This window comes from Vibrio litoralis DSM 17657, from assembly GCF_000426765.1.
Taxonomy (GTDB): domain Bacteria; phylum Pseudomonadota; class Gammaproteobacteria; order Enterobacterales; family Vibrionaceae; genus Vibrio; species Vibrio litoralis.
The window spans coordinates 355,152-412,822 of record NZ_KE384567.1 but is presented as its reverse complement, the minus strand read 5'-3'; the positions used below and the strand labels follow the sequence as shown (position 1 = coordinate 412,822).

The following is a 57,671-nucleotide window of genomic DNA, read 5'->3' as shown; positions in this document are numbered from 1 at the left end:
TGTGCGTGAGTTTGGTATGACAGCTATCATTAATGGTATTGCATTGCATGGTGGCTTTGTGCCTTATGGCGCGACTTTCCTAATGTTTATGGAATACGCTCGTAACGCAATGCGTATGGCTGCGTTGATGAAAATTCAAAACATCCAAGTGTATACGCATGATTCAATTGGTCTTGGTGAAGATGGTCCAACTCACCAACCGGTTGAGCAAATGGCATCACTTCGCATGACACCAAACATGAGCACATGGCGTCCATGTGACCAAGTTGAATCAGCAGTGGCTTGGAAACTTGCGATTGAGCGTAAAGATGCACCTTCGGCGCTGATTTTCTCTCGTCAAAACCTAGCACAACAAGAGCGTAATGCTGAGCAAGTAGCAAACATTGCTAAAGGTGCTTACGTTCTTAAAGATTGTGCTGGTAAACCAGAGTTAATCTTGATTGCTACTGGTTCTGAAGTTGAACTAGCGGTTGAAGCTGCAGCGCAACTTTCTGCTGAAGGCAAGCAAGTACGTGTGGTTTCTATGCCATCGACTGATGCATTCGACAAGCAAGACGCGGCTTACCGTGAATCTGTACTACCATCTGACGTAACGGCTCGTATCGCCATTGAAGCGGGTATTGCTGATTACTGGTTCAAGTACGTTGGCCTAGACGGTCGTATCATTGGTATGACAACATTTGGTGAGTCTGCACCTGCAGGTGAGCTATTTAAAATGTTCGGCTTTACGGTTGAAAACGTAGTAGAAACTGCGAAAGAGTTGATTGCTTAATTCTTTCGAATGTAAGTAATTGCAAGATGAAAGCCGGGCATAATGCTCGGCTTTTTTAATGCGTATTAAAAGACGATGAGGTAACATACTGTCACTTAAGATTGATGCCACGGAATGATTATGCTCAGGATTGCTATTAATGGATTTGGTCGAATTGGACGCAGTGTATTGCGCGCTTTATATGAAAGTGGCAAAAATCAGTCGATTCAAGTAGTAGCAATTAATGAATTGGCCGAACCGGAAGGCATGGCGCACCTACTACAATATGATTCGAGTCATGGTCGTTTCTTCAAAAAAGTTACCCACGATCAAGAGCACCTTTTCATTCATCACAGCGATAAGGTCGAACCGGGGTTTGATTCGATTCGTATATTGCACCTCTCTGATGCCAAGCTTCTGCCTTGGAAAGATTTAAATGTCGATATCGTTTTAGATTGTACAGGTAAGTTTGGCTCTCAAGCCGATGGCCAATTGCATATTCAAGCTGGAGCAAAACGAGTGTTGTTTTCTCATCCCGGTGGCAATGATGTCGATAACACCATTATCTATGGTGTCAATCATGAAACATTGACGGCTGATCATCATGTGGTCTCGAATGGCTCTTGTACCACTAACTGTATTATTCCTGTGATCAAAGCACTGGATGATAGCTTTGGTATTGAATCAGGTACCATTACCACCATTCACTCATCAATGAACGATCAGCAAGTGATTGATGCTTATCACTCGGATTTACGCCGTTCTCGAGCTGCCAGCCAATCCATTATTCCCGTTGATACAAAGCTGCATTTAGGCATCGCCAGAATTTACCCAAAATTTGCTGATAAATTTGAAGCAATTTCAGTTCGAGTGCCTACAATTAATGTCACTGCGATGGATTTAAGTGTCACAGTTCACAAAAATGTCGATGTTAATGACGTAAATCAATCTATCGTAGAAGCATCTCGTTGTACATTGGACGGCATATTGGATTACACCGAAGCGCCTTTGGTTTCGATTGATTTCAATCATGATTCGCACAGTGCGATTGTTGATGGTTCGCAAACTCGCGTCAGTAATCATCGCTTAGTAAAAATGCTAGTGTGGTGTGATAATGAGTGGGGCTTTGCCAACCGAATGCTCGATACCGCATTAACTATGGGGTCAATGCTTGACTCAAAATAAGATTGAATAAATTTACTGTTGTGACGAATAAATAATCGATTTATTATTTTTCAGCTTGAAATAATAAATAGTCGCCCCCAGTATATTGGGTATGAAATGATTAGCCCTGTTTGGTTTACAGGAAGGCGCTATAGTCGCTAAGCTAGATAAGAATTTTGATCATTGGGCACTATGCCGGATGATAATGGTTTAAATATTTTTAATTTCACTAACATTGAGAGGACAAATAATGTCTGTAATCAAGATGACTGACCTGGATCTTGCAGGTAAACGTGTATTCATTCGTGCTGACCTAAACGTGCCAGTAAAAGAAGGTAAAGTAACTTCAGATGCTCGTATCTTAGCGTCTTTACCAACGATCAAAACTTGCCTAGAAGCAGGCGCTAAAGTAATGGTGACTTCTCACCTAGGTCGCCCAACTGAAGGTGAATACAACGAAGAGTTCTCTCTACAACCTGTTGTTAACTACTTAAACGACGCACTAGATTGCGACGTTAAACTAGCAAAAGATTACCTAGATGGTCTTGAGCTTAACGCTGGTGAGTTGGTTGTTCTTGAAAACGTTCGCTTTAACAAAGGCGAGAAGAAAAACGAAGAAGAACTATCTAAAAAATACGCAGCACTTTGTGACGTATTCGTAATGGATGCATTTGGTACAGCTCACCGAGCTCAAGCATCTACTCACGGTGTTGGTATGCACGCGCCAATCGCTTGTGCGGGTCCTTTACTTGCTGCTGAACTTGAAGCGTTAGGTAAAGCAATGGATAACCCAGAGCGTCCACTTGTTGCTATCGTTGGTGGTTCTAAAGTTTCAACGAAACTGACTGTTCTTGAGTCTCTATCTAAAATCGCTGACCAACTAGTTGTTGGTGGTGGTATTGCGAATACTTTCATTGCTGCTGAAGGTCACAACGTTGGTAAATCTTTATACGAAGCTGATCTAGTAGAAACAGCTAAAAAATTAATGAAAGATTGTGCAATTCCAGTTGCGACTGATGTTGCGTGTGCAAAAGCGTTTGATGAAAATGCTGAAGCTGAAATCAAACACGTTTCTGAAGTTCAAGATGACGACATGATTTTTGACCTAGGTCCAGAATCAACTGCAGCATTAGCTGAAATTCTAAAAGGTGCGAAAACTATCCTTTGGAATGGCCCTGTAGGTGTATTTGAGTTCAAAAACTTTGAAGCGGGTACTCGTGGTATTTCTGAAGCAATCGCTGCTTCTGAAGGCTTCTCTGTTGCAGGCGGCGGTGACACACTAGCAGCTATCGACAAGTTTGGCATTAAAGCTGATGTTTCTTATATCTCAACGGGTGGCGGCGCTTTCCTTGAGTTTGTAGAAGGTAAAATATTACCTGCAGTTGCAATGCTTGAAGAGCGTGCAAAAGCATAATATTTAAAAATAAGGCGGGAGAAAATTCTCGCCTTTTTTACGTTTGTAGATTTTTATCTGTTGCGTAGATCACACTATGTGAATTGAAGCGATTTGTTGCTACAATGCCCCCGTTATCAAGCAAACGTTTATTTAATTAACGATTTCGTTCTTTGAACGGGATTTTAAACGATAGAAAAATAGGACTAAACCCATGTCTAAGATCTTCGATTTTGTAAAACCTGGTGTTATCTCTGGTGATGACGTACAGAAAGTTTTTGAAGTAGCTAAAGAAAACAAATTTGCACTTCCAGCAGTTAACGTTGTTAACACTGACTCTGTAAACGCAGTACTAGAAGCAGCAGCAAAAGTAAAAGCTCCTGTAATCGTTCAGTTCTCTAATGGCGGCGCTGCTTTCTTTGCTGGTAAAGGCCTTAAGCTTGAAGGCCAAGGTGCACAAATCCTTGGCGCTGTTGCTGGTGCGAAATACGTACACGCTGTTGCTGAAACTTACGGTGTACCAGTGATCCTTCACACTGACCACGCTGCTAAGAAACTTCTTCCTTGGATCGACGGTCTACTAGACGCTGGTGAAGAATACTTCGCTGAAACTGGTAAGCCTCTATTCTCTTCTCACATGCTAGACCTTTCTGAAGAGTCGCTAGAAGAGAACGTTGAAACATGTGCTAAGTACCTAGAGCGCATGGCTAAAATGAACATGACTATCGAAATCGAACTAGGTTGTACTGGTGGCGAAGAAGATGGTGTTGATAACTCTGGTATGGACGAGTCTGAGCTTTACACTTCTCCTGAAGATGTTGCTTACGCTTATGAAAAACTAATTGCAGTAAGTCCTCGTTTCACTATCGCGGCATCTTTCGGTAACGTACATGGTGTTTACCAAGCGGGTAACGTTGTTCTTACTCCAACTATCCTACGTGATTCTCAAGCGTACGTTTCTGAGAAATTTGGCCTACCAGCTAACTCTCTAAACTTCGTATTCCACGGTGGTTCTGGTTCTTCTGAAGCAGAAATTCAAGAATCTATCGGTTACGGTGTTATCAAAATGAACATCGATACAGATACACAGTGGGCTAATTGGGATGGCGTTCGTGCATACGAAGCTGAAAACCACGATTTCCTACAAGGTCAAATCGGTAACCCAACTGGCGAATCTGCGCCAAACAAAAAATACTACGATCCTCGCGTATGGCTACGTGCTGGTCAAGCGTCTATGGTTGCACGTCTTGAAAAAGCGTTCGCTGACCTTAACGCTATCGACGTATTATAATTTATCTCTAAGTGTTTGATAAAAACCTCGCATATAAATGCGAGGTTTTTTTTATCTATGAGTTTAAGAGTTAGTGCTAGGGTTAGTAAAAGTATTATGAATTGAATTATGTAGTTTGTGAAAGTGGTATTGTTATTAACAAATTATTTTCATTCGCAGGTAAACTCTTATATATTTACTGAATTACTATTGAATACTCAACGAGCCACTAGTAAATCCCCTTTTTGTTATAACCCTTTATGTTAATAAGGAAATCATTATGTCTGCAGAAGATGTAGTAAAAGAGCAAGTAGATCAGGCGGCGAATATTGTTCCTGAAGCTGGAAAGTGGTTAGAAAGCCATTCTGAGCTTTTTATTCAATATGGTGTGAATATCCTAGCTGCGATTGTTATTCTTTTTATTGGTAACATCATTGTAAAAATGATTAGCAACAGTGTTGCTAAACTTCTTGAAAAGAAACAAATGGATCAAGCGGTTGTACATTTTATTAGCTCGCTTGTCCGCTATGTTTTATTTGTTATCGTCCTTATTGCAGCATTAGGTAAGGTTGGGGTTCAAACCGCTTCTGTCGTTGCTGTTATTGGTGCGGCTGGTTTAGCGGTTGGTTTAGCTCTACAAGGCTCTCTTGCAAACTTTGCAGCAGGTGTACTGATTGTGGCATTTCGCCCATTCAAAGCTGGTGACTATGTTGAAATTGGTGGTGTTGCAGGTAGTGTTGAGTCTATCCAAATTTTCCAAACCGTATTAACCACACCTGATAACAAAATGATTGTTGTTCCAAACGGTAGCGTGATTGGTGGTGCGATTGTTAACTACTCTCGCCATGCAACTCGTCGTATTGACTATGTAATCGGTGTTTCTTACAAAGCAGATTTGAAGAAAACCAAAGATGTGATTACTCGCGTATTAGAGTCAGAGAAACGCTTACTTCAAACTCCAGCTCCAACCGTTGGTGTGGTTGCGTTAGCGGATTCATCAGTAAACTTCGTGGTACGTCCATGGGTTAAAACTGCAGAGTACTGGGATGTATATTTCGATTTGCTACAGGCTATTAAAGAAGAGCTTGATGCCGAAGGTATCGAAATCCCATTCCCACAAATGGATGTACACTTAAACAAGCTAGAAGGTTAATTTTAGCCTAGTGTAAATTATTGAAAAAAGGCGCCTAGTGCGCCTTTTTTATTGCTAGAGTGTTGTTATACCAATCGTACTAATTATGACCACCTAATTAGTGTGATTGATATGAATTGAATATATAACTAATTTCACATTTTAGAGGTTGTTATGAAAAGAGTAAGTACACGGTTTCTTTCATTTACTACATTTTGTTTGTCATTATTGGTGGCGGCACCCGCCGCGATGGCTAATGATATTAATGTGCCGACACTGTCGACAACCGGTTATGGGGAAGTGATCGCAAAGCCTGATATGGCTGAGTTTTCGGTCGCGATTCAAGCGGATAGAAGCCAAGCGAAACAAGCCAAAGCGGCGGTAGATAAAGTCGTCGAAACTTTTATTGTATCTTTAACGAAATCAGGCATAACACGCAAGTCGATAGTAAGTAGTCACTTACAGTTATCACCTCAATATAACTATCCTAAAGATGGTAAGCCTGTGCTCAATGGTTATCGAGCGGTACGTGATATTACTGTGACAGTGGAGCAATTAGATAAGCTGAATACTTATCTCGATCTTGCATTGCAAAGTGGGGTGAATCGAGTTAACAACATTAATCTAAAAGTGAAAGATGAAACTCAGTATAAACAGCAAGCTCGCAAAGCGGCGATTGCAGACGCTAAGCAAAAAGCTCAGCAGTTAGCGAAAGGCTTTGATAGTGAGCTAGATGGTGTGTGGTCGATTGTCTATCGTAGTAACTCAGTTCGTCCGATTATGATGGCAAAAGCGGTGGCAATGGAATCTCGCTCTGCAGATCAAGGTTATCAAGATGAAGAGATGACAATCAGCGATCAAGTGGATGTAACTTTTAAATTGAAAAATTAATCATGTTATAAAAGCTATAGATGAAAAAACAGCGACTATTATGTCGCTGTTTTTGTTTGTATAAACTAGCGTTATTGAAATTAATGCAAGATACGAGCGCGAATGGTGCCCTGTACCGCTTTCATTTTCTCTAATGCTTCTTCTGAGCGTTCCGCTTCGATATCGATTACTACATACCCCATCTCAGCGTTCGTTTGTAGATACTGGGCGGCGATGTTAATTCCGGCTTCTGCAAAAATGGTGTTAATTTGAGTCAGAATACCCGGGCGGTTTTCGTGAATATGAAGTAGGCGAGATGTGCCAATATGCTCTGGTAGTGAGACTTCTGGAAAGTTAACACAAGACAACGTAGAGCCATTATCTGAGTATTTAGCGAGCTTGCCAGCCACTTCAATACCAATGTTTTCTTGAGCTTCTTGAGTTGAACCGCCAATGTGAGGGGTGAGAATCACATTATCAAATTGCATCAGTGGTGATTCAAACGGGTCATTATTGGTTTTTGGCTCGACTGGGAATACGTCAATTGCCGCGCCACCTAGGTGACCAGACTCTAAAGCACTACATAATGCAGGAATATCAACCACAGTCCCGCGAGCGGCGTTGATAAAGATTGCTCCCGGTTTCATTTGTGCAAATTGATCAGCGCCCATCATTTCTTTGGTATTCATAGTTTCAGGTACATGTAGAGAAATAATGTCTGATTTATTGAGCAACTCACTCATGGTCGAGACTTGAGTAGAATTACCTAGCGACAACTTGTTTTCAATATCGTAGTAATAAACGCGCATCCCTAAGTTTTCAGCAAGAATACTCAACTGAGTACCGATGTGCCCATAACCGATAATACCAAGACGTTTTCCGCGCGCTTCATAAGAAGCATCGGCACTTTTCTTCCAGATACCACGGTGAGCCAGTGCATTCTTCTCTGGGATACCGCGCAGTAGTAATAAAATCTGGCCAAGAACCAGTTCTGCAACGCTACGAGTATTAGAAAATGGTGCGTTAAACACAGGAATACCACGAGCCGCCGCAGCATTAAGATTGACTTGATTGGTACCAATACAAAAACAACCTACTGCGACAAGTTTTTCTGCTGCATCAAATACTTCTTGAGTCAATTGGGTACGAGAACGTAGACCAATGAAGTGAACATCTTTTACTGCTTCAAGAAGATCTTCTTCTGAAAGTGAGCCTTTGTGATATTCAATGTTGGCGTAACCAGCAGATTGTAGAACTTCTACAGATGATGGATGAAGGCCTTCAAGAAGGAGAATTTTGATTTTGTCTTTGCCGAGAGAAACTTTAGCCATTTAACATCGTCCTTAATTTAGAAAGTAATTCTTGCGCACGAACTTGCCAACTCTTGGGTAGTGTTTGAGCATTCCTTGTACGACGGTTTAAATAAAGTATCAAAAAAATGTGAGCTTGGGTAAGTTTTTTAATGAATAAAGTATAAAAAACGGCACTTTAAGCACCGTTTTGTTATTGATTCTTAAAAATTGAATTTAACCTGCTTAATAGCTGATTATTCTTCGATTTTTGCGCCTTCAGGTGTGCCAGTAATCACCACATCCGCACCGCGGTGGGCGAACAAACCAACGGTTACTACACCCGCAATGCTATTAATTTTATCTTCTAGTGCTTTTGGAGCGACAATCGATAGGTTATGAACATCTAAGATCATATTGCCATTATCGGTCACGATGCCTTGGCGATATTCAGGAGTGCCACCAAGCTTAACCAGTTCACGAGCTACATAAGAGCGAGCCATCGGAATCACTTCAACCGGTAGTGGGAATTTACCCAATACATCTACCGCTTTAGTACCATCAACAATACATACAAAAGTTTTCGACATTGCTGCGACAACTTTTTCGCGAGTTAACGCTGCGCCACCGCCTTTGATCATATCTTTCTGTGCATTGATTTCATCAGCACCATCAACATAAACATCCAGACCATCCACTTCATTCGAATCGAATACGTGAATACCTAGCTCTTTTAGTCTTTCGGTTGAAGCTACAGAACTGGATACTGCGCCTTCAATTTGATTTTTCATGGTCGCAAGCGCGTCAATGAAGTGATTAACAGTTGAACCGGTTCCCACACCCACAATGGTATCTGGTTTTACGTAGTTTAAAGCAGCCCAACCAGCGGCTTTTTTCATTTCATCTTGTGTCATGCGAACTCCTAAATGGCTAAGTAATCGATTGCTTTTAAGCGTGGTTTGGTAGATTTTGGCGTGATTATAACGACTTCTCGCTTTTTTCCCAGTGCCAGATTTTATTTGGGGTCACAAATATAGGTAATGGGATATCCCAATCTTCTACTGGAATGCGTTCTACTTGCTGACAATCATGAGCTAACCCTATCGGAAGAGGGCCGACTCCGGTATTAAACCATTGCTCTAAAGTGCGATCGTAATATCCTCCGCCCATTCCTAGGCGCTGCCCTGTATGATCAAAGGCGACTAATGGGGTAAAGATAATATCGATGTCTTTAAGGAGGCAGATTTGAGTTTGAGCGAGTTTAGGCTCAACAATGCCGTATTTATTATGAGTGATTGGGCTGTCGGCATGATAATTAAGAAAAAGTAGATGTCCCTTTGAAAAAGGATGCAATACCGGTAGGACGACTTGTTTACCTTGCTGCCACAACCATTCAATGGTTGGCCTAGTGTCAATTTCACCATCAGATGAAAGGTAGATAGCGATATTGTTGGCATCATGGATAGTTGGAAGTTGTTTGAGTTGCTTCAGAAGTGCGATGCCTGCAGCGGTTTGCTCATCAGAGGTTAAACTAGTGCGTCGTTGACGAACCAGTTGTCGTAACTGTGGACGGGAAAGTTCAGGTTGAGTTGGATATTTCATAGTAAGGAATACCCCAAAGTGCCGTTGAGAATTGATGGACCTATGAACCAGCGAGTTCAAGGCGGATCCGCAATGAAAACCGTAGGCTTCTCGATACGAGCCGAGCCTGCTCAATAGTTCTCAAATACCGATCCTGGGTTGTTGCTTATCGGCTCAGGGACTTAAATCCTCTGACAAACACTCCAGGGTAAATTTGGATACGTTATTGAATATATAGTTTACTGATTCAATAGCGTTAGTTTTTGGCTAGCGCTTTGTCTAATGCTTTTGACAATTGCTCGATGCGCTGTGCCATTTGCTGACTATCACGAAGTTCATCTTTTAATTCTTGAACTTCATAACAAGCATTTAAAGCTGCGATAATCAGTAGCTGTTCAATGTTGTGTACTTTAGTACGTTCAGTCATTTGGTTCAAGCGTCGGTTTAATTCATTAGCAGCAGCATGCAAGGCTTCTTCTTGTCCCGGTGGACAATTGACGCGAGTGAGTTTTCCTAATATTTCGACTTCCACTGGGGCGCACTCTTAATAGCTGATGAAAAAGTACAATCTTAATATTAAAACGGTTAGCTAAGATTGTTCGACTGAGGGGAAACTATAGGCTAAATTGCCTTACATGTTCAAGCATTTCAGACGTGTGGGCTTTTATTTTGCTGAATGTTGACCTATTCGCTTACAAAGTGAGTCATTTACTTCATTTTATTGCTGATGATGGCGGTTATTTTAGGATTAACATTTTCGGGCTTGGCTTTGAATTGATATACTCAAATAAAATTGATCAACCAAGTGAGACGACCCATGAGCAATATTCGCCCATCTGATTACAATCAAGCCTTAACAGAACTTACTTCTGCTTCATTATCGGTAACACCGGCAGAATTACAGGGCTTAATTGTCGGTATGTTAAGCGGTGGCATTCCAACGGATAATGATAACTGGAAGACTATCTTGTTTGATTACACTAATGATGGAATGGGCTGGCCAGTGAGTGCAGCGACATTAGCTGAAACGATTTACGCATTTTCGATAAAAGAACTAAGTGGCACGAGCATGGAATTGACCATGTTATTGCCAAGTGATGATGAACTGCTTAATTATGCCGATGCGGTTTCAGAATGGGTCAATCACTTCATTTCTGGTTTAGGTCTTGCAGGTTCAAGCTTAGCGAAATTATCTGCCGAAACCAAAGAAGCACTCGCCGATCTAGAAGAGATCTCTAAGCTAGGGATCGATGAAGATGATGATTTTTCTGAACAGGCTATTTTGTTAGAACAAGTGATTGAGCATGTCAAAGTATGTGTACTCACCATTCATGCCGATCTAGCAGCAAAACCGGCGGCTCCTGCTGAGTCTAAAACCTTACATTAAGGTCATCTTATGAAGTGTTACGATATTGCAATTATTGGCGCAGGAATGGCTGGTGCAACATTAGCGCTGGCGGTTGATCGTTTGTGTCACGGGCAGTTGAGCATTGCGGTGATTGAAGCGCATCAAATGAATCAACAGCAAGCTCATCCGGGGTTTGATTCTCGCGCGATTGCATTATCTTATGGCACGATCAGTATTTTACAGCGGCTAAAATTGTGGCATCACTTTGAAGATCTCGTCACAGCGATTACCGATATTGAAGTCTCTGATCGCGGGCATCTTGGTCTCGCGGATATTACCGCGGAACAAGAGAACGTAGATGCTTTAGGTTATGTGGCTGAACTTGAAAATGTTGGCCGCATTTATCAGCAAACATTGAGTGATTGTTCTGCGGTTGACTATTTTTGTCCTGCGAAAGTTGCGAATATTGAACGTACGCTTGATAAAGTCACCGTCTCATTAAATGATGGACAAATGTTCGAGACTCGCTTACTGGTGGCCGCTGATGGCGCGTTATCGGAAAGTTGTCAGCAACTCAATATCCCATTGCAAGAAATTGATTTTGAGCAATTTGCTGTGATAGCCAATGTTGCTACCGAAATAACACCAAAAGGTAGAGCATTTGAGCGATTTACGGAAACTGGCCCTGTGGCTTTTTTACCTATGTCTCAAGGGCGCAGTTCGGTCGTATGGTGCATGCCAGAAGCGCGAGCACAACAAATGATGCAGGCCGATGAAGCAACGTTAATTGCGACCTTACAAAAAGATTTTGGCTGGCGTTTAGGCAAGATCACTAAAGTTGGCAAGCCAGCTTGTTATCCTTTGTTATTGCGTTATCGAGACTCGGTGGTATCACATCGCTTTGCCGTTGTGGGGAATGCGGCACAAACCTTACACCCGATTGCAGGTCAAGGCTTTAACTTGGGGATTCGTGATGTGATTAGTCTTGCTGAAGAAGTTTCATCGGCTTATCAATTGCATGGTGATATCGGCTGTTACTCTATGTTGTCTCGTTACCGACAGCGCCGTGAGTGCGATCGTAACCAAACGATGTCATTGACGGCGAGTCTAGTGCATTGCTTTTCAAATGATTGGCCAGCGATGCGTATCGGTCGTAACCTAGGTTTACTTGCTATCAATCATTTACCTTATATTAAGCAACCTATAGTCAAGCGTACTATGGGATTAGTGGAGCGATAACATGCAGAGTTTTGATATCACCATCGTTGGCGGCGGTATGGTAGGTCTAGCCTTAGCTGCATCGTTTGCCGAGAGTAATTTACGTATTGCGGTAATCGAAGGGCAGACACCTGATGAGTCATTAAGTGATGCGCCCGATACACGAGTTTCCGCTTTGAGTCGCGCTAGTGAACACTTCCTGAAAAATATTAAAGCTTGGGATGGCATTACTCGTCGTCGAATGGCGGCTTATCATGCGATGGAAGTATGGGAAAAAGACAGCTTTGCTCGTTTAGAGTTTAAAGCCAATGATTTAGCTCAATCGAACTTAGGGCATATTGTTGAGAATCGAGTGATTCAATTAGCCTTGCTCGAGCGAGTAAAGCAGTTATCGAATGTTTCATTATTTATGCCAAATCGTTGCGCGACCATGGCCATAGGTGAAAGCGAAGCTTGGTTAACCCTCGATAATGGCGACTCTATTTCAAGTAAGCTAGTCGTAGGGGCTGATGGGGCGAATTCTTGGGTTAGAAACCAGCAAGATATTCCATTAACACATTGGGATTATGGTCATAGTGCGATTGTTGCGAATATTCGAACCACCGAACCTCACCAAGGTGTGGCAAGACAAATCTTTACTCCACAAGGGCCAATTGCTTTCTTGCCGTTATCTGATCCTCATTTATGTTCTCTAGTTTGGTCTACCGATCCTAACCGTGCAGATACTTTACTTTCTCGTTCAGAGACAACATTTAATCAGGTTTTGACTAGTGAGTTCGATACTAGACTAGGCTTGTGTAGTGTTGAGGGTGAGCGCCATGCTTTTCCATTGAAAATGCGTTATGCGCGTAATTTTGTGGTTGAGCGAGTTGCGTTAGTAGGCGATGCGGCGCACACCATACATCCACTAGCTGGCCAAGGAGTGAATTTAGGTTTTCTTGATGCGGCGAGCTTAGCGGAAGAAGTATTGGCTTTGTGGCAGCAAGGGGAAGATATTGGTCTACAGAGCAATTTGAGATCGTATGAACGCTGGCGTAAAGCAGAAGCGGCAAAAATGATCGCGGCGATGCAAGGCTTTAAAGATTTATTTGAAGGGGAAAACCCTGCTAAGAAGTTAGTTCGTGGGCTTGGCATGCAATTTATTGGTCAGTTACCAGGCATGAAAGAAGAAATGATGAAAAGAGCGCTAGGTATTACCGGAAAATTACCAAGCTTAGCTCAAGCGAAATCTCCTCAACTGTAAATAACTTCCGCTGGGGTTAAATACACGACTGATAAACGAAAAAAAGGTTGGCTATCAAAGCCAACCTTTTTCAATTCTATTCATTTTAATTTAAGCACAGCGCATACGATTGATCTCTTGATTGATTTCTTTAACCATCTTGTAATGCTGAATTTGCGCCTGTGATGGAATGATTAACTTTGCATTATCGAATTCAAACTTACCCACACCATTGATATAAATACGCCCTTTGAAAAAACGGCTTACATGCCTTGCGACGGCTCTTGGTACATATTTATTAAATAATCTCATACTAACATCCTTATAGTAACCAAGGATATTATAGTGCTTTTATGAATCCATATTGTTAAATTTTTATTTTTTATGTGAAAAATGATGCAGGCATCAAATTTTAATGCTGTTTTAATTTGAAATGTTAGTATTTGTATCTGGAAATGGAATGGATAGTGATGCTTTATTGTTTTGAATGATGATTTAGGCAAAAAAATGCCCACGAAAAAATAGCGTGGGCGAATAGTCACAGATGCATTATACAAAGTGGATATGGCTGGAGGTACCAGCACAACACTTTACTAGTTAATCCATTCAATCAAATGGCGTCATGAATCAACCTGCAAAGAAATCATACATTAAAAAAAGTTAGATCAATATTTATTCAAAATAAATGATTAAAAATTCTTAGTTTTGTTTTTTCTTGTGTGAGTAAGATCAATGTTTAATGAATACGAGTGCAATAAATTGTATTGATAAGCGATCAAGCTTTGTTCTGAAGATTGAGGCTCGAAAGATTAACGAGTGAACGCTTGGGCTAAGTGATAGTTAGGGGGAGAGATTAGAGGATCGAGTCGGTAGATGTGCACTCTAACTAACCTAGTCAATTAGAGTGCATAATTTCAATTATTTTTCTTCAAGTGAGTAAGGGAGTTCCGCAAAGCTTAATTGAGCCTCTGGAAATGCTTCTAAGCGAAACACCGTATCAGGCTCTAAATTATTTGGTAGTACCGCTAGTGCGATCAATTTACCATCACTGAATTGATAGTAATTATTGAGCTGACCCGCCCCTCGCCAGTTTTCACCTACTTGACGTTCTAATTTAAGGTTGTCGCCTAACTCTGAATGGAGTTCACCTTGTAGGCAGAATAATGCACGTTTATTAATGCCGCGGTATTTAGCTCGAGCGACCGTTTCCTGTCCAGTGTAACAACCTTTTTGGAACGAAATGCCACCGAGTGCTTGCAAGTTCATTGCTTGTGGAATGTGTTCGAGTTGTTCATGTTGGTCGATTCGCGGTAGGGCGTCCATCACATCGGCGTGATCCCATAAACGCTCATCGGATAAAATGAGAACGCTATTTTTTTCAATAAGTTGTTCTGCGCTTTGCTTTGATAACATCAATAACCAGCGGTTGGCGCTTATTGGCACTGCGGTACCAGATTCTAGCGCTATGACTTGTAAGTTATCTTGATCAATAGCTTGGCCAGATAGTTGTGCGATAAACGAAGTTGCTTGGCTACCCATAAGACCAAGGAAAACATCAGCGCTTTGTTCGATGACTACCTTAGAAAAAATGGCGTATTTTTTTATTTCCACTAATTCTTTTTCGATAGCAGAAGCACGCTGAAACATGGCATAGCCGTCATTGTGGTGAAATAGACGGAAAGTACTAAGCATTTTTCCTTTGGCATCACAATGAGCACCTAGTGTTGATTGGTCCGCTTCGAGCGATACTACATCACTGGTAATTTGTCCTTGTAGATAAGGTTTTTTGTCATCACCGGTTATGGTGATAGCACCCCAAGAGGTAAGGTGACACAGGACTAAATCGGGCAAGGTTTGTGTTGATGTGAGAGGATAAGCGGTAAAAGAATCATTCCAATTCATCATAATGTCCTAGTTGATAGTTCAGAAGTTTTTATACCCAAGTGACTTCAAAATGCAGAATTCAGAGCTATCATCCAACCCTTTAGGTAAGGAAGATTGGCGAAGGAATGTAAACACCTTTCAAACCAATCTGACACAGCATAAAGGGTTGGATGAAGCTCCCGGAGGGCAAGTTAAAACAAGCTTTATGCTGTGTTAGATTGAACAGATATAGAATCACTATGATCATGTCCAACCTGCCTTGCCTAAAGCTTGTTTTACTCTTGCTGAAACTCGCATCTTGAAGTTACTTGAGTATACATGGTACTGGCGTAATTGATATTTGTCAGCATTTGTTGTGATTGTTACTGAGTCTGTGATTGCTGCACTAGTTGCTAGACTGGTGAGCTGATAAACTCAACCAATATGCATTATGAGATGGAACCGTTATGTACACACCAGAACAAAAAGCACGTATAAAGTGGGCTTGCCGTCGTGGCATGCTAGAACTTGATGTGGTTATCATGCCTTTTTTTGAAGAATGTTTTGATGATTTAACTGAAGATGATCAAAAGTCATTTGTTTCTTTGCTTGAATGCGATGATCCCGATCTGTTTACTTGGATCATGGGGCATGGCCGTAGTGAGCATTTAGGTCACGCGAAACTTGTGGATCGAATCGTTGCCCACAATCTTAGTAAAGTGCGCTAAGCGCCATAATACAACAACCGTTCTTTATTATCGTCACACCTATATCGCTCAAATTGGGTTTGTTGTCCTAAACAACCTGTCTATTTGGGCGATATCTGTTTCTACTCTTCCGCTCGCCGCTTCAATACTATTGATAATGTTATCTTTTCTATGCCTTAACCAGCTTGGTTTTCGTTTTGATAACGAGTTTATTCAACTTGAGTCATATCACGCCGTAATACGGGTAGATCGGCAGTTATCGGAATTTGGTCTGCAATTGCTTTTGAAAAATGGCCAAGTATTACGTTTGATGCGCCATCAATTTGATCGTGATGAATATAAGAAATTAAATGTGCTATTGGATGAAGGGGAAAGTAATCTTTCAATTTGCCTTCTACCTCTTAAGAAACGTCAAGAATCAAGATAAAAAATAGGCCTCTACTTTTGAAAAGAGAGGCCCCAGCGGTTTGTTATTCGTTTTGTTGATTAAAACAAAGGATTACTGGTTCTGAATTTTTCAGGCTCGAGAATAGTTGGGCCGCTATTTTCTAATTGTTCTGGATAGTCCAAAGTGTAGTGCAGACCACGACTTTCTTTACGTGTCATTGCGCAGCGAACCATTAATTCAGCCACTTGTAATAGGTTGCGCAGTTCCAGCAAATTATTGGATACTCTAAAGTGGCTATAGTATTCATGAGTTTCTTGCTGCAATAGTTGTATTCTACGTAAAGCTCGCTCAAGGCGTTTATCGGTTCGAACTATGCCCATGTAATCCCACATAAATAAACGTAATTCATGCCAGTTATGCTGCAAGATTACTTCTTCATCAGAGTTGGTTACCTGGCTTTCATCCCAATATGGAAGTGCTGGTGGTAGCTTTACTTCATCAAAGTTTGCGATGATATCTTTGGCGGCAGACCAAGCATAAACCACGCACTCTAATAATGAATTAGATGCCAAGCGGTTAGCACCATGCAGTCCGGTATAAGTCACTTCACCCACCGCATATAAGTTAGCTAAATCAGTTTGCCCTTGTTGATTGACCATCACACCACCACAAGTGTAGTGAGCGGCAGGAACGATTGGAATTGGCTCTTTGGTCATATCAATGCCCAAATCGAGTAAGCGCATATTGATGGTTGGGAAATGCTTTTCAATAAAATCAGCTGGTTTATGGCTGATATCTAAATACATACAATCCGCGCCAAGTCGTTTCATTTCGTAGTCAATGGCACGAGCCACGATATCACGAGGGGCGAGTTCGCCTCGCTGATCAAAATCAGGCATAAAACGGCTACCATCAGGGCGTTTTAGGTAAGCGCCTTCGCCACGCAACGCTTCAGTTAATAAGAAGTTGCGCGCTTCAGGGTGAAATAGACAAGTAGGGTGGAACTGATTGAACTCCAAATTAGCAACCCGACAACCTGAGCGCCAAGCCATAGCTATGCCATCTCCAGAAGAGACATCTGGGTTGGAAGTATATTGATAAACTTTTGAAGCGCCGCCGGTTGCTAATACTACAAATTTCGCTCTAACCGATTCTACGTGCTCTTGGTTTCGGTTCCAAATATAAGCGCCAACGACTTTTTTAGCGTCACCACCAATGCGGTCTTCGGTAATTAAATCTAAAGCGTTGTAGCGTTCTAAGAAATGGATGTTGGGGTGGTTATTCACGTTATCTTGTAGGTTGGTTTGCATTGCCATGCCCGTTGCATCAGCAGCATGTAGGATCCTACGATGGCTATGGCCACCTTCACGCGTTAAGTGGTGGCGAGGGTGCTCACTTTTATCATTTTCATCAAGATCAAATGGCACACCACCATCAATCAACCATTGCACACATTCTTTGGCGTTTTTGGTGATAAAGCTAACGGCATCTTTTTCACATATACCCGCACCAGCAATTAACGTATCTTCTATATGAGATTCGACACTGTCTTCCTCATCAAATACGGCTGCGATACCGCCCTGAGCATAATAGGTGGATCCTTCATTTCGAGGACCCTTACTTAATACTATGACTTTGCCATGAGGGGCAACTCTCAGTGCTAAAGATAAACCTGCAGCACCACTACCAATGACTAGTACATCACATTGATGTTCACTATTTGTGTTCATAAGTTCGTTTCAGTTCCTAAGCTAGTACCGAGAAATAGAGCCCGATACTTATTGGTATTCACTCCGTTGGCGCGCAATGAGCATATTCAATTTTCCTTGCCTACAGCTTGTTTTATTCTTGCTGAAACTCGCACCTGGAAGTTACTTGGGTATAATATGCATAGATATCAAACTGAGTTTCAAGTGTTGTTTTACGTTGCCATGAAAAAAAATGACAAAGTTCAGTGACGATTACAGCACATTTTATGGTTAAAATGGAAAAAGTTGTTCATTAATGAACTTTTCTTGCCGCCACATGTCACAATAGTGGTCGGTGATACATCAATACTACAATATACCCTAGTGACCACCAAAGGCTGTTTACTTATAGGAAAAGTAGCCCCAAGGTCATTTAAGTATAATAAGAAATGCTTATGTCGTTGAGACAAAAAGTAAAACAAATAGGAGTAGGTGCTCGAAATGAGCGAGCAGTTGACTGATCAAGTTTTAATTGAGCGGGTTCAAAACGGAGATAAACAAGCATTCAACCTTTTGGTCACCAAGTATCAAAGCAAAGTCTGTAGTTTGATTTCCCGCTACATTAAGAACCCCGGCGATGTGCCTGACGTGGCTCAAGAAGCCTTTATCAAAGCCTACCGAGCGCTGCCAAATTTTCGTGGTGAAAGTGCTTTTTATACATGGCTTTATCGTATCGCAGTCAATACTGCGAAAAATCATATCGTCGCTCAATCACGCCGCCCTCCAGCCAGTGATGTCGATGCTGAAGATGCTGAATATTACGAATCTGGAAGTGCATTAAAAGAAATATCGAACCCTGAGAACTTAACGTTGTCAGAAGAATTAAAGCAGGTCGTTTTTCATGCAATTGAAGCCCTGCCAGAAGATTTAAAAACCGCAATGACTTTACGAGAACTGGATGGTTTGAGTTATGAGGAGATTGCGGAGGTGATGGACTGTCCGGTTGGTACGGTTCGTTCTCGGATTTTCCGAGCTCGCGATGCAGTGGAAAAGAAAATACGCCCATTGATTCAGCGATAACAATGACTAATAATGGTGAGTAAAATGACCAATAAACAGCAGATCTCAGCTCTAATGGATGGAGAGCTTATTGATCAATCATTGATTTCTGAGATAGAGCAAGATGATGAATCTTTGCAATCTTGGAATCACTATCATTTGATCGGAGATACGCTTCGAGGTGAAACGCCAAGTAACCCAAGTTGGGATATTGCTTCTAAAGTCGCTTTAGCGTTAGAAGATGAGCCTGCTCATAATAGCTTGTCTTCAAGCAATTCGTCTTCAAGCAAAGTTACGCCAATTTTAGAAGCTCAACCTAAGCCAGAGAAAGCTCGCGCAAGAATGCCTGCTTGGTTAAGTAATTTGACTCAAGTCGGTGTGGCAGCATGTGTCTCATTGGTTGTGGTTCTTGGAGTTCAGCAATACTCTGGTTCAGATGCTAATGTCGCTTCTGATTCTGATCAGCTTCCGGTTTTACAAACGATACCTTTTGCTGGTTCAGCAGAGCCAGTTAGCCTGACTCGCGACGCTGTGCGTTCACAATCGTCTGAAGCCAAAGCGATGGAACAGCATCGTCGTGCTAATGAATTGATGCAAGATTATGAATTACAACTGCGTTTGAATCACACGAGCGAATAATATGTCTTTCGTGGCGATTAACCCGATAGAAGCGGTATTTAAATGAAAAAAATTCTGATTAGTACTTGGTTGCTATTCAGCTTATTTAGTCAAGCAGCCTCAGCCGAAGATGTTAAGCCTTCTGCTGAGGCTTTATTGCTTAAAATGAGTGAAGCCAGTAAGACCCTCAATTATGAGTTGTCTTATATCTTGGTGCGCAAGAATAGTATTGAGCCATTAATTTATCGTCATGCGATTGAAAATGACAAAAATTTAGCTCATCTGGTGTATTTAAGTGGTCCGGTACGTGAAGTGATCCGTCGTGGTGATGAGATCAGTTATATCGAACCTGGGCTCGATCCATTTTCTATCCGCTCAGGCAACATGGTTGCTCCGCTTATCCCTCTTATTGATAGTGATATTAAAGATCTGAGCAATATTTATGACTTTGTAAAAATTGGTCGTTCTCGTGAAGCCGGTGCAGCATGTCAGGTGGTTCGCGTAGTACCTAAAGATGGCCAACGTTACTCTTATATCGTCTGGATCGATGAACGTACTCATTTGCCATTAAGGGCGGATTTAGTTGAACGTAATGGTGAAGTTCTAGAGCAATATCGAACTATTTCTTACGCGGTGAGCGATCATATTGCGACGATTTTAGATGGGCTTAATTCAGCGAAATTACCGGATGTATTAACCTTACCTAAATCACGAAATATGGATGCTAATTGGCAAGTTAATTGGGTTCCGAATGGTTTTGAAGCCAATAGCCTCAATCGCTACCGAATGCCATTGACGGATACCATTGTAGAAAGCCAGCTTTATAGCGATGGTTTGTTTAATTTCTCCGTCTATGTCTCGGATATGAAAAGCACAGATAGTAAGCCTCTAGCGTATCGTCAAGGCCGTCGAACGCTGCAAACCTTTGTCAAAGACAACCGTGAGATTTCGGTGATTGGTGATATTCCGCCATCTACCGCGAAGCGCATTGCGGACTCAGTGACATTTAACAATAAAGGCAACACTCCATGATGACCGCTTTAGCGACCGTTATTTCGGTTGAACAAGATCAAGGAATGAATACCGTACAGCTGAGCTGTGAACAGCAAACCAGTTGTAAAAGTTGTAAGTCACAAAAAAGCTGCGGCACCGGTATGGTGTCAAAAGCACTTGGCAGTAAAGCGCACTTTTGGAAACTACGGACTAGCCAAACATTACAAAATGGCCAAGTGGTTGAAATTGGCTTACCGGAAAAAAGTTTAGTGCTTTCCGCGCTGATTGTTTACTTATTACCTTTGCTAACCATGATAGCAGGGAGTGTATTTGCACAGCTAGTTTTAAGACCTTGGCTAAACCTTGGTGAAGGTATTGTCATTTTGATGTTTTTCATCTGTGGTGGCCTTGGTATCTATTTTGCCAAACCCATGACTCAATGGTTAGAAAAAAAAGTCGATAGTGAAGTCTCTTTGATCCGAGTTTTAGGTCAACCTATTATTTGAGATTTTCGACTAGGTTTTCTTCAAGGTATAGCTACCCAGCAGGAAATTGGGTAGAATCGCTGCCACTAAAATGAAATTGACCTAGCAAAAGGGATTTCATATCCAATCCACCATTTATTTGAGTATTGTCTCCAGCCTATGAAGCACATTCGTAACTTTTCGATTATCGCCCATATCGACCACGGTAAGTCGACTCTTTCTGATCGCTTAATTCAAGTATGTGGAGGGCTGACCGAGCGTGAAATGGCAGCTCAAGTACTTGATTCAATGGATCTTGAGCGCGAGCGTGGTATCACGATTAAAGCGCAAAGCGTGACATTGGATTATAAAGCTAATGATGGTGAAACTTACCAACTTAACTTCATCGATACCCCAGGACACGTTGACTTCTCTTATGAAGTTTCTCGCTCTCTAGCCGCGTGTGAAGGTGCATTGTTAGTTGTCGATGCCGGCCAAGGTGTAGAAGCTCAAACACTAGCAAACTGTTATACCGCGATCGAAATGGACCTAGAAGTGGTTCCCATTTTAAATAAAATTGATTTACCTGCTGCCGATCCTGAGCGTGTGGCGGAAGAAATCGAAGACATCGTTGGTATTGACGCGATGGAAGCGGTTCGTTGTTCGGCTAAAACAGGTATCGGTGTCGATTTAGTTTTAGAAGAAATTGTTCGTAGCATTCCTGCGCCAGAAGGCGATCCTGAAGCACCGTTACAAGCACTGATTATTGATTCATGGTTTGATAACTACTTAGGTGTGGTTTCTTTGGTTCGAATTAAAAATGGTTCACTAAAGAAAAACGACAAAATTAAAGTGATGAGCACTGGCCAAACATGGGGTGTTGATCGCATTGGTATTTTCACGCCTAAGAGAGTTGATACAGACGGACTCAATACTGGCGAAGTAGGCTGGGTAGTGTGTGGTATCAAAGATATCTTAGGTGCACCGGTTGGTGATACTTTAACTCATGCCAAAGGCGGTTGTGAGAAAGGTTTACCAGGCTTCCAAAAAGTGAAGCCTCAGGTATATGCAGGCTTGTTCCCAGTATCATCAGATGATTATGAGAACTTCCGTGATGCGCTAGGCAAATTAAGCCTGAACGATGCTTCATTATTCTATGAGCCGGAAAGTTCAGCTGCGCTTGGTTTTGGTTTCCGTTGTGGCTTCCTAGGTATGCTGCACATGGAGATTATTCAAGAGCGTTTAGAGCGTGAATATGACCTTGATCTGATCACAACAGCACCAACGGTAGTGTATGAAGTAGAAAAGACCAGTGGCGATATCATGTACGTTGATAGCCCAGCTAAGCTACCGGCGATTAATGATATAGAAGAAATTCGTGAGCCTATCGCTCGCTGTAATATCTTAGTGCCTTCAGACTACCTAGGTAACGTAATCACACTGTGTGTTGAAAAACGCGGTACTCAGGTTGATATGGTTTACCACGGCAATCAAGTTGCATTGACCTATGACTTGCCAATGGCAGAAGTGGTATTGGATTTCTTTGACCGCTTGAAGTCGACGTCACGTGGTTATGCATCACTTGATTACAACTTCCACCGTTACGAAAGCTCAAGCATGGTACGTGTCGATGTACTACTTAACGGCGACACCGTTGATGCATTAGCGATCATTACCCATAAAGACCAATCACAAACGCGTGGTCGTCAATTGGTTGAGAAAATGAAAGAATTCATTCCTCGCCAAATGTTTGATATCGCGATTCAAGCGGCAATTGGTAACCACATCATTGCTCGTTCAACGGTGAAGCAATTGCGTAAAAACGTAATCGCGAAATGTTACGGTGGTGACGTGAGCCGTAAGAAAAAGCTACTGAAGAAGCAGAAAGAAGGTAAGAAACGCATGAAGCAAATCGGTAATGTTGAATTACCGCAAGAAGCGTTCTTAGCTATTTTGCACGTAGGTAAAGATTAATCACGGTAATGACGCTGTTCGTTTCCGTGAGCACAGGCAAATGGCCATATCATAGGTAAATGACTATATAAAGTGAAAGGGCGATAATGCCTTTTCACTTTTGTTATTTATAGCAAACATATTAGTACAATCAGTATTAGATCATAGGGAAGCCGAATCGGATGGCGAATACATTTTCATTAATCTTAGTGCTAGTGACATTAGTGACTGGCGTGGTATGGGTATTAGAAAAGTTTGTTTGGGGCAAGAAGCGTCAACAAGCGGTTGCTGATGTTGAGACCAAGACAACAGAACCACTAACTAAGGAAGCGTCTGCGAAAATTCACCCGCAACCTTGGTGGGTAGAAAATAGCGTATCGATTTTCCCAGTGATTGCCTTTGTTTTGGTATTGCGCAGCTTTATCTACGAACCATTTCAAATTCCATCAGGCTCTATGATGCCAACGTTATTAGTTGGTGACTTCATCTTGGTAGAAAAATTCTCATACGGCATTAAAGATCCAGTGTTCCAATCTAAATTGATTGAAACTGGTGAACCTAAACGTGGTGATATTGCGGTGTTCAAATACCCACCACAACCAAATATTGATTACATTAAGCGTGTGGTTGGCCTACCTGGCGACACCATCCGCTATACTGAAGATAAGCAAATTTGTGTTCAAGCTGCCGGCACTGATACTTGTAATCCAGTGGCACAGTTTGATGCGAAAGAAAGTCCATTTTATCAAGATGGCATTCCGTTGATTCAAGCGAAAGAAAAGCTTGGTGAAGTGGAACATAATATTTTAGTCAGCCCAATTCGTCGTGATAACGTACAGGCATACCAACCTCGTCCGTACCACAATGAATGGGTTGTACCAGAAGGTGAGTACTTTATGATGGGTGACAACCGTGATAACAGTGCTGATAGTCGTTACTGGGGCTTTGTTCCAGAAGCAAACTTTGTGGGTAAAGCCACCGCCATTTGGATTAGCTTTGAATTTGATCGTGATGCGAACAGCGTATTACCTTCTTGGATCCCTTCTGACGTGCGATTTAATCGTATCGGCGGACTAATATAATTGAAAGAGTATGAATTCTCAGATTCCTAAATTACAAAAAAAGATTGGCTATCAATTTAACGATACCAATCTTTTAAACCTCGCACTGACTCACCGCAGTGCTAGTAGCAAACACAATGAGCGCTTAGAGTTTTTGGGCGATTCAATTTTAAGTTTTGTTATTGCCGATGAGTTATATCATCGCTTCCCTAATATTAACGAAGGGGATATGAGCCGCATGCGTGCAACTTTAGTTAGAGGTCATACTTTAGCGGAGTTAGGACGTGAGTTTGTGCTTGGTGACTACTTAAAATTAGGTCCAGGTGAATTGAAAAGTGGCGGTTTCCGTCGTGATTCTATTCTAGCTGATGCCGTCGAAGCGATCATTGGTGCATGCTACCTTGATAGTGATATTGAAGTGGTACGTAAAGTGGTACTTGCTTGGTATCAAACTCGTTTGGATGAAATCCAGCCGGGGGTATCACAAAAAGATCCTAAAACTCGCTTACAAGAATTCTTGCAAGGTCGTCGTAAACCGTTGCCTGTTTATACTGTGGCGAAAATTAAAGGTGAAGCGCACAACCAGGAATTCACCGTTTCATGCGAGATCATTGGTGTTGCTGAGCCTGTCGTAGGTAAAGGCACTAGCCGACGCAAAGCCGAGCAAGATGCAGCTGAGCTGGCTTTAGGAGTATTAGCAAATGGTAAATAAAAACGATCCACAAGATGATCAAGAGTTCGATCTTGATGCTTACTTTGCAGGTGAAGCGCAACCAAATCAAGTTGCCGTGGAAGATGTCGAACCTAGTGAACAACACTGTGGCTTTATCGCGATTGTTGGTCGCCCTAACGTTGGTAAATCAACGCTGCTAAACCATTTACTTGGTCAGAAGATTTCGATTACCTCACGTAAACCTCAGACGACCCGTCACCGCATCATGGGTGTGGATACTGAAGGCGCGTTTCAGGCTATCTACGTGGATACTCCGGGATTACACATCGAAGAAAAGCGTGCGATTAACCGTTTGATGAACCGCGCGGCCAATAGTTCATTAAGTGATGTTAACCTAGTGCTGTTCTTGGTTGATGGTACTCAGTGGACGGCAGATGATGAAATGGTACTCAATAAATTGCGTACGGCTAATTTCCCAACCGTATTGCTGATCAATAAGGTCGATAATGTAAAAGATCGCACCGAAGTGATGACGCACATGCAAACCTTGTCTGAGAAAATGGATTTTGTCGATATTATCCCAATCTCAGCTAAACAAGGCCGCAACACAGACGCGATTCGCGAACGAGTACGTGCAGCCTTGCCACAAGCGGTACACCATTTCCCTGAAGAGTATGTGACAGATCGTTCACAACGTTTTATGGCATCGGAAATCATCCGTGAAAAATTGATGCGTTTTACCGGTGAAGAACTGCCTTATTCGGTAACGGTTGAAATCGAACGTTTCGACTACAATCCAGAAACCGATGGTTTTCATATCAATGCCTTGATCTTGGTTGAGCGTACTGGCCAGAAAAAGATGGTGATCGGTAAAGGTGGCGAGAAAATCAAAACCATCGGCCGTGAAGCCCGCCTAGATATGGAAGATCTATTTGAACGTAAAGTTTATCTAGAAACTTGGGTGAAAGTGAAATCCGGTTGGGCTGATGATGAGCGCGCACTGCGTTCTCTTGGCTATATTGATGATTTATAATCGTTAATCGGAATCTCGAGACTCGTTTCTCGATATGCTAACTTCGAGAAACGAGCATTCGAGATTCGAGCTACGGAAAAATTATGTCTGACGCTTTAGGACTTCAACGCTGTTTTATCCTACATCGCCGTCCTTATACTGAAACTAGTCTCATCTTAGATGTGTTTAGTGAAGAGTACGGTCGCGTTAGCATTTTAGCCAAAGGGGCTCGTAGTAAACGTTCTAATCTAAAAGGGGTGTTACAACCCTTCACACCGCTACTGCTTAAATGGTTTGGCAAGGGCTCGATGCGCACGCTCAGGCAAGCCGAACCGATCAGTTTAGGTATCCCTCTCAATGGCATTAATCTTTATTCGGCGATGTATATCAATGAATTGATTAGCCGAGTGATTGAAAGCGAAACCGCTTATCCCGAATTATTCCATGACTACCTAGCTTCTTTGACGGAACTGGCGCAGGCAGATAACCCTGAACCAGCTTTACGTCGTTTTGAATTAGCCTTGCTGTCCTCGCTAGGCTATGGGGTGGATTTCTTACATTGTGCCGGTAGTGGCGAACCTGTGTCCGAAAAGATGACTTACCGTTATCGAGAACAAAAAGGCTTTATTGCGAGCGTAAGAAAGGATAACTTAACCTTTCTTGGGGATGAGTTGATTGCGATCAGTGAGCGCCGCTTCCTAACCAAACAACAATTACAAGCTGCTAAGCGTTTTACTCGAATGGCATTAAAGCCGTATCTTGGCAGTAAACCATTAAAAAGTCGGGAGCTATTTATGGCGCTTTCACCGTATAAAGCCATCCCGAAGACAAGGAGCTAACCATGAGTGAGATTTACTTGGGCGTCAATATTGACCACATCGCAACCGTCAGAAATGCCCGTGGCACTAAGTATCCCGATCCTGTGCATGCAGCAGAAATTGCAGAGCGTGCTGGGGCTGATGGCATTACAGTTCACCTACGTGAAGATCGCCGCCATATTAAAGATCGCGATGTGCGTATTTTAAGTGAAACCATTCAAACTCGTATGAACCTTGAAATGGCGGTTACCGATGAAATGGTGGAGATTGCGATTCAAACCAAACCTGAATATGTATGTTTAGTACCAGAAAAACGTGAAGAGTTAACGACTGAAGGTGGTTTGGATGTTGCAGGTCAATTAGATAAAGTTAAAGCAGCAACGCAAAAATTGACTCAAGCGGGCATTAAAGTGTCACTATTTATTGATGCTTCTCATGAGCAAATTGATGCAGCAAAAGCGTGTGGCGCGCCTTTTATCGAACTGCATACGGGACATTATGCGGATGCAGAATCGGATACTGAGCAACAAACTGAATTAAAGCGCATTGCTTCGGGTGCCACTTATGCACACAGTATTGGTATCAAAGTAAATGCAGGCCATGGTTTGACGTATCATAACGTGGCACCAATTGCCGCGTTACCTGAAATTTATGAGTTGAATATCGGTCACTCGATCATTGGCCGCGCCTTATTTGATGGCCTAGATAAAGCGGTTGCTGATATGAAAGCCATTATGCAGGAAGCGCGTTGTCGATAATGGCTATTGTTGGATTAGGCACAGATATTGCCGATATTGAACGTATCGAAAAAAGCTTGCAGCGTTCTGGGCAAGCTTTTGCTGAGCGTATTCTTCATCCGACTGAGTTGGCTATTTTTCATAGTTTAAAACAGCAAGGTCGTTATTTAGCAAAACGTTTTGCTGCCAAAGAAGCGGCATCTAAAGCACTCGGTACTGGCATTGCTTGTGGTGTGAGTTTTCAACACTTTGAAATTGCAAATGACGAATTGGGTAAACCGATTTTAACGCTACACGGCAAAGCAAAAGAAATTGCTCAAACACAAGCCGTTAGCCATATCCATTTATCGATTTCCGATGAAAAGCGTTACGCTATGGCGACGGTGATTTTAGAGTCCTAGTAGCGAATTTATCTACTACCTAAGTTGTCATAGATTAAATAATAAAAAACCGAGCTGTGTACTGTGAAGTAGGCTCGGTTTTTTTATTATTGGATATAAACCTTTACCCAATAAGGTACTGCTTCGAATCTTCTCTTACTTTTTCCATTTCATCCTGCAGCTCAAATAATTCAGGCTCTATTTCAGCGAGATCTTGCTCTGCTCTTAATGCAGTTTCAATGGTTGCGCATAGTGTTTGTAGCTTAGGTACGCCACTATAAGCACAGCTGCCATGTAGTTTATGGATAGTGGTAAGCAGTTGATTTTGTTGCTCACTGGGCTCTATCAGTGCTTTTTCTATCGACTCGTCTACCTCAGGTAAAAACTCAATCAACATTTGTAGCATATCTTTGGCTAATGCTTCCTTGTTAGCTGCTTGCTTTAAGGCGGTAGACCAATCAATACTAGACCCACCAATACTAGAAACTCTAGTACTAGAAATATCTGCTTGCAGACTAGTCGTGAACGCAGGGGTACTATCTAATTGGCTTTCTTTTAAATCCAACTTTTCAATGATGCCTTGCTCTGCATAAGGATTCCAATGCACCAGTACTTGATGCAGTACATGTTCTTCGATTGGTTTAGACAGGTAGTCATCCATTCCTGCTTGTAATAAGCGCTCTCTTTCACCGTCAATCGCATGAGCGGTCACCGCTATCACTGGAGTTTGATGATTGAGCTCGGTTTTTTTGATATTTTGACAAGCGGTTACCCCATCCATATCTGGCATTTGTATATCCATTAATATCACATCAAACTTCTGTAATTGTGCTTGCTCAACCGCCTGTGAACCACTGCTACAAGTAACAATACCTTCCACTTGCTCTTCTAATAGCGCGCAGATTAATTTCAAGTTCGCTGGGTTATCATCGACAGCCATCACCTTAAGTGGTAAGGCCGTTTTTGGTGGTTGAGGCGCTGCCAATAAAGTGGACTTTGCTTGATTTGGCAGCATAAGTTGAATCAGCTTACGGCGCACGATTGGTTTGGCGATACATTGAATTGGGTAGAGCTTGATTAAGTTTTCAGCTAACGCTAATTCCGTACTTGGCAGTCCAAGAATAAGTTGCGGCGATAAGGTTAACCCTTGCTGAATCATGGCAAATAAATTGCTTTGGTCGTGCTGGATATTCGGTGGTAAGTTGAGCAAAACAATATCAAAGCGATCAGGGCTATCTGCTAATTGTGCTTGATAAGTAACTTTCATGCCAACGCGAGTTAATTGCTGCTCAATAATTGCTGCAGCAGGCAGGTTCGGTTCAACTAAGAGAACCGATTTACTTTGTAGCGAAGAAGTATCAACTTGCGGTGCCATGGGCATATTAGTGGCTTGGAAAGTGACACTAAACCAGAATGTTGAACCTTGGTGTAAGCGACTGGTTAAGCTGATTTCACCACCCATCTGATTTACCAGGTTTTGAGTAATCACTAACCCTAAACCTGTACCACCATAACGGCGTGAAATGCTGGCATCGGCTTGACTGAATGCTTGGAATAATTGAGCTTGTTGACGCTCTGAAATACCAATACCGGTGTCACGTACCATGAATTGCACTTCGATATTTTTATCTTGGCTTGAGCGTAACTCGGCAACAATATCAATGTTGCCACGTTCAGTAAATTTGATTGCATTAGCCACTAGGTTAGTAAGTACTTGCTGTATGCGTAGTGGATCGCCAACTATACCTTGAGGGATGTTAGGGTCAATATTTAAAGTGATTTCTAGGCCTTTCTCATGAGCGCTGGTGGCTTGTAAGCTAACCACTTCATCTAAGGTGTCTTGTAAATCGAAAGGAATGTTTTCTAGTAGTAACTTGCCAGCTTCTAATTTAGAAAAGTCTAAGATGTCATTAATGATGGACAGTAAATTTTGCGCAGAACGTTCAATGGTTTGTAGGTAATCAACCTGGTTGGCGGTGAGCTCAGTTTTAAGCATTTGTCTGGCAAAGCCAATCACACCATTTAATGGAGTACGTAATTCATGCGACATATTGGCTAAAAACTCAGATTTAACTCTGGCCGCTTCTTGAGCGCGTTTCTTGGCAATATCAAGCTCAATGTTTTGAATTTCTAGCTGCTCTAGCGTTTCACGTAAATCTGAAGTGGCTTGGTCAATACTATGCTGCATTTCAATATGATATTCAGACAGTGACATCGCCATGGCATTGATACCACTTTTTAAGGTATCGAGTTCACCATGCAGCTTGCCTTCAATTCGCACATCGAGATGACCACGGCGAATTCGGTCAACTACGCTCACCATATGAGAAATCGGTAGAGTAACATCCCGCATGAGTCGATAAGCAAAAAATCCCGACAGGCCCATACCGAGTAGTAATACAATTAAAGCGGCAAAGATTTCTTGGTATTGCTGTAAGCGCAATGACGATAAATCGAGCTCCATTGCGATATAGCCCAAAGCTTGATTGGGCCCCACTTCTTTACCACTCGGGCTGGAAAATTGACCTTCCGCTAATATAGGCGAACGTAAGATCATTAAATTAGGGTTTGTTTTAGATTGAGTGATTGAACTAAGAAGCGGGATCGGTTTACTTCTATCAAAAGTGAGAGACTGAAAATCAGGGTGAAAATTAGAGGTTACGAATAGTTCGTGATGAGTATCAAACACCGCAATACTACGTACGATATCAGAGTGCTTACGGTGGGCGTAACTTATCAGGCGACGTACCGCTTCACGACTTTGCTGAGTCATGCCATATTCACTGGCGATGGCTAAAGGCTCGATAATATCCGTCCCAGACGTGATAAGCTGAGTCTCAAGATCGTTATAGCGATTTAAAGTGAAAAATGTGCTTAATAATAAGCCAATGATCAACGTCGGTGCTAACGTTAATGTAATTACGCGGGCGCGCAAGCCATACCTTGTCATGATTCTTTAATTACAAGCCTGTCTGGATATGGGAAAATAGCAATAATTCTGATTATCGCCAATGTGCACTTAGCTTAATCAACTAGGCGACATTCGACAATCATTGTTATGAATAAACACGAATTAAGCCCGATAATATATTTACTGATAAAGGCATGATGACCTTTATATATTTATGGATACTTGCACCAATGGTCAATTTTTACCAAGCCAAGAAAAATACAACTAATAATCAAAAACATCAGACTGTGACCATTGATAAGCTCGATCATCAAGGTGCCGGTATTGCGTATTACAATAATAAGCCGATGTTTGTGGAAGGCGCACTGCCGCAAGAAAAGGTGTTGGTTCAACCGAGTGAAGAGAAAAGCAAATATTCACGGGCAAAAATTATCAGCATACAGCAGCCGAGTAGTCATCGGGTTGAGCCTTTTTGTCCGCATTATCAAATTTGTGGGGGCTGTAATATGCAGCATTTGGATCATAATGATCAAATTACGCATAAGACCACATCACTGCATCATTTAATGGCAAAATTCGCCCAACCTAATCTTGTGATGGCTGAGACTATCCGCTCTAAGAGCACAGGTTATCGACGTCGAGCTCGCATCAGTATGTTGTTTGATAGCAAGCTGCAACAATTACAATTTGGCTTTAGACAAAAAGCCAGTAAGCAAATTGCAAACGTCACCGATTGTCCCGTTTTAGAACCGGTATTAAATAAACTGCTGCCAGAAATAAAATCTATGTTGCAAGCTTTTGATAACCCAAGAGCGCTAGGGCATGTTGAGGTGGTGTTTGATGGACAGCGTAAAGCCTTGTTATTGCGTCACACTGCGGCATTAACCGAACAAGAACAGCAAAGTTTATTGGCGTTTGCTCAGCCACATGAGGTGACAATCTACTTGTTAGGTAATAGTGGTGAACTAGACTGTTTGACGGGGGAGCCTCTGCAATGCATCGAGACAGGTAATAATATTGATTTTCTGCCGACAGACTTTATTCAAGTTAACCAAGCGGTAAACCAAGCGATGGTTGCTCAGGCGATTTCATGGTTAGCGATCACTAAAAATGATCGCATACTGGATTTATTCTGCGGTTTAGGTAATTTTAGTTTGGCGCTCGCTCAGCAGGCTCAATCGGTTGTCGGCGTTGAAGGCATTCAAGCCATGGTAGATAGAGCGAGATCCAACGCCCAAATCAACCAACTAGATAACCTAGAGTTCTATCAAGCTGATCTAGAGCAAGACTTCACCCAAACATCATGGGCTAAAAAGGCGTTTGATAAAGTGTTACTCGATCCGGCTCGAGCTGGGGCATCCGGTATTATCGATAAAATGTCCGATCTGGGCGCTAAAACCGTGGTTTATGTCTCGTGTAACCCCGCGACATTAGCCAGAGATAGCCATAGTCTACAAAAGCAAGGTTATCAGCTGAAAAAGCTGGGCATGATCGATATGTTTCCGCATACCAGCCATTTAGAATCAATGGCGCTGTTTGAAAAAGTCGCCAAAACAAACAAGAAGAACCTTAAGAATAAAAAGCCGACGAAACTGAAATTATTTTAATAGATTTTCAATTACGAAGATAAGTTTAAGGTTGAATAAAAAAGTCGTCATTTGGCGGATATGCATCAGCATCACCTTTAAAGATTAGATAAACAGGATAGTGTAATGGTCGCAGTTAGAAGCGCACATTTGAATAAGAATGAAGAGTTTGAACTGGAATCTTGGATTGCAAGCCTACATCAAGACGGCAAGACCAGTAATAAATTGACGCAAGTCTATCAAGCGTGTGAAAGCTTACTAAAAGATCATCCAGAGCGTTCATTGCTGATATGGCGTGGCCGAGAGATGATTGAAATACTGATCACCTTGTCGATGGATCGACCGACTTTATTGGCAGCGCAGCTTTTTCCAATTGTCACGGCGGGATTGTTTGAGCGTGAAGCCTTAGTTGAAAAGTACGGCAAAGAAATCGTAAAGCTGATTGATGGCGTAGAAGAAATGGCCGCGATTGGTCAGTTAAACGTGAGTCTTGATGATTCAGAAGCTTCAGCGCAAGTGGATAATGTCCGTCGCATGCTACTGGCGATGGTCGATGATTTTCGTTGCGTTGTCATAAAGCTGGCTGAGCGTATTTGTAATTTACGTGAAGTCAAAAATGAGCCAAATGAAATTCGTCAAGCAGCGGCGAAAGAGTGCTCCAACATTTATGCCCCATTAGCCAACCGTTTAGGTATCGGTCAACTTAAGTGGGAAATTGAAGATTACGCTTTCCGTTATCAACAGTCTGATATCTATAAAAAAATTGCCAAACAGCTTTCTGAGCGCCGAATCGTTCGAGAGCAATACATTCATGACTTTGTGACCAATTTATCCAAAGACATGAAAGCGGCCAATATTAATGCTGAAGTCAGTGGCCGACCAAAACACATCTACAGCATTTGGCGTAAAATGCAGAAAAAGAACCTTGCATTTGATGAATTATTTGACGTGCGTGCGGTAAGGATCATTGCAGACCAATTGCAAGATTGTTACGCCGCTCTAGGCATGGTGCACACCAAATATAAGCACCTACCTAGTGAGTTTGATGACTATGTTGCCAATCCTAAACCCAATGGTTATCAATCGATTCACACCGTGGTGCTTGGCCCTGAAGGCAAAACCATTGAGATCCAAATTCGTACCAAGCAAATGCATGAGGATTCAGAGCTAGGGGTTGCCGCACACTGGAAATACAAAGAAGGCAGTTCGGCAGGCCGCAGTGGTTACGATGAAAAGATCACCTGGCTACGTAAGCTGATTGATTGGCAAGAAGAGATGGCGGATTCTGGCGAAATGCTGGATGAACTACGCAGCCAAGTGTTTGATGACCGCGTTTATGCCTTTACACCACGCGGCGATGTGGTTGATCTACCGATGGGTGCAACGCCACTGGATTTTGCCTATCACATTCACTCTGAAGTCGGTCATCGCTGTATTGGTGCAAAAGTAGGCGGGCGCATCGTTCCGTTTACTCATAAACTGGCGATGGGCGACCAAGTCGAAATCATTACTCAAAAAGAGCCGAACCCCTCTCGTGATTGGCTCAACCCTAATTTAGGTTTTGTCCATTCAGGCCGTGCTCGCGCCAAAATCAACGCTTGGTTTAGAAAGCAAGGCCGCGAGAAAAACTTAGAAGCGGGTAAGGATATTCTTGAAGCCGAATTGCAAAAAATTGGCGCGACGCTAAAAGATGCCCAACAGTACGCATTAAAACGTTTCAACGTGAATACGCCTGATGAGCTATATGCCGGAATTGGCAGTGGCGATTTACGTATTAACCAAGTCGTCAATCACATTAATGCCTTAGTAAATAAGCCAACCGCCGAAGAAGAAGACCAACAAGCGCTGGCTAAACTGCAAGAATCACAAGTGTCGCAACAAAGCCGCCCTCGTAAAGATGCCGTTGTGGTGCAAGGGGTCGATAACCTTATGAACCACTTGGCTCGTTGTTGTCAGCCGATCCCTGGTGATGACATTTGCGGTTATATCACTCAAGGTCGAGGTATTTCAGTACATCGTACCGACTGTGAGCAACTTGAAGAGTTAAGGCATCACGCACCAGAACGTATCATTGAAACCGTTTGGGGAAGTGGCTTTACTGGTCTGTACATTCTGACTATTCGAATTGAAGCTCTAGAGCGCGGTGGACTACTCAAAGATATTACTGCACTGTTTGCCAATGAAAAACTGAAAGTCAGCAGTATGAATGGGCGCACGGATTACAAACGTCAGATAGCGATCATGGACTTTAATTTAGAAGTGCAGAATGTCGAAATCTTATCGCGGATTATCGCTCGGATTGAACAGCTCAAAGATGTATTAAGAGTGAAACGTCTGAAGTAATTTTATCAATTCAAACCTCAACACCGCTTATATACCCAAGTTATTAGAGTATATAAGCGGTGTTTTGTTATCTAAACCCAGTATCTATTTAATCTCAGCAGAGGTTATTTAAAAAGAACATAAAGAGAAAGTCATGACAGTACCAATTGAACAACTCAAATCCATCATGCAGCAGTTACGCGATCCTGAAAATGGTTGTCCTTGGGATAAACAACAAACCTTTGATTCTATTGTGCCTCATACCATAGAAGAAACTTATGAAGTCGTGGATGCGATCCACAATCAAGATTGGAAAAACCTACAAGAAGAGTTAGGTGATTTGCTGTTTCAAGTGATTTTCTACAGCCAGATGGCCAGCGAGCAACAACTATTTGATTTTGATGATGTGGTAAAGGGCGTGAACGAGAAACTCATACGTCGCCATCCTCATGTGTTTGCAGATGAAAATATTGAGACAGAAGATGAACTGAATGCGCGTTGGGAACAAGAGAAGCAAAACGAAAAATTACAACAAGGCAAAGTAGAAGAAAGTATTCTAGACTCTATACCAAAAGCATTACCAGCCTTATCTCGAGCCAATAAGTTACAGAAAAAATGCGCTAAATACGGTTTTGATTGGGGTACCTTAGGGCCAGTCGTGGATAAGGTTCATGAAGAAATTGATGAAGTTATGGAAGAAGCCTTACAGGTTGATAAAAACGAGCAACGCATTGAAGAAGAGTTAGGTGATTTGATGTTTGCTACCGTTAATTTAGTTAGGCATCTAGGCAAAGATCCTGAAGTGGCCTTAGCTAAAGCAAACCATAAATTCGAGCGTCGTTTTCGAGGGGTAGAGTCAATCATCTCTGGGCAAGGTAAAGTATTGACCGATTGCTCACTGCAAGAGCTGGATATTCAGTGGGAAAATGTAAAATTAGCAGAAAAAAGAATATAATAAATACTTTTGATGCTTATTGATTGTTTTATATAGATATTATTTATCTGTAACACGTGGCTTTCCTTGCTGAGATAGCTAAATTGATTTGAAGCAAGAAATAAATTAATCGAGTGTGATAGATTTCACGTTGTAGCGGAAAAGGGGTTCTGGTATATTTTCATCCCGTCCAGAAGTAATCCATTTCCCTCATTCAACCAATTTCAGGTTAAGCATGACGACAAATTACATTTTTGTTACTGGTGGGGTCGTATCCTCTCTAGGTAAAGGTATTGCAGCAGCATCACTTGCAGCGATTTTAGAAGCTCGTGGTCTTAAAGTGACCATGATGAAACTAGACCCATACATCAACGTGGATCCAGGCACAATGAGCCCGATTCAGCATGGTGAAGTATTCGTTACTGAAGATGGCGCTGAAACCGATCTCGATCTTGGTCACTACGAACGTTTTATTCGTACCAAGATGAGCAAACGTAATAACTTTACGTCAGGTCGTGTTTACGAAGATGTTCTACGTAAAGAGCGTCGCGGTGACTACCTAGGTGCAACCATTCAGGTTATTCCTCATATCACAAACTCAATCAAAGACCGCATCATTGCTGGCTCTGAAGGTCACGATATCGCGATCGTTGAAATTGGTGGTACGGTAGGTGATATCGAATCTCTACCATTTATGGAAGCCATTCGTCAGCTAGCGGTTGAAGTTGGTCGTGAGAATGCATTATTTATGCACTTAACTTTAGTTCCTTACCTTGCTACCGCAGGTGAAGTGAAAACTAAGCCAACTCAGCACTCTGTAAAAGAATTACTTTCTATTGGTATTCAACCAGATATTTTAGTTTGTCGTAGTGACCGTATCATTCCGGCTAACGAACGTAAGAAAATTGCACTATTCTGTAATGTGCAAGAAAAAGCCGTGATCTCAATGAAAGATGTGGATTCTATCTATAAGATCCCACAACTGATTCGTGCGCAAGGCTTAGATGACCTAGTGTGTACTCGTTTTGGTATCAGTGCTCCTGAAGCCGATCTGAGCGAGTGGGAACAAGTGATTTACGAAGAAGCAAATCCAACCGGTGAAGTGACTATCGGTATGGTTGGTAAATACACTGAATTACCAGATGCATACAAATCGGTTAACGAAGCATTAAAACACGCAGGTTTGAAAAATCGCCTAAGCGTTAATATTAAGTATGTTGATTCTCAAGATCTTGAGTCTAAAGGTGTTGAGCTACTTGAAGGTATCGATGCGATTTTAGTACCAGGTGGCTTTGGTGACCGTGGTATTGAAGGTAAAATCCTTGCGGCTCAATATGCTCGTGAAAACAAAGTTCCATATTTAGGTATTTGTCTAGGTATGCAAGTAGCACTCATTGAATATGCGCGTAATGTCGCGGGTATGGAAGGTGCACACTCAACTGAGTTTAACAAAGAAACCAAATTCCCAGTGGTTGGTTTAATCACTGAATGGGTAGATAAAGAAGGTAACGTTGAAGAGCGTACTGAAGCATCAGATCTAGGCGGCACTATGCGTCTAGGTTCTCAGCTTTGTCACCTAGAAAAAGGCACCAAAGCGTACGAGTTGTACGGTAATACTCAAATTCATGAGCGTCACCGTCACCGTTACGAAGTGAACAACAACTTTCGTCCTCAAATTGAGAAAGCAGGTCTGAAAGTATCTGGTCTTTCGGCTGATAAAAAACTAGTGGAAGTGATTGAAAACCCGAATCATCCTTGGTTTGTGGCTGCTCAGTTCCACCCTGAATTCACATCAACGCCTCGAGATGGTCATCCATTATTTGCAGGCTTTGTAAACGCGGCTGGTCAAAAGCAACGTGGTGAATTTGAATAATTGCCTTTGGCAACTAATCTAATTAGCAATAATTTGAATTAGTAATGGTTCTAATTAGAAGTAATTTGAAAGTAAGATGTAAAAGGGATACAGGTAGTGGCTCTAGTTGTGCGACTACCCATTAAATTGACATTTATATTTAAATTGAACGAGAGGAAACATCAATGTCTAAGATCGTTAAAGTTCTAGGTCGCGAAATCATCGATTCACGTGGTAACCCAACAGTAGAAGCTGAAGTACACCTAGAAGGTGGCTTTGTAGGTATGGCTGCTGCTCCATCTGGTGCATCAACTGGTTCTCGTGAAGCTCTTGAATTACGTGACGGCGACAAATCACGTTTCCTAGGTAAAGGTGTTCTTAAAGCTATCGAAGCAGTAAACGGCGCAATCGCTACTGCTCTAGTGGGTAAAGACGCTAAAGACCAAGCTGCAATCGACCAAGTAATGATCGATTTAGACGGCACAGAAAACAAATCTAACTTTGGTGCTAACGCAATCCTTGCTGTTTCTCTAGCAAACGCAAAAGCTGCTGCAGCTGCTAAAGGTATGCCTTTGTTCGAGCACATCGCTGAACTAAACGGCACTCCAGGCGTATTCTCTATGCCTCTACCAATGATGAATATCATCAACGGTGGTGAGCACGCTGATAACAACGTTGATATCCAAGAATTCATGATTCAACCAGTTGGCGCGAAAACAATCAAAGAAGCGCTACGCATCGGCGCAGAAGTATTCCACAACCTAGCTAAAGTACTTAAAGCTAAAGGCCTAAGCACTGCAGTTGGTGATGAAGGTGGTTTCGCTCCTAACCTAGAATCAAACGCTGCTGCACTAGCTGCAATCAAAGAAGCGGTTGAGCAAGCTGGCTACGTTCTTGGTAAAGACGTAACTTTAGCAATGGACTGTGCAGCATCTGAGTTCTACGACAAAGAAGCTGGCAACTACAACATGAAAGGCGAAGGTAAAATCTTCACTTCTGAAGAGTTCAACCACTACCTAGCTGATCTAGCTAACCAGTACCCAATCGTTTCTATCGAAGACGGCCTAGACGAATCAGATTGGGATGGCTTCAAGCACCAAACTGAACTACTAGGTGACAAACTTCAACTAGTCGGTGATGACCTGTTCGTAACTAACACTAAGATCCTTGCTAAAGGTATCGAAATGGGTGTTGCTAACTCTATCCTTATCAAATTCAACCAAATCGGTTCTCTAACTGAGACTCTAGCTGCAATCAAGATGGCTAAAGATGCAGGTTACACAGCTGTAATCTCTCACCGTTCTGGCGAAACTGAAGATGCAACTATCGCTGACCTAGCGGTAGGTACTGCTGCAGGCCAAATCAAAACTGGTTCTATGAGCCGTTCTGACCGTGTTGCTAAGTACAACCAATTAATCCGTATCGAAGAAGCTCTAGGTGCTAAAGCTCCTTTCAACGGTCTTAAAGAAGTTAAAGGTCAATAATTCATCATTGAATTAGTTTGATTGATACTTTGAAATCCTCGTTTCGGCGGGGATTTTTTTGATCTTAGGAATATGTTGCTTGTAGCTTGAGCGCTTTGCTTCTCGTTTTTCGAAGGTGAAAAACTGAGCTGATTTTCGAGGACGTTCCACTCGGGAGCCGAAAAGACTATGGCGAATTTTATATTGAGTGTTGCGCGTAAAAGTAACTGCGAACGCGGTTAAGCTTTTCCTAGAAACCAGGGACTAGAAACTAGGGACCAATACCCACGCCTCGTAGCCACGACCCATCCTTATTCTTTCCAACTTTTCACCTGTATTATTATGCTTCAATTCTTCGAATGAGGTATCATTAGCGCAAGAATTTTATAGCGAGTAGATGATGCGGATATTTACTTTAGTACTGATTGCCATCTTGGCTACCCTGCAATATGACTTATTTTTTGGTAAGAACGGTGTTCTTGATTATCAAGCGGTTCATTCTGATATTGCAGTGCAGCAAGAGGTAAATAATAGTTTGAAAAAGCGCAATCACCTGATGTTTGCTGAGATTGATGATTTGCGCCAAGGGCTAGATGCGATTGAAGAGCGTGCTCGCCATGAATTGGGTATGATCAAAAACGGTGAAACTTTTTATCGAATTATTGGTGATGACTCAGAAGCCAATACCACGTTTAATTCAGATGATAATTAACCATGACTAAGTTTCCACAGCAGTTTGCTGTCGTGGTGCCAGCCGCCGGGGTTGGTAAACGTATGCAGGCTAACCATCCCAAGCAGTATTTATCTCTGCATGATAAAACCATTCTTGAGCACACGGTCGAAAATTTATTATCACACCCTCAAATCGAATTGGTGGTAATTGCAGTGAGCGACGGCGATGAATATTTCTCAGAGCTTGCCTTAGCCAAAGCTGACAATGTTATTCGAGTCGCTGGTGGGCAAGAGCGTGTTGATTCCGTACTTTCCGGGTTGGAATATCTATCTCAAAATCATGCAGACCAATATTCATGGGTCATGGTGCATGATGCAGCGCGTCCTTGTTTAACTCATGACGATATCAACAAATTAATTAATCAGTGCCAGCAAGCGCACCGCGGTGGCATTTTAGCCGCGCCAGTACGTGACACCATGAAACGTTCTTGTGTTCAAAATGGCTTGAATACCATTGAGCAAACCGTCGACCGCAGTCAATTATGGCACGCATTAACGCCGCAGCTTTTTCCGCTTATTGAACTAAAATCAGCTTTAGTCGATGGATTAATCAACCAAAAGGTTATTACTGATGAAGCCTCCGCGATGGAGCTGTCAGGCTACCAACCATTACTGGTCCAAGGTCGCTCCGATAACCTTAAAGTCACCCAGCCTGAAGATTTGGCCCTAGCGGAATTTTTCCTATCTCAGCGTAAATAAATAATAGGTAATGTAATGATTCGAATCGGTCATGGTTTTGACGTGCATAAATTTGGTGGTGAAGGCCCAGTTATCATTGGTGGTGTCGCCATTCCTTATGAACAAGGTTTAATTGCTCACTCTGATGGCGATGTTGCGCTACATGCACTAACCGATGCTTTACTAGGGGCGATTGCGGCTGGAGATATTGGTAAGCATTTTCCAGATACCGACGATAAGTGGAAAGACGCAGATAGCCGAGCTTTACTACGCGAAGTGTATCGCTTTGTTAAACAGAAAGGTTATGTATTGGGCAATGCAGATGTCACTATCATCGCTCAAGCACCGAAAATGCTGCCATTTATTCAAAGCATGCGCGAAGCCATCGCCGCTGATTTAGAAACCGATATTGATAATATTAATGTCAAAGCGACCACTACCGAAAAATTGGGTTTTACTGGTCGTAAAGAAGGCATTGCATGCGAAGCGGTTGCATTAATCGTTCGCCAATAAATTTTATAAATAAAAAAGATCTTAATTCATGACTGATATTCTAGCGCCATTTGCATACTTACTGGGTAAACCTGTAGCTCAAGCCAAACTGAAATCTAAAGCGGAGGATTTTCAAGTGATTGAAGATCTAGGTTTTGAGTTCTCAGGTGACGGCGAACACTTGATGGTGCGAATTCGTAAGCAAGGTGAAAACACGACCTTTGTTGCCAATGAAATCGCAAGATTGTGCGGCGTGCCATCGAAAAATGTCGGTTGGGCAGGTTTAAAAGATCGTCATGCGGTGACTGAGCAATGGTTAAGCGTTCATCTACCAAAGCCGGATATGAGTTTTGATGCTAAAGCTTTAGAGCAACAGTACCCAAGTATTAAAGTGCTTGAGACCGCCCGTCATAATAAAAAACTGCGTCCGGGTGATCTGGTCGGTAATCAGTTCGTGATTCGTCTGGTTGATGTGACGGATATTAACGATGTGATTGAGCGTCTGGAAAAGATCAAACAAAGTGGCGTGCCAAACTACTATGGTTCACAACGTTTTGGTCGTGATGGTAATAACTTGGCGGAAGCTCGTCGTTGGGGACGTGATAATGTGCGCACTCGTAATCAAAATAAACGCAGCATGTATTTATCGACCGCACGCTCTTGGATCTTCAATCATATTTTGTCTCATCGAATTGAGAATGGCTTGTTCAATCAGCTAGTTGAAGGTGATTTAGTTCAAAATGCTCAAGGCAAATTACTGACCGTAGAAGCCGATACGCTAGAATCATTACAATCTCAACTTGAACAAGGTAGTGTATTTTTAACCTCAGCATTGGCGGGAGATAACGCGCTTCCAACTCAAGGTTTAGCACAACAACTTGAAAATCAATTTCTAGATGCCGAAGAAGATTTGATGAAGCTTATCCGTGGTAACCGTATGCGCCATGATCGCCGTGTGGTGGGATTAAAAGCCGATAACATGAATTGGCAAGTTGATGGCAGCGATGTTGTGGTGTCGTTTTCTCTACCAGCAGGATGCTTTGCTACCTCGATTTTAAGAGAAGTGGCTGATGCGGTTGAAGTTGAGCGTGTTTACGAAAGTTAATCGACAGATCTTCAAGGAAGAATCATGAAAATATTATTAAGTAACGATGATGGTGTGAATGCTCAGGGGATCAATACCTTGGCCGAAGTATTGTCAGAGATCGCTGAGATCATCATTGTGGCACCAGATCGTAATCGATCGGGTGCTTCAAATTCATTAACATTAGAAACACCACTTCGCGTGACACAAGTTCGCCCGAATGTCTATTCCGTGCAAGGGACTCCGACCGATTGTGTCCACTTTGCTTTAAATGAATTACTAAAGTCGGATATGCCCGATTTAGTGGTTTCAGGGATCAATCATGGTGCAAACCTAGGCGATGACGTATTGTATTCCGGTACAGTTGCAGCGGCAATGGAAGGGCATTTTTTAGGTGTTCAATCGATAGCTATTTCGCTGGTGGGGAAAACCCATTTTGATACTGCGGCACAAATTGCTAAAGATCTGGTTTTACAGCATGTGAAAAACCCGGTTCCGGCTAACCATTTGATCAGTGTTAATGTTCCTGATTTAGCTCTCGATCAGCTTGGAGCGACTCGAGTGACTCGACTTGGCGCACGTCATCATGCGGAAGATATGATTAAACAAAAAGATCCACGTGGTGCTGATATCTACTGGCTTGGTCCTCCGGGAAAAGAAGCGGATGCGGGTGAAGGTACCGATTTCTATGCCATAGAAAAAGGCGAGGTGTCGATTACGCCATTACGCGTTGATCTTACGGCACATGAAGCGATAGAAAAAATGAAACACTGGGTTAGCCCAAAATAAACATCACAGGCAATAATGAAGAATATCAAAGCAGATCAACTCGTCTCTATTTTGCAGCACAAAGGCATTAAAGATCCTCAACTTCTAGAGGTAATGAGAAGCTTGCCCCGCGAGTACTTCTTATCTGAAGCGATGCGTCATCAAGCGTATGATAATAATGCGCTGCCTATTGGGGCTGGACAGACAATCTCTCAGCCTTATATCGTGGCAAAAATGACCGAACTATTGAATTTAAAGCCCAATAGTCGAGTTCTAGAAGTTGGCACTGGATCGGGTTACCAAACCGCCGTATTGTCAAAAATGGTTGATCATGTTTATTCAATAGAGCGCATTAAGTCCTTACAGTGGGATGCCAAGCGTCGTTTGAAACATTTAGATATTTACAATGTCTCAACTAAGCATGGTGACGGCTGGCAAGGTTGGCCATCGAAAGGTCCATTTGATGCGATTATTGTCACTGCGGCGGCTTCCCATCATCCACAAGCGTTAGTTGACCAATTAGCTGAAGGCGGCGTTTTGGTGGTACCAATAGGTGATGAACATCAAGAATTGATAAAAATCGAAAGAAAAAAAGGGGAGTGTGTTTCTACTTTGGTAGAAGTCGTTCGTTTTGTCCCTCTAATCGCGGGCGATTTAGCCTAATAAACGAAAGGTACTCAGGTTGTTATCGATAAGAAATACGCTAATTGCTTTGTTTTGTCTCACTTTTTTAGCAGCGTGTTCATTGAACCCAGCTAAAAATGATCGTGGTAGCTATAAGGGTAGTTATTACGTCGTTGAAAAAGGTGATTCGGTCTACTTAATTTCTTATTTAGCAGATAAAAATGTTAATGACATCATTAATTTCAACCACCTAAAGCCCCCTTACACTATTCATCCTGGTCAAAAATTAAATTTGTGGCGTCCGGTTTACATCCCGCCAGCATTTGATGGTACCGGTGCTGGAGATAGCCAAGTGGCCTCAACTTCTACGACTAAAGTGGCACAAAAACACAACGCTTCCCCAGTTGTGCAATCACAGTCAAAGGAGTATGTTGAGCCTCAAGCAACACAAAATAATAATAAACCTGTCACACAATCTACATCGAGTAATGACAAGGTAGAACGCTGGGTGTGGCCAACAAGAGGACGAGTAATTAGTAAGTTCTCAGTTGGTGACCAAGGTAACAAAGGGATAGATATCGCAGGGCAACGAGGGCAGGACGTAGTATCAACCGCAGCAGGTGTTGTGGTGTATGCAGGTAATGCACTTCGAGGTTATGGGAATCTGATTATTATTAAACATAATGATGAGTATCTCAGCGCTTATGCCCATAACGATAGTTTATCGATAACAGAAGGTCAGTCTGTAAAAACTGGCCAGAAAATTGCATCGATGGGAAGTACGGGCACCAATAGTGTTCGACTACACTTCGAAATTCGATACAAAGGTAAGTCAGTCAATCCAGAAAACTACTTGGAGTAGACCTATTTGGGAATGACGAGACTTACAATAATGACATATTAAGTTGTTATGTCTTGCTAAAACTTTATTCGCCAAGGGGAGGCGCTTATGAGTATCAGCAATGCAGTAACTAAAATAAACGACATCGATGATTCTGAATTTGATGTTGAGGCTCTTGCAGCCCAAGCGGTTTCAAAAAAAGAAGAAGCGAAAGAAGAGTATGAAATTTCGGCCAAAAGCCTTGATGCGACTCAACTTTATCTTAGTGAAATCGGTTTTTCTCCACTCTTAACAGCAGAAGAAGAAGTACTTTATGCTCGACGAGCACTTCGCGGCGATGCAGCAGCACGCAAGCGTATGATTGAAAGTAACTTACGTCTGGTCGTTAAGATTTCTCGCCGTTATAACAGCCGTGGTTTAGCACTACTTGACCTAATTGAAGAAGGTAATTTAGGGCTGATCCGTGCAGTGGAAAAATTCGACCCAGAACGTGGTTTCCGTTTTTCAACTTATGCAACTTGGTGGATTCGTCAAACCATCGAACGCGCTTTAATGAATCAAACACGCACCATTAGATTGCCTATCCATGTGGTGAAAGAGCTGAATATCTATTTGCGTACTGCTCGTGAGTTAGCACAAAAGCTAGACCATGAACCAACCGCAGAAGAAATTGCTTTCCAACTTGATAAGCCAGTGGAAGATGTCAGCAAAATGCTGCGTTTGAATGAGCGTGTAAGCTCAGTTGATACACCTATTGGTGGTGATGGCGATAAAGCACTGTTGGATATCATTCCTGATATTAACAACTCGGATCCTGAAGTCTCGACCCAAGATAACGATATTAAATCGTCGTTGATTGATTGGTTAGATGAGCTTAACCCGAAACAAAAAGAAGTCTTGGCACGCCGCTTCGGTCTTTTAGGCTATGAGCCATCAACTTTGGAAGAGGTTGGCCGTGAAATTAGCTTAACTCGTGAACGTGTTCGTCAGATCCAAGTGGAAGGCCTACGTCGTTTAAGAGAGATTTTAATGAAGCAAGGTTTGAGCATGGAATCGTTATTTGATGCTGAGTATGAATAATTCATTTATAAGGTGAGCAGATAAAATAAAGGGAAGCCACGGTGGCTTCCCTTTTATTTTTTGAGTTAATTTAGTTCCTAGGCCATTAAGCTCTTGAGTCGGTATAAAGCATCGAGAGCTTCTCTTGGACTCATATCATCTGGATTAACCTGTGTTAATGCTTGTTCCACTTCGCTGATTTCAGGAATTAAACTTAACTGCTGCTCAACGGTTTGAGTTTGCATGCTTGCAGTAGACTGAGCTGAATTGCCTTGTTCTGCTTTTTGGTGACCAAGCGCTTCTAATTGTTGCAGTTTAGCTTTGGCTTGTTTAATCACTGATTTTGGCACACCAGCTAAACTGGCTACCGCAAGGCCATAAGATTTACTTGCGGCACCTTCTTGAACGGCGTGCATAAAGGCAATGCTATCACCGTGTTCAATCGCATCTAAATGCACATTCGCAAGATGATCTATTTGGTTCGGCAGTTCGGTTAATTCAAAGTAGTGAGTGGCAAATAATGTCATTGCGTTAATTTTAGTGGCTAACCAATCTGCACTGGCCCACGCTAATGACAGACCATCATAAGTACTGGTACCGCGACCAATTTCATCCATCAAAACTAGGCTGTTTTTAGTGGCGTTATGCAAGATATTGGCGGTTTCGGTCATTTCTACCATAAAGGTTGAACGACCTGATGCCAGATCATCTTGCGCGCCAATTCGAGTAAAGATGCGATCAATCGAACCTATGGTAGCCGCTTTCGCTGGAACATAGCTGCCAATGTGCGCCAATAAAGCAATCAATGCCGTTTGACGCATATAAGTCGATTTACCGCCCATGTTTGGGCCGGTAATGATCAACATCTGGCGCTTAGCATTTAGCTCTACTGGGTTGGCAATAAATGGTACATCCAGCACTTGCTCAACCACCGGGTGGCGACCGGCATCAATATGTAGCTCAGCATTATCGGTCAGTATTGGACGGCAGTAGTTGAGCGAATCAGCACGTTCAGCAAGATTTTGTAGTACGTCTAATTGAGACAAAGAGGCTGCCAATTCTTGCAAACGTTCTAGATGCGGCATTAATAAATCAAAGAGTTCTTCCCACAAACGTTTCTCTAACGCTAACGCCTTTGATTTTGAATTAAGCACTTTATCTTCATGCTCTTTTAATTCAGGGATGATGTAACGTTCAGCATTTTTTAAAGTCTGGCGACGAACATAATGAGGTGGCACTAAGTGGCTTTGCCCGCGACTCACTTGAATGAAAAAGCCATTCACATTGTTATAGCCAACTTTTAAGCTATCGATACCGTGACGTTCGCGCTCTTCTGCTTCCATCTTGTCGAGGTATTCAGTTGCACCATCGGCTAAATTACGTAGTTCATCTAATTCCGCATGATAACCTTCCGCCAATACACCACCATCACGGATCACCACAGGCGGATTTTCTTTGATAGCACGTTCGAGTAGTGAACAAATCTCGTCCATCGGTAAACAAGCTTTAGCCAACCTTTGTAGGTGATGGTGCTGGAAGCTTTGCGTAATACTGCTTAATTCAGGTAATTGTTGCATGGCATTACGTAAGCGAGCTAAGTCACGTGGGCGAGCCGAACGTAGAGCTAAACGCGCTAAAATACGTTCAATATCACCAATGCTTTTTAGGCTAGGGTGTAGCTCTGCAAAGTAGGCGTTGTCTTTAATTTCAGTAATAGCGTCAAGACGTTGATTCAGTATATCGTTGTTACGCATTGGCTGATGCAACCAACGTTTGAACATACGACTACCCATTGGCGTAGCGGTTTTATCGAGTACTTCCGCTAGCGTATTATCAGTGCCGCCAGCTAAATTGTGAGTAATTTCTAAGTTACGGCGAGTGGCAGCATCTAAGATCACTGAGTCATCTTGGCGGTCAAACGTCAAAGAACGAATATGCGGTAAAGCGGTGCGCTGAGTATCTTTAACATATTGAATTAAACATCCGGCAGCGCATAAACCAAGCTTGGCATTTTCAACCCCAAAACCAACCAGATCTTTGGTGCCAAATTGCATATTAAGTTGTTGCTTAGCGGTATTGAGTTCAAATTCCCAAATCGGGCGGCGACGTTGACCTTTTGATTTTTCAAGTAAAGACATCGCTTGTAAATCTTCTGGATATAACAACTCTTTTGGCGAGGTTCGTTGCAGTTCTGCTTGCATCGCTTCTAGGGTTTCGGGTTCGCACAGTTGAAAGCGGCCAGATGTCATATCTAACGTGGCATAGCCAAATTTTTCATCTTGCTGGTAAATGGCGGCAACTAGGTTATCAATACGCTCAGGTAGTAGCGCTTCATCGGTAACCGTTCCCGGCGTGACAATGCGGACTACTTTACGCTCAACTGGGCCTTTGCTGGTGGCAGGATCGCCAACTTGTTCACAAATGGCTACTGATTCACCAAGCTGAACTAATTTGGCTAGGTAGCCTTCGACAGCGTGAAAAGGAACACCCGCCATCGGAATCGGTTCTCCAGCGGAAGCGCCACGCTTAGTTAAAGAAATATCCAATAATTGCGAAGCGCGTTTGGCGTCATCGTAGAATAATTCATAGAAATCACCCATACGATAAAACAGTAAAATATCTGGATTTTCTGCCTTTAAACGCAAGTACTGCTGCATCATTGGAGTATGAGTTTCTGATTTGGCCACGCTTACCACCCGAGGTTGTGTTGAAAAATATTAATATACCCAAGTAACTTAAAGATGCGAGTTTCAGCAAGAATAAAACAAGCTTTAGGCAAGGCAAATTGAACATGATCATAGTTATTCTATCTCTGTTCAATTTAACGCAGCATAAAGCTTGTTTTAACTTGCCCTTCGGGAGCTTCATCCAAACCTTTATGCCGCGTCAGATTGGTTTGAAAGGTGCTTACATTCCTTCGCCAATCTTCCTTGCCTCAAGGTTTGGATGATAGCTCTGAATTCTGCATCTTGAAGTCACTTGGGTATATAGCCCGACATAATATTTTTCATACCAGTAGAAAGCAATGAAAATGGCCCAGTTCATATTGAAGTGGGCCATTTTTAATGCAGAGTTAATTTATATTTTCGATTTAATCGTTCATTTAAGTTAATGCGGGTTCTGCTCGTTTAGCATTAAGTAGAATAATCACCGCGACAATAGCAATACAAACTAAGCGATAAATATCGTCCGTAAATAAGATCCCTAGTGCAAGAATCAATAGTAAACCACGTTCGACAGCATTTAATGGTTTAACTAAGCGACCCTCGATTCCTCCTGCAAAGGCAAAGATCAATCCTAATGTGGTGATCACGCCAATAAAGAAGTGAGTCAGCTCACCATCAAGCCAAATTAAGCCGGAGAAAGCCATCATGGCTGGAATAATGAAGAAGCCTTGCGCCAGTTTGAATGCTTGAATAGCAGACTTCATTGGTGAGGCACCGGCAATCCCAGCTCCCGCAAAAGCAGCTAATGCAATAGGAGGAGTGACGTTAGAAGTTTGGGATAGCCAGAACACAATCATATGAGCGGTTAATAACCCTAAACCAAAATCATTGAGCGCCGGCACCGCCATCACTGACAGCACGATATAGGCAGCTGTAACCGGAAGCCCCATGCCTAAGATCACCGCAGCAATCGCAATTAAACCTAATGCCGACCACAAGTAGCCGCCAGAGAGCGCAATTAAGAACTGAGTAAATTGCAAGCCTATACCCGTTTGACCAACCACGCCAACGACGATACCTGCGGTGGCACAGGCAATTGAAATCGGTACTGCCGAAATCGCGCCTTCTTTTAGTCCTTGTAGAAAAACAGGGAAAGTAATACGACTATGTTTTCTTAACATCGCCGCCACTAAAATCGCTGCACATCCTGCAATACCAACCAATACCGGCGAGTAGCTCATCAATAACAAGGTAGTAATGAAGACCAGCGGCACTAAGAAATGCCAGCCATTTTTCATTACCACGCCGATTTTATCTGTCACGCTCATGCCCTGTAGACCTAGCTTACAAGCCATTAAATGCACATAAAGTAGGGTACTTACAAAGTAGAGAATCGCAGGGGCAATCGATACCAGTAAAATGTCGCTGTAGGGAATGCCGGTAAATTGTGCCATCACAAAAGCGCCGGCTCCCATCACTGGTGGCATGATTTGCCCTCCGGTTGACGCCGCCGCTTCTATGCCTGCCGCTTGCTCTGGTTTATAGCCGAGCTTTTTCATCATAGGAATGGTTAAAGCGCCGGTTGTTACTGTGTTGGCAATGGCTGAACCAGAAATCGAACCTAGTGCAGCAGAAGCCAAAACACTCGCCTTGGCTGGGCCACCTCGGTACTTGCCCGCAATAGCAAACGCGGCATCAATGAAAAATTGTCCAGCGCCAGTTACTTGTAAAAACGCGCCAAATAACACAAACATAAATACTACCCCGGCAGCAATCGCGAGTGGGGCACCGAATACACCGTTGGTAGAGAAAATATGAAAGCGGATCACTTCTTCAAGTGAGAAACCTTTACTGGCAACACCAGCCGGTAGGGCGTCGCCAAAGAAAGCGTAGGCTAAAAATAATCCCGCGATAAACACCATGACAAAACCTACGGTACGGCGAGTCGCTTCTAGTAATGCAACGATTAAAATCACGCCCGCAAGTTGGTCGATAGGTTGCAAGCCATCTAGTAAAAAGCTGATGTCATCGTAGTCAAAAATACTGATTTGATAAGTGGCCCAGCAAGTCGCTACGATTAATGCCATATCAATTAGACGTGAAGATAAATAAAGCCCAATCGGTTTATTTTCAGCTTTGAGTAATGGATAGAGTAAGAAAGCTAAAGTTAGGATCCAAGCTAAGTGAATAGGTCGAAAAATAGGGGCGGATAAAGTGGGTTGTAGACCTTGCCATACTTGAAAAACAGATAAGCCAACAGCGACCACCGCAGCAAAATAGACAAACCCATCAGTGACGGTTTGACTAAGCGGTTTGGATTGTGTCATTTCAAACTCCGTATGAAAAAACAGGGGGATAGTTGATGCATTGAGAAATAAGCGGCAACAGTAACGTTGCCGCATCGAGTATTAAAGATAGAGTTATTTCTTCATTTGCTCATCAAGATATTGCTGCGCACCAGGGTGTAGTGAAATGCCTGATAATTTATTCATATTCTCAAGTGTCGTGAATTTAGTGACACCAACTACTTGGCGAATTTTCTTCATGTTATCAAATGCTACTTTGGCCATTTCATAAGCTTGCTCTTGTGGCATATTCTTATTGACGACCAGAACATTCCATACTGCTGGTGTGGTAAATGCTGGTACGTTTTTATACGTTTCAGCCGGTGCTTCTAGTGGTTGATAAGATGGATTGGCGGCAATGATCTTTTGCATGTCATCTTCGCTAAAAGACAAAATACGAATATCGCGGGTCAGGGCTAATTCGGTAATCGCACCAACGCCTAAACTGCCTACGATCACGCCTGCATCAATTTGACCATTGGCGAGCGCATTGGTTGTCGCTGTGTAGTTCAGCGATTGAGGTTTAACGTCACTCTCATTAATGCCTAGGGTGCTTAAAATATTGACCGCACTAACACGCGTACCCGAACCTGGAGCACCTAGAGAAATACGTTTGCCCTTAAGATCTGCGACGGAATGAATATCAGAATTGGCAGGGACCATAAATTGCACCGCGTTTGGATAAAGTGCAAATAAAACCGAGACGTCCATTTTTCTTGGAAATGGTTTCACACCTTCATTGGCTTGTAAAACAACATTACCTTGTGCAATACCAACCAGCTGTTTACCTGTTGCGACCTTGATGGTGTTCTCAACTGATGCAGCGGTCACTTCGGCACGCATATCAAAATTATCAATATTCTCACTCCATATTTTGGCTAAAATGCCTCCAAGTGGGTAGTATGTACCGCTCTGACTACCAGTTCCTATTGTATAGCTAGCCGCAAAAACGGGGATTGAAACCGCAAGTGATACGGCGACTAGGGTTTGTTTAGCAAACTTTTTTAACATGGTAACTTCCCTTTTAGTTATAAAGACAACCGATTGAGTATAGAGTGAAATTTATTGTAAAAGAGTTGTTAAGTTATCTAGGTGTGATTTCTAACAATGAATTACAGCAAAAAGTTAAGTAACGTCACAAAAATGAATTACAAACAAAAGAGGGATGAGCATGAATTTATCGGAATTACATATTCTTAGTAAAAGAGTGGGTATTAAGCTAAAGCAGCAATCGCAAGTATTAGTGACCGCTGAATCATGCACTGGCGGTGGAATAGCAACGGCAATAACCGATGCATCAGGAAGTTCTGCTTGGTTTGATCGTGCATTTGTCACTTACAGTAATGAAGCTAAAATGGAAATGTTGGATGTTTCAGAGACCACTTTGCTAGAACATGGCGCGGTTAGCGAACAGACAGTAAAAGAAATGGCTCTTGGCGCTTTGCAATATTCAAGAGGGACATTTGCCATATCAGTCAGTGGTATCGCTGGGCCTTCTGGTGGTAGCGATGAAAAGCCAGTTGGTACGGTTTGTTTTGGCTGGGCAAATTCACAAGGTGAGCTCGAAATCGAAACCATACATTTTAGTGGTAATCGTGAAGAGGTAAGGTTACAAGCTTGTTGGCATGCCTTAGAGCACCTAGAAGATATGCTAGACAAAACGGAATAAATTGACTGAAAAAAATTTAAAAGTAAAAAAATCATATACAGGTGTGGACACTGTACAAACAAACAGTATAATGAGCCCATCTTTACAAGAACAAGTTTAACGCATCTGATAGGTGGAATTAGAATGGACGAGAACAAACAAAAGGCTCTAGCGGCGGCACTTGGCCAAATCGAAAAACAATTTGGTAAAGGCTCAATTATGAAATTGGGTGACAACCGCACGATGGACGTAGAAACTATTTCTACAGGCTCTCTTGCTTTGGATATCGCATTGGGTGCGGGTGGTTTACCAATGGGACGTATCGTAGAAGTATACGGTCCTGAAAGTTCAGGTAAAACAACATTAACATTAGAATTAATTGCGGCGGCGCAACGTTCAGGCAAAACCTGTGCATTCGTTGATGCAGAGCACGCGCTAGACCCAATTTACGCGAAAAAATTAGGCGTAAATATTGATGAGCTACTAGTTTCTCAGCCAGATACTGGTGAGCAAGCACTTGAAATCTGTGATGCGTTAGCTCGTTCTGGTGCGATTGATGTATTAGTTGTCGATTCAGTTGCTGCTTTAACACCGAAAGCGGAAATTGAAGGTGAAATGGGCGATAGCCACATGGGTCTTCAAGCACGTATGCTTTCTCAAGCAATGCGTAAACTGACGGGTAACCTAAAACAATCTAACTGTATGTGTATCTTCATTAACCAAATCCGTATGAAGATTGGTGTGATGTTTGGTTCACCAGAAACCACAACTGGTGGTAATGCGCTGAAATTCTACGCATCTGTTCGTCTTGATATTCGCCGTACTGGTGCCATCAAAGATGGTGACGAAGTAGTCGGTAACGAAACGCGTATTAAAGTTGTTAAGAACAAGATTGCGGCACCGTTCAAACAAGCTGAAACGCAAATTCTTTATGGTAAAGGTTTTAACCGTGAAGGTGAGCTAATCGATCTAGGTGTGAAGAACAAACTGGTTGAAAAAGCAGGCGCATGGTACAGCTACCAAGGTGATAAAATTGGCCAAGGTAAAGCAAACTCTTGCAACTACTTACGTGAACATCCAGCGATTGCACAAGAAATCGATACTAAGCTTCGTGAAATGCTATTAGCACCAGTGGTAGAAGAAACTGATGCGGTAGAAGCTGCTGAAATTGAATCTGGTGATGAGTTTTAATTTACCGATTTAAACGATAGATATAAATTGAGCCCTGCCAATTGCGTAGGGCTTTTTGTTATCTATACCCATCGTACTTGAAGCTGCAGCTTTGTTGACGGCGTTCATTCGCCCCAATCATTTAGACAAGCTAAACTCATGGGGTCTCATTCACTTGTCGCCTCACTGCAACTCCAATTACTTCGGGTAAATCTTTGCCACAAAGCCCCTATTACTTAATTTAGATGGTTTTCCATGTACCGAAAAAAGATGAAACTTTCAGCCCGAGAAGTCGCCGTGCAATTGCTTAGTCGACGAGATCATGGAGAGTTTGAATTAAAGCAAAAGCTAACGTTAAAAGAATTTGAAGAGCAAGAAATTAATCAAGCATTAGAGTACTGCATCTCTAATGGCTGGATGGATGATCTTCGCTATGCCAAAAGCCAAGTCCGGCAACACGTTTTCAAAGGCCATGGTAAGCGCCGTATTCAGCAAGCGCTATCAATGAAGAAAGTTGCTGACTATGTTATTGAGCAAGCGTTTGATGAAGAGCCACAAGATTGGTTTGAATTGGCAAAAGAAACGGCGCAAAAAAAGTTTAAAGGCCAAAAAGCGATCGATCAGAAAGCCTACGCTAAACAGATTCGTTTTTTACAGTATCGCGGCTTTGATTTTGACCAAATACAATATGCACTATCGAGTTTTGACAATGAAGATTAACCTTCTGGGGGCTGAATAGTTAGCAACGAGCGCCTACCCCAAAATAATCAATAATCCCCTACCGCAACTTGTTTTACTAACGAGTCGTCATCCATTACAATGACCAACAATTATACCTCGAATATTTCCGGAAGAATTGCATGTACATGAGCACAGATGAGGTACGCCGCGCGTTCCTATCGTTCTTTGAAAGCAAAGGACACCAAATTGTTGATAGTTCTTCATTAGTTCCTGCTAATGATCCAACCTTGCTATTTACCAATGCAGGGATGAACCAATTTAAAGATTGTTTTCTAGGTGCTGAAAAACGCAACTATACCCGTGCGACTACCGCTCAACGCTGTGTGCGTGCTGGTGGTAAGCATAACGATTTAGAAAATGTTGGTTTCACCGCGCGTCATCATACCTTTTTTGAAATGCTAGGTAACTTCAGCTTTGGTGATTACTTCAAGCATGATGCAATTGGTTATGCGTGGGAATTCTTAACCGAAGTTCTGCAACTTCCGAAAGAAAAGTTATTGGTTACTATTTATGAAACCGATGATGAAGCGTTTGAGATTTGGAACAAAGAAATTGGTATTCCAGCGGATCGTATCGTACGTATTGGCGATAAGCAGGGTGGTAAAGCTTACGAGTCAGACAACTTCTGGCAAATGGGTGACACGGGCCCTTGTGGTCCTTGTACCGAAATTTTCTATGATCACGGTGAACATATTTGGGGCGGACGCCCGGGTACACCTGAAGAAGACGGTGACCGTTTTATCGAGATTTGGAACAACGTATTCATGCAATTTAACCGCCATGCTGATGGTACAATGGAGCCGCTTCCTAAGCCTTCAGTTGATACTGGCATGGGCATCGAACGTATCTCTGCCATCATGCAGGGGGTGCACTCGAACTATGAAATCGACGTATTCCAAACACTGATCAAAGCCGCAGCGGAAGTGATCGGCACTGAAGATTTAGATAATCAATCACTACGCGTAGTGGCGGATCATATTCGTTCATGTTCATTCTTGATCGTTGATGGAGTAATGCCATCTAATGAAGGCCGCGGTTATGTGCTTCGTCGTATTATCCGTCGTGCGGTACGCCACGGTAACAAGCTTGGTGCTCAAGGTGCCTTCTTCTACAAACTCGTGGGTCAATTGGCAGAAGTCATGGGAACCGCTGGTGACGAGCTGAAAAAACAGCAGCCTGTGGTTGAAAAAGTATTGCGTATCGAAGAAGAAAACTTTGCCCGTACTCTTGACCGTGGCATGGCAATCTTAAATGAAGCGATTGATGCTATGGACTCACAACAAGGTGAGAAAGTGCTTGATGGTGAAACGGTATTTAAACTTTACGATACTTACGGTTTCCCTGCTGATTTAACCAATGATGTTGCTCGTGAACGTAATGTTGCGATTGATGAAGATGGTTTTGAAAAAGCGATGGAAGCTCAGCGTCAACGTGCTCGTGAAGCGGGTCAATTTGGTACCGACTATAATAAAGCAATTAAAACGGATGCAGACACTAACTTCTGTGGTTATACCGATGTAACAGGCGAAAGCACAATTCGTGAAATTTTTGTGGAAGGTGAAGCGGTTGATAGTATCAGCGCAGGTACTGAAGCGATTATTATTTTGGCTGAGACGCCTTTCTATGCAGAATCAGGTGGTCAATGTGGTGATGCGGGTACTCTAAAAACCAATTCAGGTTTATTTGAAGTACAAGATACTCAAAAACTGGGTAATGCTATCGCGCATCACGGTAAATTGCTTGAAGGTGTGATGGCAAAATCGGATAAGACTACTGCTCAAGTTGATGCAGAGCGTCGCAGTGCTATTACTTTAAACCACTCAGCAACTCACTTGTTACACGCAGCACTACGTAAAGTACTGGGCGATCACGTGACGCAAAAAGGCTCTTTAGTACGAGCAGAAAACCTACGTTTTGACTTCTCACATCTTGAAGCGGTAACCGCGGCAGAATTGCGTGAAGTAGAGCGTCTAGTGAACCAACAAGTACGTCGTAACCATGTGGTTGAAACCAATGTCATGGATATCGAGTCTGCTAAACAAAAAGGCGCAATGGCCTTGTTTGGTGAGAAGTACGATGATGAAGTACGTGTATTATCAATGGGCGACTTCTCAACTGAACTTTGTGGTGGTATTCACGCTTCAAATACTGGTGATATTGGTTTATTCAAAATCACATCAGAAAGTGGCATTGCTGCGGGTATTCGTCGTATTGAAGCGGTAACTGGCGAAGCAGCACTGGATGCGATTGAAGCGCAAAATTGTCAATATGAGCAGAAGATTTCTGAAAGCCAAGCTAAAGTGAAGCTGTTAGAAAAAGAAATTCAACAGCTTAAAGACAAGCTAGCTTCACAAGCGGGCGCTAGCTTAATTAGCCAAGTTAAAGAAATCGCAGGTATTAAGGTATTGATCAGTCAACTAGATGGTGCGGATAACAAAGCACTACGTGGCATGGTCGATGAGCTTAAAAACCAAATTGGCAGCGGTATTATCTTATTAGGTAATGTGGCTGATGATAAAGTTGGTTTAATTGCTGGTGTGACGAAAGATTTAACAGGACAAGTTAAAGCGGGTGAGTTAGTTAACTTTGTTGCCCAACAGGTTGGTGGTAAAGGTGGTGGTCGTCCTGATATGGCTCAAGCCGGTGGTACAGACCCCGCTGCACTACCAGCAGCATTAGCTGCCGTCGATAATTGGATCAGTGAAAAACTATAACTTTTCTGATTTTTAATGCACTATCAAAAGGCGACGTAGTTTACGTCGCCTTTTTTGATAAATCTGACAGGAAATGGCGTTATCGCTGACATAAACCGAAACGTAACGGTGGTAGCTTAAAGTTAGCTGTCGGCTTATACTAAGCAAAAATTTGGTTGTCTCATTAGATTACGATTTAATCGTTATTCAGCCTTCGATTTTTATTGATTGCGTAAATGGAATGCTTGTCAGTATTTAGTTGGATTATATTCTATCCTTCGGGATAAATGATTTAACGCTCATTGACAGCAAATTACTAAAAAATGTCCACTTTGTGATTAAGTTTATTTACCCAAATGTAACTTTTCATGGATAATGGCATCATTGAAATAATAAATAGAGATTACTCAAGGAGTATACAATGCTAATTTTGACTCGCCGAGTTGGTGAAACTTTAATGATTGGTGATGAAGTCACCGTAACTGTGCTTGGCGTAAAGGGGAATCAAGTTCGTATTGGTGTTAATGCACCTAAAGAAGTATCGGTTCACCGTGAAGAAATCTATATGCGAATTCAAGCAGAAAAAGGTACGGCTTCTGCCGCTCCACCTGGAAACTATTAATTTGCATTGTAAAAGTGAGGTCGGTGTTGCTGGCCTTTATTTTTGTAAATAATGAAAGTAACGAAAATTGAGAAACAATATCTAATTTAATGCCACTTTGTTTCCGTTAGATTAGCTTTGAACATGATGACATATTGGAATAAAAACAATAAATAGGTCATATTTTATCAAATTTGATTGAATACTATCCTGTTGAACTGTTTTTGAGTTTTTTTACCAAGAAAATGTTTGACATATTTTGGGTAAAACGTAATATGTGCCTCCGCAAGACGGTGAGGTGGCCGAGAGGCCGAAGGCGCTCCCCTGCTAAGGGAGTATACGGTTTGTAGCCGTATCGAGGGTTCGAATCCCTCCCTCACCGCCATTCTTGCAAATTCTTAAATACCTTGATTTGCACCTTGGTTATCATTAAGAAATCCTAGCAATAGGAAATCAGAAATCGATGCGCGCGTAGCTCAGCTGGATAGAGTACCTGGCTACGAACCAGGCGGTCGGAGGTTCGAATCCTCCCGCGCGCACCATTCTGAAGTGAGTTTTAAAGTGGTGAGGTGGCCGAGAGGCCGAAGGCGCTCCCCTGCTAAGGGAGTATACGGTTTGTAGCCGTATCGAGGGTTCGAATCCCTCCCTCACCGCCATTAAATTGGTTAATATCAATTTAATTTGAAATAAGTTTTTATAAATGACTTATGTGATTGATAAAAACAACGATGCGCGCGTAGCTCAGCTGGATAGAGTACCTGGCTACGAACCAGGCGGTCGGAGGTTCGAATCCTCCCGCGCGCACCATT

50 protein-coding genes, 4 tRNA genes and 1 other RNA gene (1 of these 55 only partly in view) are annotated in these 57,671 nt (G+C 42.4%); 43 read left to right on the top strand and 12 right to left on the bottom strand.

Translation table 11 applies throughout. The features are described from left to right. The 6 genes from tkt to K358_RS0115490 all read left to right on the top strand — a co-directional run. Positions 1-772: the end of a transketolase gene (tkt, locus tag K358_RS0115515; RefSeq protein WP_027697677.1), read on the top strand. It extends 1,223 nt beyond the left edge of the window; only the last 772 of its 1,995 coding nucleotides appear in the window; its start codon lies off the left edge, out of view; its stop codon occupies positions 770-772. A 120-nt stretch (positions 773-892) separates the two neighbouring features. Continuing rightward, complete coding sequence (epd, locus tag K358_RS0115510) at positions 893-1,936, top strand: erythrose-4-phosphate dehydrogenase (RefSeq protein ID WP_027697676.1); 1,044 nt, start codon at positions 893-895, stop codon at positions 1,934-1,936. Between the two features lie 229 nt (positions 1,937-2,165). Next, positions 2,166-3,329 carry a phosphoglycerate kinase gene (locus K358_RS0115505; protein WP_027697675.1) on the top strand — a complete coding sequence of 388 codons (1,164 nt, stop codon included), beginning with the start codon at positions 2,166-2,168 and terminating at the stop codon, positions 3,327-3,329. Between the two features lie 193 nt (positions 3,330-3,522). Then, positions 3,523-4,599 (top strand): class II fructose-bisphosphate aldolase, encoded by a 1,077-nt coding sequence (gene fbaA / locus K358_RS0115500; protein ID WP_027697674.1) that lies wholly within the window; start codon positions 3,523-3,525, stop codon positions 4,597-4,599. Positions 4,600-4,858: 259 nt separating this feature from the next. Then, positions 4,859-5,731 (top strand): small-conductance mechanosensitive channel MscS, encoded by an 873-nt coding sequence (gene mscS, locus K358_RS0115495; RefSeq protein ID WP_027697673.1) that lies wholly within the window; start codon positions 4,859-4,861, stop codon positions 5,729-5,731. A 153-nt stretch (positions 5,732-5,884) separates the two neighbouring features. Next, positions 5,885-6,601 (top strand): oxidative stress defense protein, encoded by a 717-nt coding sequence (locus K358_RS0115490; RefSeq protein ID WP_027697672.1) that lies wholly within the window; start codon positions 5,885-5,887, stop codon positions 6,599-6,601. 80 nt (positions 6,602-6,681) lie between these two features. On the opposite strand, the gene serA is transcribed toward K358_RS0115490, so the two are convergent. The 5 genes from serA to zapA all read right to left on the bottom strand — a co-directional run bounded on the left by serA (position 6,682) and on the right by zapA (position 9,982). Next, positions 6,682-7,911, bottom strand: a complete 1,230-nt coding sequence (serA, locus tag K358_RS0115485) for a phosphoglycerate dehydrogenase (RefSeq protein ID WP_027697671.1) — start codon at positions 7,909-7,911, stop codon at positions 6,682-6,684. A 215-nt stretch (positions 7,912-8,126) separates the two neighbouring features. Further along, positions 8,127-8,783, bottom strand: coding sequence for a ribose-5-phosphate isomerase RpiA (gene rpiA, locus K358_RS0115480; protein ID WP_027697670.1), 657 nt, complete (start codon positions 8,781-8,783; stop codon positions 8,127-8,129). Positions 8,784-8,847: 64 nt separating this feature from the next. Beyond that, positions 8,848-9,471: a 5-formyltetrahydrofolate cyclo-ligase gene (locus tag K358_RS0115475; protein ID WP_027697669.1), complete on the bottom strand. Its 624-nt coding sequence runs from the start codon at positions 9,469-9,471 to the stop codon at positions 8,848-8,850. 6 nt (positions 9,472-9,477) lie between these two features. Further along, positions 9,478-9,663, bottom strand: a non-coding RNA gene (ssrS, locus tag K358_RS19110) — 6S RNA. A gap of 43 nt (positions 9,664-9,706) precedes the next feature. Then, the gene (zapA, locus tag K358_RS0115470) at positions 9,707-9,982 is read right to left on the bottom strand and encodes a cell division protein ZapA (RefSeq protein ID WP_027697668.1); all 276 of its coding nucleotides are present in this window, start codon (positions 9,980-9,982) and stop codon (positions 9,707-9,709) included. Between the two features lie 285 nt (positions 9,983-10,267). On the opposite strand from zapA, the gene K358_RS0115465 reads away from it, so the two are divergent. From K358_RS0115465 to K358_RS0115455, 3 genes are read left to right on the top strand one after another with little or no spacing between them, the layout of a single operon-like run. Then, positions 10,268-10,837, top strand: a complete 570-nt coding sequence (locus K358_RS0115465; RefSeq protein ID WP_027697667.1) for a YecA/YgfB family protein — start codon at positions 10,268-10,270, stop codon at positions 10,835-10,837. A 9-nt stretch (positions 10,838-10,846) separates the two neighbouring features. Next, entirely contained in the window at positions 10,847-12,037 is a 1,191-nt protein-coding gene (ubiH, locus tag K358_RS0115460; RefSeq protein ID WP_027697666.1) for a 2-octaprenyl-6-methoxyphenyl hydroxylase, read from the top strand. Position 12,038: 1 nt separating this feature from the next. Further along, complete coding sequence (locus K358_RS0115455) at positions 12,039-13,259, top strand: FAD-dependent 2-octaprenylphenol hydroxylase (RefSeq protein WP_027697665.1); 1,221 nt, start codon at positions 12,039-12,041, stop codon at positions 13,257-13,259. A 90-nt stretch (positions 13,260-13,349) separates the two neighbouring features. On the opposite strand, the gene K358_RS0115450 is transcribed toward K358_RS0115455, so the two are convergent. Beyond that, positions 13,350-13,550, bottom strand: a complete 201-nt coding sequence (locus tag K358_RS0115450) for a DUF1107 domain-containing protein (protein WP_027697664.1) — start codon at positions 13,548-13,550, stop codon at positions 13,350-13,352. Positions 13,551-14,156: 606 nt separating this feature from the next. Continuing rightward, positions 14,157-15,140 (bottom strand): tRNA-modifying protein YgfZ, encoded by a 984-nt coding sequence (ygfZ, locus tag K358_RS0115445; protein WP_027697663.1) that lies wholly within the window; start codon positions 15,138-15,140, stop codon positions 14,157-14,159. Between the two features lie 428 nt (positions 15,141-15,568). Here ygfZ and K358_RS0115440 point away from each other — a divergent pair, with 428 nt between their 5' ends. Continuing rightward, a complete protein-coding gene (locus tag K358_RS0115440; RefSeq protein ID WP_027697662.1) occupies positions 15,569-15,829 on the top strand; it encodes an FAD assembly factor SdhE in 261 nt (86 codons plus the stop codon). A gap of 465 nt (positions 15,830-16,294) precedes the next feature. On the opposite strand, the gene nadB is transcribed toward K358_RS0115440, so the two are convergent. Then, positions 16,295-17,926: an L-aspartate oxidase gene (gene nadB / locus K358_RS0115430; protein WP_027697660.1), complete on the bottom strand. Its 1,632-nt coding sequence runs from the start codon at positions 17,924-17,926 to the stop codon at positions 16,295-16,297. Positions 17,927-18,385: 459 nt separating this feature from the next. On the opposite strand from nadB, the gene rpoE reads away from it, so the two are divergent. The 11 genes from rpoE to acpS all read left to right on the top strand — a co-directional run bounded on the left by rpoE (position 18,386) and on the right by acpS (position 27,673). After that, a complete protein-coding gene (gene rpoE, locus K358_RS0115425) occupies positions 18,386-18,964 on the top strand; it encodes an RNA polymerase sigma factor RpoE (RefSeq protein ID WP_027697659.1) in 579 nt (192 codons plus the stop codon). A 24-nt stretch (positions 18,965-18,988) separates the two neighbouring features. Next, positions 18,989-19,582, top strand: coding sequence for an RseA family anti-sigma factor (locus tag K358_RS0115420; RefSeq protein ID WP_027697658.1), 594 nt, complete (start codon positions 18,989-18,991; stop codon positions 19,580-19,582). Positions 19,583-19,624: 42 nt separating this feature from the next. Beyond that, entirely contained in the window at positions 19,625-20,593 is a 969-nt protein-coding gene (gene rseB, locus K358_RS0115415; RefSeq protein WP_027697657.1) for a sigma-E factor regulatory protein RseB, read from the top strand. Further along, positions 20,590-21,060, top strand: coding sequence for a SoxR reducing system RseC family protein (locus K358_RS0115410; protein WP_027697656.1), 471 nt, complete (start codon positions 20,590-20,592; stop codon positions 21,058-21,060). Before rseB ends, K358_RS0115410 begins: the two co-directional genes overlap by 4 nt. Before the next feature lie 138 nt (positions 21,061-21,198). Next, positions 21,199-22,992, top strand: a complete 1,794-nt coding sequence (gene lepA / locus K358_RS0115405) for a translation elongation factor 4 (RefSeq protein ID WP_027697655.1) — start codon at positions 21,199-21,201, stop codon at positions 22,990-22,992. A gap of 161 nt (positions 22,993-23,153) precedes the next feature. After that, positions 23,154-24,053: a signal peptidase I gene (gene lepB, locus K358_RS0115400; RefSeq protein ID WP_027697654.1), complete on the top strand. Its 900-nt coding sequence runs from the start codon at positions 23,154-23,156 to the stop codon at positions 24,051-24,053. Between the two features lie 10 nt (positions 24,054-24,063). Further along, a complete protein-coding gene (gene rnc, locus K358_RS0115395; protein WP_027697653.1) occupies positions 24,064-24,744 on the top strand; it encodes a ribonuclease III in 681 nt (226 codons plus the stop codon). Next, complete coding sequence (gene era, locus K358_RS0115390) at positions 24,734-25,738, top strand: GTPase Era (protein ID WP_027697652.1); 1,005 nt, start codon at positions 24,734-24,736, stop codon at positions 25,736-25,738. The genes rnc and era overlap by 11 nt, the downstream gene beginning before the upstream one ends. A gap of 83 nt (positions 25,739-25,821) precedes the next feature. Beyond that, the gene (gene recO, locus K358_RS0115385) at positions 25,822-26,556 is read left to right on the top strand and encodes a DNA repair protein RecO (protein ID WP_027697651.1); all 735 of its coding nucleotides are present in this window, start codon (positions 25,822-25,824) and stop codon (positions 26,554-26,556) included. 2 nt (positions 26,557-26,558) lie between these two features. Continuing rightward, on the top strand, positions 26,559-27,293 hold the full coding sequence (gene pdxJ / locus K358_RS0115380; RefSeq protein ID WP_027697650.1) for a pyridoxine 5'-phosphate synthase: 735 nt from the start codon (positions 26,559-26,561) through the stop codon (positions 27,291-27,293). Beyond that, positions 27,293-27,673, top strand: coding sequence for a holo-ACP synthase (gene acpS, locus K358_RS0115375; RefSeq protein ID WP_027697649.1), 381 nt, complete (start codon positions 27,293-27,295; stop codon positions 27,671-27,673). The genes pdxJ and acpS overlap by 1 nt, the downstream gene beginning before the upstream one ends. Positions 27,674-27,776: 103 nt before the next feature. On the opposite strand, the gene barA is transcribed toward acpS, so the two are convergent. Continuing rightward, entirely contained in the window at positions 27,777-30,602 is a 2,826-nt protein-coding gene (gene barA / locus K358_RS0115370) for a two-component sensor histidine kinase BarA (protein ID WP_027697648.1), read from the bottom strand. A 191-nt stretch (positions 30,603-30,793) separates the two neighbouring features. On the opposite strand from barA, the gene rlmD reads away from it, so the two are divergent. From rlmD to rpoS, 13 genes are all read left to right on the top strand, one after another. Continuing rightward, positions 30,794-32,170, top strand: coding sequence for a 23S rRNA (uracil(1939)-C(5))-methyltransferase RlmD (gene rlmD, locus K358_RS0115365; RefSeq protein WP_027697647.1), 1,377 nt, complete (start codon positions 30,794-30,796; stop codon positions 32,168-32,170). A gap of 105 nt (positions 32,171-32,275) precedes the next feature. Beyond that, positions 32,276-34,492: a GTP diphosphokinase gene (gene relA / locus K358_RS0115360; RefSeq protein ID WP_027697646.1), complete on the top strand. Its 2,217-nt coding sequence runs from the start codon at positions 32,276-32,278 to the stop codon at positions 34,490-34,492. A 133-nt stretch (positions 34,493-34,625) separates the two neighbouring features. Further along, on the top strand, positions 34,626-35,426 hold the full coding sequence (gene mazG, locus K358_RS0115355; protein WP_027697645.1) for a nucleoside triphosphate pyrophosphohydrolase: 801 nt from the start codon (positions 34,626-34,628) through the stop codon (positions 35,424-35,426). Positions 35,427-35,640: 214 nt separating this feature from the next. Continuing rightward, on the top strand, positions 35,641-37,278 hold the full coding sequence (locus K358_RS0115350; RefSeq protein ID WP_027697644.1) for a CTP synthase: 1,638 nt from the start codon (positions 35,641-35,643) through the stop codon (positions 37,276-37,278). A 164-nt stretch (positions 37,279-37,442) separates the two neighbouring features. Next, entirely contained in the window at positions 37,443-38,741 is a 1,299-nt protein-coding gene (gene eno, locus K358_RS0115345) for a phosphopyruvate hydratase (protein WP_027697643.1), read from the top strand. Between the two features lie 379 nt (positions 38,742-39,120). Then, entirely contained in the window at positions 39,121-39,432 is a 312-nt protein-coding gene (gene ftsB, locus K358_RS0115340) for a cell division protein FtsB (RefSeq protein WP_027697642.1), read from the top strand. A gap of 2 nt (positions 39,433-39,434) precedes the next feature. Next, the gene (ispD, locus tag K358_RS0115335; protein ID WP_027697641.1) at positions 39,435-40,151 is read left to right on the top strand and encodes a 2-C-methyl-D-erythritol 4-phosphate cytidylyltransferase; all 717 of its coding nucleotides are present in this window, start codon (positions 39,435-39,437) and stop codon (positions 40,149-40,151) included. 15 nt (positions 40,152-40,166) lie between these two features. Beyond that, positions 40,167-40,643 carry a 2-C-methyl-D-erythritol 2,4-cyclodiphosphate synthase gene (gene ispF, locus K358_RS0115330; RefSeq protein ID WP_027697640.1) on the top strand — a complete coding sequence of 159 codons (477 nt, stop codon included), beginning with the start codon at positions 40,167-40,169 and terminating at the stop codon, positions 40,641-40,643. A 28-nt stretch (positions 40,644-40,671) separates the two neighbouring features. Then, positions 40,672-41,727 carry a tRNA pseudouridine(13) synthase TruD gene (gene truD / locus K358_RS0115325; RefSeq protein ID WP_027697639.1) on the top strand — a complete coding sequence of 352 codons (1,056 nt, stop codon included), beginning with the start codon at positions 40,672-40,674 and terminating at the stop codon, positions 41,725-41,727. 24 nt (positions 41,728-41,751) lie between these two features. Continuing rightward, the gene (gene surE, locus K358_RS0115320) at positions 41,752-42,495 is read left to right on the top strand and encodes a 5'/3'-nucleotidase SurE (protein ID WP_027697638.1); all 744 of its coding nucleotides are present in this window, start codon (positions 41,752-41,754) and stop codon (positions 42,493-42,495) included. Positions 42,496-42,510: 15 nt separating this feature from the next. Then, positions 42,511-43,137, top strand: a complete 627-nt coding sequence (locus tag K358_RS0115315) for a protein-L-isoaspartate(D-aspartate) O-methyltransferase (RefSeq protein ID WP_027697637.1) — start codon at positions 42,511-42,513, stop codon at positions 43,135-43,137. Positions 43,138-43,219: 82 nt separating this feature from the next. Beyond that, the gene (locus K358_RS0115310; protein ID WP_226981046.1) at positions 43,220-43,960 is read left to right on the top strand and encodes a peptidoglycan DD-metalloendopeptidase family protein; all 741 of its coding nucleotides are present in this window, start codon (positions 43,220-43,222) and stop codon (positions 43,958-43,960) included. An 87-nt stretch (positions 43,961-44,047) separates the two neighbouring features. Beyond that, a complete protein-coding gene (gene rpoS, locus K358_RS0115305; protein WP_027697635.1) occupies positions 44,048-45,019 on the top strand; it encodes an RNA polymerase sigma factor RpoS in 972 nt (323 codons plus the stop codon). A gap of 77 nt (positions 45,020-45,096) precedes the next feature. Here the strand turns inward: rpoS and mutS are convergent, their stop codons facing one another. The 3 genes from mutS to K358_RS0115290 all read right to left on the bottom strand — a co-directional run bounded on the left by mutS (position 45,097) and on the right by K358_RS0115290 (position 51,020). Continuing rightward, positions 45,097-47,658 carry a DNA mismatch repair protein MutS gene (gene mutS, locus K358_RS0115300; protein ID WP_038150329.1) on the bottom strand — a complete coding sequence of 854 codons (2,562 nt, stop codon included), beginning with the start codon at positions 47,656-47,658 and terminating at the stop codon, positions 45,097-45,099. A 443-nt stretch (positions 47,659-48,101) separates the two neighbouring features. Beyond that, positions 48,102-49,991: a TRAP transporter permease gene (locus K358_RS0115295; protein WP_027697633.1), complete on the bottom strand. Its 1,890-nt coding sequence runs from the start codon at positions 49,989-49,991 to the stop codon at positions 48,102-48,104. Positions 49,992-50,084: 93 nt separating this feature from the next. After that, on the bottom strand, positions 50,085-51,020 hold the full coding sequence (locus K358_RS0115290; protein WP_027697632.1) for a TAXI family TRAP transporter solute-binding subunit: 936 nt from the start codon (positions 51,018-51,020) through the stop codon (positions 50,085-50,087). A gap of 160 nt (positions 51,021-51,180) precedes the next feature. Here K358_RS0115290 and pncC point away from each other — a divergent pair, with 160 nt between their 5' ends. The 9 genes from pncC (at position 51,181) to K358_RS0115245 (ending at position 57,669) form a co-directional block, all read left to right on the top strand. After that, positions 51,181-51,678: a nicotinamide-nucleotide amidase gene (pncC, locus tag K358_RS0115285; protein WP_027697631.1), complete on the top strand. Its 498-nt coding sequence runs from the start codon at positions 51,181-51,183 to the stop codon at positions 51,676-51,678. Positions 51,679-51,801: 123 nt separating this feature from the next. Beyond that, positions 51,802-52,848 (top strand): recombinase RecA, encoded by a 1,047-nt coding sequence (recA, locus tag K358_RS0115280; protein WP_027697630.1) that lies wholly within the window; start codon positions 51,802-51,804, stop codon positions 52,846-52,848. A gap of 234 nt (positions 52,849-53,082) precedes the next feature. After that, positions 53,083-53,547, top strand: coding sequence for a recombination regulator RecX (gene recX / locus K358_RS0115275; protein WP_027697629.1), 465 nt, complete (start codon positions 53,083-53,085; stop codon positions 53,545-53,547). Between the two features lie 140 nt (positions 53,548-53,687). Beyond that, a complete protein-coding gene (gene alaS, locus K358_RS0115270; RefSeq protein WP_027697628.1) occupies positions 53,688-56,282 on the top strand; it encodes an alanine--tRNA ligase in 2,595 nt (864 codons plus the stop codon). 400 nt (positions 56,283-56,682) lie between these two features. Beyond that, positions 56,683-56,883: a carbon storage regulator CsrA gene (gene csrA, locus K358_RS0115265; RefSeq protein WP_027697627.1), complete on the top strand. Its 201-nt coding sequence runs from the start codon at positions 56,683-56,685 to the stop codon at positions 56,881-56,883. Positions 56,884-57,154: 271 nt separating this feature from the next. Further along, positions 57,155-57,247 (top strand) — tRNA-Ser (locus K358_RS0115260). 80 nt (positions 57,248-57,327) lie between these two features. Continuing rightward, positions 57,328-57,404, top strand: a tRNA-Arg gene (locus tag K358_RS0115255). A 21-nt stretch (positions 57,405-57,425) separates the two neighbouring features. Beyond that, a tRNA-Ser gene (locus K358_RS0115250) sits at positions 57,426-57,518 on the top strand. Positions 57,519-57,592: 74 nt separating this feature from the next. Further along, positions 57,593-57,669, top strand: a tRNA-Arg gene (locus K358_RS0115245). Positions 57,670-57,671: the final 2 nt, after the last annotated feature.

Excerpts from the sequence above, each read along its gene's own strand:
- K358_RS0115410 (WP_027697656.1), top strand. The coding sequence starts at position 20,590 with ATGATGACCGCTTTAGCGACCGTTATTTCGGTTGAACAAGATCAAGGA.
- serA (WP_027697671.1), bottom strand. The coding sequence starts at position 7,911 with ATGGCTAAAGTTTCTCTCGGCAAAGACAAAATCAAAATTCTCCTTCTT.
- K358_RS0115490 (WP_027697672.1), top strand. The coding sequence starts at position 5,885 with ATGAAAAGAGTAAGTACACGGTTTCTTTCATTTACTACATTTTGTTTG.
- K358_RS0115465 (WP_027697667.1), top strand. The coding sequence starts at position 10,268 with ATGAGCAATATTCGCCCATCTGATTACAATCAAGCCTTAACAGAACTT.
- truD (WP_027697639.1), top strand. The coding sequence starts at position 40,672 with ATGACTGATATTCTAGCGCCATTTGCATACTTACTGGGTAAACCTGTA.
- ubiH (WP_027697666.1), top strand. The coding sequence starts at position 10,847 with ATGAAGTGTTACGATATTGCAATTATTGGCGCAGGAATGGCTGGTGCA.
- mscS (WP_027697673.1), top strand. The coding sequence starts at position 4,859 with ATGTCTGCAGAAGATGTAGTAAAAGAGCAAGTAGATCAGGCGGCGAAT.
- K358_RS0115295 (WP_027697633.1), bottom strand. The coding sequence starts at position 49,991 with ATGACACAATCCAAACCGCTTAGTCAAACCGTCACTGATGGGTTTGTC.
- ispD (WP_027697641.1), top strand. The coding sequence starts at position 39,435 with ATGACTAAGTTTCCACAGCAGTTTGCTGTCGTGGTGCCAGCCGCCGGG.
- K358_RS0115315 (WP_027697637.1), top strand. The coding sequence starts at position 42,511 with ATGAAGAATATCAAAGCAGATCAACTCGTCTCTATTTTGCAGCACAAA.
- surE (WP_027697638.1), top strand. The coding sequence starts at position 41,752 with ATGAAAATATTATTAAGTAACGATGATGGTGTGAATGCTCAGGGGATC.
- rpoE (WP_027697659.1), top strand. The coding sequence starts at position 18,386 with ATGAGCGAGCAGTTGACTGATCAAGTTTTAATTGAGCGGGTTCAAAAC.
- rpiA (WP_027697670.1), bottom strand. The coding sequence starts at position 8,783 with ATGACACAAGATGAAATGAAAAAAGCCGCTGGTTGGGCTGCTTTAAAC.
- K358_RS0115450 (WP_027697664.1), bottom strand. The coding sequence starts at position 13,550 with ATGAGATTATTTAATAAATATGTACCAAGAGCCGTCGCAAGGCATGTA.
- rlmD (WP_027697647.1), top strand. The coding sequence starts at position 30,794 with ATGGTCAATTTTTACCAAGCCAAGAAAAATACAACTAATAATCAAAAA.
- nadB (WP_027697660.1), bottom strand. The coding sequence starts at position 17,926 with ATGAACACAAATAGTGAACATCAATGTGATGTACTAGTCATTGGTAGT.
- K358_RS0115350 (WP_027697644.1), top strand. The coding sequence starts at position 35,641 with ATGACGACAAATTACATTTTTGTTACTGGTGGGGTCGTATCCTCTCTA.
- rseB (WP_027697657.1), top strand. The coding sequence starts at position 19,625 with ATGAAAAAAATTCTGATTAGTACTTGGTTGCTATTCAGCTTATTTAGT.
- rnc (WP_027697653.1), top strand. The coding sequence starts at position 24,064 with ATGAATTCTCAGATTCCTAAATTACAAAAAAAGATTGGCTATCAATTT.
- lepB (WP_027697654.1), top strand. The coding sequence starts at position 23,154 with ATGGCGAATACATTTTCATTAATCTTAGTGCTAGTGACATTAGTGACT.
- csrA (WP_027697627.1), top strand. The coding sequence starts at position 56,683 with ATGCTAATTTTGACTCGCCGAGTTGGTGAAACTTTAATGATTGGTGAT.
- pdxJ (WP_027697650.1), top strand. The coding sequence starts at position 26,559 with ATGAGTGAGATTTACTTGGGCGTCAATATTGACCACATCGCAACCGTC.
- ygfZ (WP_027697663.1), bottom strand. The coding sequence starts at position 15,140 with ATGAATTGGAATGATTCTTTTACCGCTTATCCTCTCACATCAACACAA.
- epd (WP_027697676.1), top strand. The coding sequence starts at position 893 with ATGCTCAGGATTGCTATTAATGGATTTGGTCGAATTGGACGCAGTGTA.
- barA (WP_027697648.1), bottom strand. The coding sequence starts at position 30,602 with ATGACAAGGTATGGCTTGCGCGCCCGCGTAATTACATTAACGTTAGCA.
- relA (WP_027697646.1), top strand. The coding sequence starts at position 32,276 with ATGGTCGCAGTTAGAAGCGCACATTTGAATAAGAATGAAGAGTTTGAA.
- rpoS (WP_027697635.1), top strand. The coding sequence starts at position 44,048 with ATGAGTATCAGCAATGCAGTAACTAAAATAAACGACATCGATGATTCT.
- K358_RS0115455 (WP_027697665.1), top strand. The coding sequence starts at position 12,039 with ATGCAGAGTTTTGATATCACCATCGTTGGCGGCGGTATGGTAGGTCTA.
- ispF (WP_027697640.1), top strand. The coding sequence starts at position 40,167 with ATGATTCGAATCGGTCATGGTTTTGACGTGCATAAATTTGGTGGTGAA.
- eno (WP_027697643.1), top strand. The coding sequence starts at position 37,443 with ATGTCTAAGATCGTTAAAGTTCTAGGTCGCGAAATCATCGATTCACGT.
- era (WP_027697652.1), top strand. The coding sequence starts at position 24,734 with ATGGTAAATAAAAACGATCCACAAGATGATCAAGAGTTCGATCTTGAT.
- K358_RS0115475 (WP_027697669.1), bottom strand. The coding sequence starts at position 9,471 with ATGAAATATCCAACTCAACCTGAACTTTCCCGTCCACAGTTACGACAA.
- fbaA (WP_027697674.1), top strand. The coding sequence starts at position 3,523 with ATGTCTAAGATCTTCGATTTTGTAAAACCTGGTGTTATCTCTGGTGAT.
- pncC (WP_027697631.1), top strand. The coding sequence starts at position 51,181 with ATGAATTTATCGGAATTACATATTCTTAGTAAAAGAGTGGGTATTAAG.
- recA (WP_027697630.1), top strand. The coding sequence starts at position 51,802 with ATGGACGAGAACAAACAAAAGGCTCTAGCGGCGGCACTTGGCCAAATC.
- alaS (WP_027697628.1), top strand. The coding sequence starts at position 53,688 with ATGTACATGAGCACAGATGAGGTACGCCGCGCGTTCCTATCGTTCTTT.
- K358_RS0115505 (WP_027697675.1), top strand. The coding sequence starts at position 2,166 with ATGTCTGTAATCAAGATGACTGACCTGGATCTTGCAGGTAAACGTGTA.
- K358_RS0115440 (WP_027697662.1), top strand. The coding sequence starts at position 15,569 with ATGTACACACCAGAACAAAAAGCACGTATAAAGTGGGCTTGCCGTCGT.
- K358_RS0115420 (WP_027697658.1), top strand. The coding sequence starts at position 18,989 with ATGACCAATAAACAGCAGATCTCAGCTCTAATGGATGGAGAGCTTATT.
- recO (WP_027697651.1), top strand. The coding sequence starts at position 25,822 with ATGTCTGACGCTTTAGGACTTCAACGCTGTTTTATCCTACATCGCCGT.
- K358_RS0115290 (WP_027697632.1), bottom strand. The coding sequence starts at position 51,020 with ATGTTAAAAAAGTTTGCTAAACAAACCCTAGTCGCCGTATCACTTGCG.
- ftsB (WP_027697642.1), top strand. The coding sequence starts at position 39,121 with ATGCGGATATTTACTTTAGTACTGATTGCCATCTTGGCTACCCTGCAA.
- recX (WP_027697629.1), top strand. The coding sequence starts at position 53,083 with ATGTACCGAAAAAAGATGAAACTTTCAGCCCGAGAAGTCGCCGTGCAA.
- acpS (WP_027697649.1), top strand. The coding sequence starts at position 27,293 with ATGGCTATTGTTGGATTAGGCACAGATATTGCCGATATTGAACGTATC.
- mutS (WP_038150329.1), bottom strand. The coding sequence starts at position 47,658 with ATGATGCAGCAGTACTTGCGTTTAAAGGCAGAAAATCCAGATATTTTA.
- mazG (WP_027697645.1), top strand. The coding sequence starts at position 34,626 with ATGACAGTACCAATTGAACAACTCAAATCCATCATGCAGCAGTTACGC.
- lepA (WP_027697655.1), top strand. The coding sequence starts at position 21,199 with ATGAAGCACATTCGTAACTTTTCGATTATCGCCCATATCGACCACGGT.